We start from the raw sequence: 49,234 nt of genomic DNA, 5'->3' as shown, positions 1-49,234 counted from the left end.
ACAGGCCCGGGCTCGTGGAACCCCGCTCACCCGACGCGAGAGTCGGGCCGCCGGGCTGACCCGTAACTGAAAAGCATCAGTTGGTCGGCTCGCTACGCGACCCGACCAGACTCACGAAACATCGAGGCTAGAACCCGCCGCCGGGCACGACCCCATCATCCGGACCTTCGGCCGCTTCCCCCGGGTTTTCTCGGCGATCTATTCCGAGCAGGATCTAAGAGATTTCGTCAGTGAATGCAACCACCGGAGCTATTTCAATCTCCGCCTTGCCCACGCGCTCGAAGTACCGTACGTGCCGAGCGTCGCTCGTCTGCCGTTCCGGTCACGGCTTTACCAGAGCGCCGCTTTCGCCGGGCAGCGCCTGATGCTGCATGAGGAGGTCGACCGGCGTTTCTACCACCTGCCAGACCGTCTGGATCTACCGCTGCCGGCTCATCTCGTCATCGCGCTCAGGCGTGCTGCGGAACCAGCCGCGCTCCTAGGTGAGATTGCCGAACTGCGAGGGCGGGGAAGTGCGCTGCGGAGGAGGCGCACGGAATACGAGCGGGCACTGTTGACCGGGGATTCACCGGAGCTGATCGAACGGCTGCGCACGGCGGTCACGGCCGAGATGACGCGGTACAGCGTAGGATTCGGAGATCTAACGCCGGTTGCGCTCGGGGCCGCCGCCGCGCTGGCGGCGGCGACGTCCACCACCGCTGCCCTGATGATCAGCCTGATCGGCATCCTCCAAAGCATCGGATCAACGAATACCGAGCGTGCAGTCGCCCTGCGCAACCGCCTCCTTCGGCCGGTCGAGTGGTTCCTCAGCAGTACGACCAGCACGGCCAGCGCCATCACGACGACCAGTGCCGACATTCGGCGGCTGTGGGAACTCGGTGAGCAGGACACCGACTGGCTAGTTAAACGGCTCGCGGCCATGGGCACCCTCGGCCCGTCCTAACACGACTCACCTATACAGGTGACTCCGGCATGGACGCCCGCTCACGCGCTCCAGGAACGCTCTGCTCCCCGGCCGCCCGTCTCTCCTCGGGCTCGTTCTATCCGGGTGTCTTGCGCACGAGACCACAGGCCAGAACCGTGCTGAAAGATCAGTGGCCATCTCGACTCGTCCGCGGTAGGAGCCTGTCGAGGGCAGTCCGGTCGTCATCCGGATGATCGTTTGCGCTGGATGGGCGGCGGATGAGCGAACATGGAGCTAACACAGCAGGCAGATCGGCCCATAAACGCCACTAGCGCGTTCATGATCGGAATCATGAACGCGCTAGTAAACGGATGGTGCGCCGCCAGGGACTCGAACCCCGGACCCGCTGATTAAGAGTCAGCTGCTCTAACCAACTGAGCTAGCGGCGCTTGCGTGCGTAACGATAGCAGCCCTGGTGAGGGTACGCACATCGGAGCGACTCCGGGCGCGCGGCCGGTCAGTTGGGGTGGTGGTCAGTCGTTCCAGGCGCGGGCCGAGAAGGGGGCCGGGGCGCCCTTGCGGCCGGTGCCTTCGCCCCACTTGGTGATTTTGTAGCTGATGTTGATGTGGCCCTTGCCGCCGTTGTTCTTGACGGTCAGGGAGCCGTGGTCGAAGTCACCGTTGGTGAGTTCGGCGAAGGTCTTGGCGTCCAGGTCGAGCATGACGCCGCGCTCGGAGGGCTCTCCGGGGCCGCGGTCGCCGACGAAGAACTTCGCCTCCTTGCCGAGGTAGGTCACGTAGCCCTCGGTGCCGAGGGGCCAGCTGGGGCTGGCGGCCAGGCCCTTCTGCATGGGTTTGCCGATGGCCGGCATGCCGGTGTCCCCGGCGCGGCCGGAGCCGTCGTCCCAGAAGTAGGACGCGGTGGTGGTGCCGGTGAACAGGGCACCCTCGGGCACGGCGCCCTGGGGCGCGGGCAGGGCAGGGGGCTGTACGGCGGGGATGGAGCTCACGTCGGGGGTGGAGAGGGCGACCGTGGCGCTGGCGATGCCGGCTCCCAGGACGGCGGTGCCGGCCAGGGAGGCGACGACCAGCTTGGTGCGGTTGCGCAGGCCACTTATGGCGTTCATGAAGGATGTGCGATCTTTCGTGAGACGACAAGGGGACGGCCGCGTGCGTTGAAGGTTGGACCTGCGAGGTCAAAGGGGCAGGTCAGGGGGCACGGGCGTGCCTGCCGGGCGAGCCCCTGTTCGGGGCACGGCACCGGCTGGCGTCCGGATGCGGCCAAGTGGATGCCGCAGGATGGTCACCACTTGGTAACGAATAGGACTCTACCGGCTATGTCATGACAGAGCAAACGAAACCACCGTAAAACTCCCATAGCGGTCAATTTGGGTGGTGGTCGGCGTGGAGATCCGGGGTGGTTCGTCAGCCGAACGGCAAGAAGAGATCGTGACTCTCAGGGAGGGTGTTTGCCGTGGCATGACCGAACGGGTGGTGAACTGGGTCAGAGCATGATCGACCGGGAGCCGCCGATGGAAACCCTCCTGCAGAGTGCGACACGACTCTTCGCCGCGCTCGGATACGACGCGACGACCATGAGGCAGATCGCGGACGCCACCGGGATCGACCCGGTGAGGGCTGGTTTCACCGGCAACAAACGCGATCTCTATCTCGCGGTCATCGAGCGCGCCCACCAGATCGAGGTGGAGGCGATGGGCTCGGTCATCGAGAGCGCGGAACTCGCGGGGGAGGGCGAGGTCACTGCGGCGGTTCACCGCATTGTGGACACCTATCTCAACTTCTGTGTCGCCCATCCCGAGTTTCCCGCCCTGTGGATCCATCGCTGGCTCTACGACGCGGCCGATCTCATCGGTCTGGAGCGGGAGTTCTCGCAGCCGCTGATCACCACCACCACCCGGGTGCTGCGGCACGCGGTCGCCGACCAGAGCGTGGACATCGAGTACTGCGTCTGGACGCTCGTCTGGTGTGTGCACGGGTTCGTACAGGGGGGCGTGCTGGACGGTGAAGGGGAGCGGATCGGTGCCGAGTCCGGGGAGGAACTGGCCCGGTTTCGCCGGCATCTGCACATGCTGATCCACCGGGTGCTGGGATTGCCGGGAGATGTTCCGGACTAGCCGATTGACGGGGAGCGGCGACTAGGGTCATGATCGCAACCTCGTGATCGGAGGTCGGGTCATGTCCGTGGTCAAGGTCGCCGGGCGGTCGGACACCTGGGCCGCCACCACCCCCTCGTGCACGTATGTATTCGGGGTGGTACGCGCCGAAGAGGACGTCCGGATCGTCCAGTGGTACTGGGGGCCGCCGTTGCCGGAGGCCGCGCTTCCCGAGATCCCGCTCGCTGTGGCTCCCCGGCTGACGGCCAGCTTCCGGGATCCGTACGACATCGAGGAACTGTTCCCCGTGGACGGGGGGCGGCGGTGGGGCGTGCCGTCGTTGCGGGTGCGGTATCCGGGGGGTGTGCGGTCGGCCGAGCTGGCCTATGCCGGGGCGGAGGAGACGGCGGAGGGGATTGAGCTGGTCCTCCGGGATGACGCCTACGGGTTACGGGTCTCGTTGCACCTGACCTGTGCCGGGGATGTCATCGAGCGGTGGGTGAGCGTTTCCAACGACGGAGCGCAGGCCGTGCAGGTCGAGAGGCTGGACTCGGGGAGTTGGGTGATCCCTGAGCGGTACGGCTACCGCCACAGCACGGTGTCGGGGGCCTGGAGTGCGGAGAGTCGGCTCGGGCGGCGGGAGTTGCCGGTCGGGGAGACGACGTTCACCAGCCGGACAGGGGCCACGGGGCACCACGCCAATCCGTGGATCATGGTGGATGAGGGGGACGCCGGGGAGGAGTCCGGCGAGGTCTGGACGGTGGCGCTGGCCTGGAGCGGGTCGTGGCGGATGACGGCTCAGCGGCGTCCTGAAGGGGATGTGGCGGTCAGCGCGGGGTTCGGGCACGACGGGGTGGTCTGGCAGCTGGCGCCGGGGGAGAAGCTGATCACGCCGAAGACGCTGGGGTTGTACAGCGATGGTGGGTTTGGTGCGGTGAGCCGGGTCTGGCATGAGTACGCGCGGCGGTTTGTTCTGGCTTTTCCGGATGAGGATCGGCCGGTGCTCTACAACTCCTGGGAGGCGACCGGGTTCGATGTCACCGAGTCGGGTCAGCTCGCTCTCGCCGAGAAGGCCGCCGGACTGGGGGTCGAGCTGTTCGTGGTGGACGACGGCTGGTTCGGGGCGCGGGTGGACGATACGCGCGGGCTTGGGGACTGGTGGCCTAACAGGGAGCGCTTTCCGGATGGTCTGGCGGGGCTTTTCGACGGGGTGCGGGCGCTTGGCATGCGGGCCGGGCTCTGGGTGGAGCCGGAGATGGTCAATCCGGATAGTGATCTCTATCGGGCCCACCCTGACTGGGTTCTGCATCTGCCGGGGCGTCGGCGTGACACCATGCGGAACCAGTTAGTGCTCAACTTCGCTCGCGACGAGGTGCGGGGCTGGGCGTTCGGGTGGCTGGACGGGCTGGTTCGGGAGTACGGCCTGGACTATCTCAAATGGGATATGAACCGTAGTTTCAGCCAGGTTGGATGGCCGGGGGCGGGGGAGCGGGCCGATCGGGTCTGGATCGAGCATGTCGAGGGCGTCTACCAGATCATGGACGAACTGCGGCGGCGTAATCCTGGGCTGCGGATCGAGTCCTGTTCCGGTGGGGGTGGGCGGGTGGATCTGGGGATCCTGCGGCGTACCGACCAGGTCTGGACCTCTGACAACACCGATGCTCGGGATCGGCAGGTTATCCAGCATGGGTTCACGCAGTTCTACCCGCCGGGGGTGATGTCGGCCTGGGTGACCGACAGTCCCAATCCGCTGACGCGGCGGGAGGTGCCGTTGCGGTATCGGTTCCATGTGGCTATGGCGGGGGTGCTGGGGATCGGTGGGGATCTGACCCGGTGGGGGGAGGGGGAGCTCGCTGAGGCGCGGGGGCTGGTGGCCAAGTACAAGGAGATCCGTCCGATCGTGCAACGCGGGCGGTTGTACCGCTTGGCGGGGGATCCCGGGGTGACCGCCTCGGCGGTGCAGTACAACCTCGACGACCAGGTGGTCGTGATCGCCTACAACCCGTTCGCCCTCACCGACCAGCCTCCTCGGCGGGTACGCCTTGCGGGGCTCGACCCCGAGGCCGTGTACGAGGTGACCGGTTGCGATGACCTCGCGACCTTCACAGTGCCGGTGGGATCCCGCTGGCACGGCCGCACACTGATGTCCCACGGCGTCGTTCTACCGACCTGGTTCCACCTGGGCGCCGACTACCGCAGCGAGATCCTCACGCTACGCCGGCTGGATCGCCTTCTCGATGAGACTGACTGAAAACCCTTGGCAGTCCCCGTGGCCCAAGCTGCACACTGACGCGGTGCCAAAGCAAGTGACCGCCGTGATCACCGCAAACGACGAAGTACTCGGAGAAGTCGGCCCCTTCACCACGGACAGCCCCTGGTGGGCAGACGTGGAAGACATAGCCACCCACCTCTCCCAACTCCTCAAAACCGACGTAATCATCCTCCGCCTGCTCACCGTCGAAGACGGCGCTTTCAGCCGAGGCGGCCACGCGACCTACCATGCCGAGATCCTCAAACCCACGCCCAACTGGCTGATCCCACCCACCCACCCTCGAGATGGCAACCGGGAGGCTGATGCCGAGCGGGTTGGAGGGGGCAATGCGGCTGCCAATGGTGCCGCTGAGGGCGGTCACGAGGTTCAGTGCGGGGAGATCCTCGAGGGCACGCCCGACCGGCTGATCCCACCCACCCGCCCGGGTAATGGGGACCGAGATCCTGCTGTCGAGGGGGCTGGGCGGTCTGGCGCGGTGGGCGAGGGTTGCAGTCATGGCGGCCACGAGGTCCCCCACGCGAAATTCTTCGAAGCCGAGACGGCTGGGCGGTCTGGCGCGGTGGGCGAGGGTTGCAGTCATGGCGGCCACGAGGTCCCCCACGCGAAATTCTTCGAAGCCGAGACGGCTGGGCGGTCTGGCGCGGTGGGCGAGGGTTCCAGCCATGGCGGTCACAAGTTCCCCCACGCGAAATTCTTCGAAGACGTTCCCCGGTTGCGCCCGCTCACCAACCCCTTCGACCGGGAACCGCACCCCAAGCGCTCAAGCTGGGCCACCGCGACCGGTGTAAGGGCGGCGCTCTCCTGGGCAGAGGAGGTGCTCGGGGAGTCGATTGCCAAGGTTGAGCAGGTGAAGACCTGGAACTTGTCCGGACTTTTCAGGGTCTGGGTGGGTTCAGGGGTTGAGCCGGTGTGGTTGAAGGCGACCCCTGGGTTTGCCGCCTGTGAGTCGACGGCCATTGAGGTGTTCGGGTCGGTGGACTCCAGCCTTGTGCCCGAGGTGGTCGGTGCCGACCGGGGCAACCGGCGGATTCTGATGCGTCACATCCCCGGCGAGGACTGCTGGCAGGCTCCGGAGGAAGTGATCGAGAAAACGCTCCCTCGCATGGTTCGGGCCCAGGCCGTTCTGGCGGGCCGTGGCCGGATGGGGGCCCTCGATCGCACTGATTTGAGCCAGAGCGTGCGCACCTTGCTGGCCGGGGAGGTCGCCATGGAGCTCACCGAGGAGGAACTCCGCGAGGCGAAGGTTCTCGCCGAGCGGGTGCCCGCGATGACGGCCGAGCTGGTGGCGTGCGGCGTCCCGTACACGATGGTGCACGGGGACTTCCACCCCGGCAACTGGCGGTGGGACGGGACGAAGGCGGTGCTCGTGGACTTCGCCGACTGGCATTACGGGCATCCGGCGATGGATGTCCTGCGGTTGCGGGAGTTCCTGCCGGAGCGGAGAGACCACATCACGGACATCTGGGTACACGCCTGGCGGGTGGCGGTCCCGAGTTCGGATCCGGCGAAGGCGGTCGCGTTGGCGGAACCACTGTCGCGTCTCTACTACGCCGTCCGCTATCAGGAATTCCTCGACGGCATCGAGCCGAGCGAGCGCCGTTACCACGCCGGAGATCCGGCCGCAGAGATCAGGGCGGCACTGGGGAGATGAACGGGTGAGCGTGGCCGCCGCGCTGCCGGTGAGATAAGGGCGGTGCTGGGGGATGCGCGGGTGAGTGTGGGAAGTGGCCCCCACGGCGCGGCGGGATCTTGCTGTGCGTTGAGTTCGTGGGTGGCGTTGGGAATGGACCGGGGGCCCGCGCCGGACAGGGCCCCCGGTCCGGTCTGTCAGAAGCGGTAGGGGTTGGTGCCGAGGGCGGCCATCAGGTACCAGCTGGTGGCTCCGACGTGCTGGTTCTGGAAGTAGCCGAAGCCGAAGCCGGTGTCGAAGGCGCTGGAGGCGGCCACCACGCCGGAGCGGGCCGGGAGGGTGGGGCCGGTCCAGGTGCCGCCTTCGCCGGGGTTGGAGAGGCGGCCGCCGTTGGGGTCGGTGGTGAGGCCGACGGTCTGGCCGGCGCCGAGGCGGTCCTGGGCGGAGGCGATCTCGTTGAGGTGGCGCCGGGCCTTGGACCGGTCACCCCGGGCCACCAGCGCGGCGGCCAGGTGCGCGGTGCCCTCGAACCAGACCGCGTCCCGGTTGTTGTCGCCTGTCCCGTTCGGCACCGGCCCGGTGAGGGTCTTGGAGACGTCGCTGAAGGTCACGCCGGAGACCTGGTACCCCGCCGGGAGCTGGGAGTTCGCCGAGACCCCGCCCCGGTCCACGACGGCCAGGGCGGACGCCGTCCAGTCGACCGCCCGCCCCCGGTCCCCACGGGCGAGGTAGGCCCAGGTCTGCACGTCCTCCGGAATCGGACTGGGATTGATCTCGTTCGGGTCGTCCGCCGGGTTCGCGCCCTTCGTGCCGGTCCAGTAGAAGTTGCCGCGCGGGTTCCACATCGCGTCGAGGAAGTCCTCCGCCACCCGGGCCCTGGTCTTCCACACGCGGTTCCCGGTGAACTTGGCCAGCCCCTGGAAGAGCGCGTAGACGTCGATGTTGTGCTCGCTGGAGCACCAGCGCTGCCGCGTGGTCCCGTCGCCCTGCACGCCGCCCAGGTAGCCCCCGTACCGGTACGGCGACACGGCGTTGGCCACGATCCATTCGCCCAAGGTGACCGCGCCGTCCAGATACTTGCGCTCGCGCGTGCGGTCGTACAGGTGGGTCAGGGCCAGCGCGGTCCAGGCCACGTCACCGACGGCGGAGCCGCCGAACCCGAACGGCCAGAGGAAGGCCGCCTTGCCGTCCGCGCGGCGGATGCCGGGGAACTCGGGGCCGCCGCCGTAGAAGAGCATCGGCCCGGCCGCGTACGCCTGCCGTACCCGGCCGTCGGTGAAGGTCTCGTCGTTGGCCTGGATCCACAGGAAGGTGTCTCCGATGACCTTGGCCCGGCGGACGTTCTCCCGGGTCGGGCGGGACAGGTACGCGATGACGGCCAGGGCGTTGTCGTACACGAAGGCCGTGGTCATCAGCCCGGACTCGTTGTTGTAGCTCTGCGCCAGGCGGAGTTCGCCGCCCTGGCGGTAGGCGTCCAGCACGGTGTCGAGGTACCGGAAGGCGCGGTCTGCCGAACCGGCCAGGCGGTGGTCGACCAGGCCGCCGGTGGCGTGCGCCGTACCGGAGAGCAGGAAGGGGGCGGCCGCGACGGCGGTGGCGGTGGCGGCGGCGGCGGTGAACTGGCGGCGGGACAGGGCGGGGGACACGGGCGGCTCCACGAGAAGACTCATGAGAGAGCGCTCTCTCAGAGTGGCCATTGAACCGCTCGCGGGCGATCACCGCAAGACCCGCCGCACCGCCGCCGGCCCCGGCTGTGCGCTCCCGATGCCCTCCTTCGTACGCTCCGAGGGTCTGAACTTTTCATCGGATAAATCGGACACTTGACCAGTTTTAGCAGGGCAGGGCCAGGTGGGAGGTTTGGCCTGATGCGCCCTTCAGGAAACATGCTGTACATCCAGACGAAACGATCGGATGTTGGGAGCGCTCCCAAGGTTCGAGCAACAGTTTCGTCAAGGAGAAACAGTCATGGGACCCCACACGAGTGCCTGGCGAAAAGGCCTCACGGCGGTAGCGGCGACGCTACTCGCCGCGATCGGCCTCGCCGTCAGTCCGACGGCCGCGAACGCCGCGGTCGCCTGCCAGGTGACCTACACCAGGACCTGGGAAGGCGGCAACGGCTTCGGCGTACAGGTACGCCTGCAGAACCTCGGTGACCCGGTCAACAACTGGCGGATCACCTACTCCTACTCCGGCAGCCAGACGTTGCAGAACGGCTGGGAGGGCAACTGGAGCCAGTCCGGGCAGAACATCACGATCGCCGCGCCGGACTACGCCCCGAACCTGGCCGCCAACGGGGTCGTGCAGCCGGGCGCCAACTTCACCTTCACCGGGACCAACACCAACCCGACCGCGTTCTCGCTGAACGGCACCCCGTGCACCGGCCAGCCGCAGACGCAGTCCCTGGTCGTCACACCGACCAGCGTGTCGGTGGCCTCCGGCAGCACCGCCACCTACTCGGTCCGCCTGTCCTCCGCCCCCACCAGCAACGTGACGGTGACCAGCACCGCCGCGTCCGGTGGTGACACCGGCATCACGGTGACCGGTGGCGCCTCGCTGACCTTCACCAGCGCCAACTGGCAGACCCCGCAGAACGTGACCGTCACCGGCGCGACCGGCGGGACTGCCGGCACCCGGACGATCAACGTCGCCTCCTCTGGCCTGACCACGGTTCCGGTCACGGTGACCCGGACCGCCGTCGCCACCCAGTCGCTGGTCGTCTCGCCGACCAGTGTGTCGGTGGCCTCGGGCAGCACCGCCACCTACTCGGTCCGCCTGGCCACCGCGCCGAGCGGCAACGTGACGGTGACCAGCACCGCCGCGTCCACCGGCGACACCGGCATCACGGTGACCGGCGGCGCTTCGCTGACCTTCACCACCAGCAACTGGCAGACCGCGCAGAACGTGACCGTCACCGGCGCCACCGGGGGCACCCCCGGCACCCGGACGATCAACGTCGCGTCCTCCGGCCTGACCACGGTTCCGGTCACCGTGACCCGGACCGCCGTCGCCACCCAGTCGCTGGTCGTCTCGCCGACCAGTGTGTCGGTGACCTCGGGCAGCACCGCCACCTACTCGGTCCGCCTGGCGATCGCGCCGAGCGGCAACGTGACGGTGACCAGCACCGCCGCGTCCAGTGGTGACACCGGCATCACGGTGACCGGCGGCGCTTCGCTGACCTTCACCACCAGCAACTGGCAGACCGCGCAGAACGTGACCGTCACCGGCGCCAGCGGCGGGACTCCCGGCACCCGGACGATCAACGTCGCGTCCTCCGGCCTGACCACGGTTCCGGTCACCGTGACCCGGACCACCGGCGGCACCTACGAGCCGCACCAGGACAACCCGTACGTGGGTGCCGAAGGCTACGTGAACCCGGACTGGCGCGCGTCGGCCAACGCCGAGCCCGGCGGCTCCCGGATCGCCAACACCGCCACCGGCGTCTGGCTGGACCGGATCGCGGCCATCACCTCCGGCTCGGCCGGCAACAACAGCAAGGGCCTGCGTGACCACCTCGACCTGGCTCTCCAGCAGGACGCGGCCAACGGCTCCACCAAGACGGTCTTCCAGGTCGTCATCTACAACCTGCCCAACCGCGACTGTTCGGCGCTGGCCTCCAACGGCGAGCTGAAGATCTCGGAGAACGGTCTCAACCGCTACAAGACCGAGTACATCGACGTCATCGCCGGCATCCTGGCGGACCCGAAGTACGCCCCGCTCCGCATCGTGGCGATCATCGAGATCGACTCGCTGCCCAACCTGGTCACCAACCTCAACCTGGCCGCATGCCAGGAGGCCAAGAACACCGGCGCCTACGAGCAGGGTGTGGCCTACGCGCTGGGCAAGCTGCACGCGATCCCGAACGTCTACAACTACGTGGACGCCGGTCACCACGGCTGGCTGGGCTGGGACACCAACTTCGGCCCGTCCTCGCAGCTGTTCGCCTCCACGGCGGCCAGCGCCACCGGCGGCCGGGCCACCGTTGACGGCTTCATCACCAACACCGCCAACTACTCCGCGCTCGTCGAGCCGTACTTCACCATCAACTCGACGGTGAACGGCCAGACCGTGCGGCAGTCCCGCTGGGTCGACTGGAACTTCTACGTGGACGAGCTCAGCTACGCCCAGGCGTTCCGGAACCGGCTGATCCAGGACGGCTTCTCCTCCAACATCGGCATGCTGATCGACACCTCGCGCAACGGCTGGGGCGGCCCGAACCGGCCCACCGGCCCGAGCACCTCGACCGACCTGAACACCTTCGTCAACCAGTCCAAGATCGACCGGCGCATCCACGCCGGCAACTGGTGCAACCAGAGCGGCGCGGGTCTCGGCGAGCGGCCGAGGACGGCGCCCGCCGCGGGCATCGACGCCTACGTCTGGATCAAGCCGCCGGGCGAGTCGGACGGTTCCAGCTCGGCCATCCCGAACGACGAGGGCAAGGGCTTCGACCGGATGTGTGACCCGACCTACGGCGGTAACGACCGTAACGGCAACAACGCCACCGGCGCTCTGGCCAACGCCCCGATCTCCGGTCACTGGTTCTCGGCGCAGTTCCGCGAGCTGATGGCGAACGCGTACCCGCCCCTGTAAGGACGCGGTAGCCGTAGCCGATTGATCGTCGTGGTCCTGCCGCGGTTGGGGGTCCTCCTCGGCAGGACCACGACTTACCACTGAGAAACCGAGAAACCCGTCCCATCGACAGCCGCAGGGCTGGCCATGGGGCGGGTTTCTCGCTTAGAACACCGGAGGACGGCCGTCGTCTGGGGATGTTCAGAGCGCCTGGGGAGAGGAACTGTCCGTCGGGGGCTCAGGATCGCGGCAGCGGAGCAGCAGCATCGCGGCGTCGTCCTTGGGCGGGCCGTCGATGTGCAGGATCAGGTCCCGGCGCAGCGCCTCCAGCGCCGCCTCCGGATCATCGTCCTTGAGCAGCGAGACCCGGTCGGCCAGCGGGTAGAAGGCGCCACCGTGGTCCCGCGCCTCCACCACGCCGTCGGTGTAGAGCAGGATCTGGTCGCCGGGCTGGAAGGTCACCCCGTACGGCGAGGGGCCCTCGGGCCCGAGCGCGGCCAGGCCGAGCGGGGGCACGTGGTCCTCCGGCTCGGCGAACTCGATCTCCCCATTGGCCCGGATGACTAACGGCGCCGGGTGGCCGTAGTTGAGCAGGGTCACCGTCGGCTCGTCGGGGTTGGCCTCGGCCAGCACGGCGGTCACGAACTCCTCGCCGGACAGGCGCCGGTTGAGCGCCTTCTCCAGCCGGGCGCTGACCCCCTGCAGATCCTTCTCGTCGTGCGCGGCCTCCCGGAACGCGCCGAGCACCAGCGCCGCCGTCTCGACCGCCTCCAGGCCCTTGCCCTGCACGTCGCCGATGATCACCCGGACGCCGGTGGGGGCGTTGACCACCTCGTACAGGTCGCCGCCGATGTGCGCGGCGGCCATCGCGGAGGTGTAGGAGACCGCCATGCGCATGTGCGCGGCCCGGCGCGGCACCGGCCGCAGCAGCACCCGCTGCGCCACCTCGGCCACCGAGCGCATGCTGGCCAGCTCCTTCTCCCTGCGCCGCCGCCCCACCGAGGCGAGCGCGCTGGCCGCGGTCACCCCGGCGATGGAGCCGCAGGTGACGTAGGCGCGGGTGAGCTCCAGGTCGTTGTACACCGCGAGCGCGATGGCCAGCACCAGCGCGGTCAGCCCGACGATCAGCGTGCGGCGCACCCCGCCGGTGAGGCTGGCGAAGGCCGGGCCGACGGCCATCAGGGGCAGGAAGCCCTGCTCCGGGCCGGTGACCGCGTCCACGACCGTGACGATGAACATCACAAGGAAGGGCAGCACCGCGAGAGCCGTCGCCGTGCGTGCTCCCGCCGCCCGACGCCGGCCCCTGCGCGGGCTGAACAGCCCGCTGAGGCGATTCGGCACAGGCATCCGGAGAATCCCCTTCAAGCGCAAGTCATCTGCGTCTGTGACCATACTTCACGATCCAGCCTGAGATGCGAAGTCCTGAACAACGCACGACGCCCGTGCGCCCGCTGTGACAACGGGAACACGGGCGCCGGAGTACGGGCCCCCGGTGTTTAGACGATCGAGCCCGACCAAACGTTGGCAGCTGATTTGTAGACCCCGTAGGTCTCGCCGTCGAAGTAGGGCGAGAGCGAGGTGTCGATGCGCCGGTTGCCGTCCCGGTCGGCCACCGCGATGGTGACGCCGTTCAGGTAGCCGAGCCGCCTGGTGTTCTTGTACCCGGCCAGCCAGGCCGAGCCGAGCGAGCCCTCCCCGGTGAAGGAGGACTTGATGCCGACCAGCTCCTCCGCCTTGATCGACGGGGCGGTGGCGGCGAAGGTCGTGCCGTACGACCACTTGAGGGTCTTGCCGGTGAAGGCGTGGTTGCCGTCCGGGTGGGAACCGCTCGGGTAGCCGAAGACGAAGTGCGCCTTGCCGATCTTCTGGTTGTACGCCAGGCCCTGCCCGCCGACCTGGTCGCCCAGCCGCCCGACGTCGGTGAGGCCGCGGATGATGTAGTGGTCCTTGTAGTAGACCTCCGGGGTGGAGGTCTTCACCCACTTCTTGATGAACCACTCGCGCTTGAAGTACTGGCCGGGGTCGACCTTCTTCAGCTCGCCCTTGAAGGAATCGTCGGCCTTGAGCGCGTTGTAGGCGGCCTCGTCGATCGGGTACCAGACCCCGCTGTCCGGGCCGCACCAGCTCGGGCACTTCTCGCCGTTCTTGAGGGCGAAGGTCCCGTTGGGGGCGGCGTTGTAGACGGCCTGGGCCACCGACTCGGTGGTCAGCTTGACCCCGTCCACGCCCTCGGTGAAGTACTTCTCCGCCTCGGCCTGGGTGAAGTTGGCCTTGGGCGGGTCCACCGGGGTGGTCACCGGGTCGGCGGTCTTCTTCCAGTACGGCCCGCCCTCGGTGAACTTCTCCTCGAACTCGGCCTTGGTGACCTCCTCGGAGAGGATCTTCTTGGCGCCCTTCCAGGCGTCGTACGCCTTCTTGTCGGTCTCCTTGTCACCGGTGAGCTGCACGCCGTTGTAGACGGTGACGAAGGCGTAGTTCCGGTCGCCGTCCTCGTACACGTCGAAGTCGTAGTGCGTGTAGGCGGTCTTGCCGACGTAGATGCCCCAGGGCGTCTTGCCCTGGTAGTAGCCGGGCACGAAGACCCAGTGGTCGAGCGTGGGCTTGTTGCTGACCGTGTCGTAGACGCAGTGGCCCGCGGTGGCGACCAGGTTCCGGTACTTCGACTGCACCGAGGTGCCCGAGCACCAGTGCGGCTTGCCGTCGGCGCCCATGAAGAACACCTTGCCGGTGGTCCGCGGCAGGTTGACGTTCTTGGTCTTGCCGGCCGTCTTCTTCTCGTCCCCGATGGCCGGCACCGTGCCGGGTTTGCTGGAAGCCGCCGGGCCGCCGGTGGACACGTGCTTGGCCGAGACCGTGGTCTCCACGTTGTACGGCGTGGCATCCGACAGCTGAGCCTTGTCCCAGAAGTAGGCGATGGCCTGCGCCTCGCTGGAACCCGCCAGCACTTCCTTCTCGATGTACGGCGCCGCCTGCGCGGGAAGGGCCACCAGGGCCGCGGCCAGCAGGCCGGTGGCGGCTGTGGCGCCGCCGAGAGTGAGGGTTCGGTTCACTGCTGGAGATCTCCCTTGCTCTGGCGTGGGACGTCACTTGCGTCCCATCCGTCAGTAAATGGATTGGCAAGGACCCTAGCGCGGGTGTTTCCGCAGGCAGGGAAGATCTCGGTCTAATGTGATGCAGATCACACTTTTTGCATGGAACCGGGAGTCTCTAGATCACGTCTAATCTGCCCTGATTGCGGAGAGCAGTGTTTCAGCTACTTTCATGTGTTCGCGGCACATCTCGCGGCTGTGGAAATTTCCGGATTTGTTGGGTTCTCAGACCATCTATTGGGGTGTTGACCTGGGGTGATGGTGGGGAGAGAGGGGGATTTCGTGTGCCTTGACGGGTGCGATGACCGTTGTGGCGGCAATTGACCGGAAACAATCTTGTAGCTATTGATTCACATAGGTCATGTGATTGCCGTACCTTGGATATGGGAGCGCTCCCATCACAAGGAGGCGACGTGACTCTCCCCTTCGCCACAGTGGCGCTGGACCCGGGCCCGACGCGGACGGCCGAGTGCCTGCTGCCCGCCGTCGGTTCGAGCGTGCGGGGTGCCCGCGCGCTGGTCCACCGCGAGCTGGCGCGCTGGGGGGCTGATGCACTGGTCGACGACTGCGCGGTCATCGTCAGCGAACTGGTCACCAACGTCGTCCGGCACGCCGGAACCGCCTTCGCGCTCCGCCTGTGCAGCAACGGCCGCTGGGTGTACGGCGAGATCTTCGACACCGGGGACGGCGTGCCCCGGCAGCGCGACCCGGGGCCGGACGCCACCGACGGCCGGGGGCTCATGATCGTCAGTACGCTCTCCGACGACTGGGGTGTCGCCTCCTCGCTCCGCGGCAAGATCGTCTGGTTCATCCTGGGCACCGGCTTCGACAGCCGCCCCCAGGTGGCAGCCGTCTAACCGGCCGCCCCGAACGCCGCGAGCACCTCGGCCGCGATCTCCTCCGGCGGCCGGGTCGCGTCCACGGTCAGATCCGCCACCGCCTGGAACCCCGGCAACCGCCGCGCCCGCTGCTCGGTCAGCATCTTCGCCAGGTCGGGCTGGAAGTGCGGCCGGTGCGCGCTGGACAGCATGCGCCTGGCCAGCAGCTCGGGCGGGCCGTCCAGGAAGACCACGAACGCCGCCGCCAGCGCCGCCAGCGCGGCGGGGTCCTCCGCGATCGAGGCGGCCGCGCCGATCACCTGGGGTGGCCGGCGCGTCAGCGCCTCCCGGAGCACCAGGGACTCCCGCTCGTGCAGCACCTCCGGGCCCACGGTGGCGGCCAGCTCGGCGGCCGTGTGGCCGTACCGGGCGGCGAGGTCGTCGTCGCTGTCCCGGATCTCGCGCCCGAGCGCCGCCGCCACCAGCCGGCCGACCGTGCTCTTCCCCGCCCCCATCAGCCCTACGAAGACGATCGGAATCTCCCTCATGAGGGGCAATTCTGCCCACACGTTTGAGATTCGTGGTGGGGATAGAGCGTACGGGCGAAGGAGGGATATGCCATGACCATCGCCGGAAGCATCATCCTCATCATGCTGGGAGCCATCCTGACCTGGGCGGTCGAGTTCGCCATCGCCGGGATCGACATCCAGGTCATCGGGGTCATCCTCATGGTGGGCGGGCTGGCGGGGTTGCTCTTCGGCCTGTACCGGCTGAGCGCCGTACGCCGCACCGTGACTCCGGTGGCACCCGTCGACGAGACGGCCACCCGCCGCCACGTCTACGAGGAGCGCCGCTACAACGACCCGATCTGACAGGCTGCGAGGCCGTCGACCCTGGAGCGCTCTCCCAAGCAGGCGCACGAGACGTGAGCGACGCGAAAACGGCCGGGGAGACGAGCTCCTCGGCCGTTCGTCATGGGGCGGCCCCCGGTTGCTAGCCCTCCGACCTGGTGCCCCGGCCCAGCGAGTCCTGCCGGCGGTAGGCGAGGACAATGTCGGTCACCACGAACACGAAGCCGATGACGGACAGCCCGGTCAGCCACCACAGCCGCGTGAACACCGACAGCACGCCCAGCGCGAAGCAGAACACCAGCGCGTACGACCCCAGCCTGAAGTGGATGACGTCCATCGGCGTGGCGGGCGTCATCGGCTTGCCGGTCGGCGATCGTTGTTCCTCAGTCATATTCGGCCCCTACCCGAGGATTTAGGTGACTATCGCCTAGATCGGGCGGTAAGCCACGTTTTACCCTTATCGCCGCACCGGCCCGATCGTGGCGGCGCTGAGCGCCCGTTCGGCCGCCGCCAGCACCTCGGGCACGCTCACCTCCGCCGGGTCGGTCCCCCGGTGCAGGACCTGGTGCCGGGCGAGATCCTCGGGCGGCCCCCAGCGGGCGGGCGGCTCCGGCCCGAACACGATCACCGACGGGGTGCCGTACGCGGTGGCCAGGTGGGCCACGCCGGTGTCGGCGCTGATCACCAGCCGGGCGCCGGAGACCAGCGCGCACAGCTCGCGCAGCGAGGTACGCCCGGCCAGCACCATCTGGGGCGGCAGCAGCGCGCGGGTGCCGACCAGCAGCGCCAGCGGGCGCTCGTGGCGGGAGCCGGTGATCACGACGGGCAGGTCCAGGGCGGCCATCGCGCGGGCCACCTCGGCGAACCGCTCCGGCGGCCAGCGGCGGGCGGGATCCTTGGTGCCGGGGTGCACGATCACCACACCCGGCGCCTTCGAGGGGGCCGCGGGGGAGGGCAGCCCCAGGTCGCGCGGGTCGCAGCGCAGGCCGTACCAGCCGAGCAGGCGGCACCAGCGCCGCACCTCGTGCTCGGCCGGATCCCAGGCCGGGCCTCGGGTGAACCCGGCCGTCGCGTACGCCCAGAGGCGGCGCGGGCGCAGGTCGAGCAGGCGGCGGTGGCTCTGCGGTCCCGACCCGTGCAGGTTGACCGCGAGATCCGGATAGAACGGCAGATCCGACCGGCGGTCCGCCATCCCCGGCCAGACCACCGGATCCCGATCGTAGGTGGGGATCAGCCGGTCCACCGCGCCGGTCAGCACCGCCGCCTCGCTCAGCTCCGGGGGGCAGGCCAGCGCCACCCGGAAGCCGCCCCGGCGTAACGCCCGCAGGGCGGGGACGGCCGTGAGCAGGTCGCCCAGCCCCAGCGCGCGCAACACCAGCGCGGTCGTCATCAGGACATCACCCCTATTTCGGACTGTTCCGGGCTCCCAGCGGGACCATCCGCCACGCGCCCCCGGGCGTCAATGCCCGTGGCGGTGACGACCGCGTCCAGGACCACGAACGAGGTGGCCCCTATCCGAGGAGGTAGGGGCCAAACATTGGTTTCGCCCCCGCTGAGGTGGGCACCGGTGAGCAGCATGAACGCATCAGACGCGCCGCACTATGTGGCAGCGCGCGTCCAGCGGGCGATCGCGGAGGACGCGCGCACGAACGAACTTGGCATCAAGGTGGATGTCCGCGGCAACCAGATCTTCCTCCAGGGGCAGGTCTTCGAGGAGGAGCAGCGGGCGCACCTGACCGAGGTGGCGACCGAGGCTGCCCCCGGCCTGACCGTGCACAACGAGGTGACCTGCGTGCAGGTCGGCGAGCCGGGTGAGGAGGAACTGCTGTGACCATCCGCGTCGCGGCCGTCGCCGACATCCATCTCAGCGAGGCGAGCCGGGGAACCTACCGCAAACGGCTGGACGGCATCGAGCACCGCGCGGACGTGCTGCTGGTCGGGGGAGACCTCACCCGGCACGGCACGGTCGCCGAGGCCCAGGTGGTCGCCGACGAGTTCCGCGACCTGCCCATCCCCGCGGTCTTCGTGCTGGGCAACCACGACTATCACTCCAACGCCGAGGAGGAGATGGCCGAGCTGCTCCGCGCGGCCGGGCTGATCGTGCTGGACGACTCGGCGGCGGCGGTGCTGGACGGCAGGCTGGGCATCGCCGGGGGCAAGGGCTTCGGCGGCGGGTTCGCCGGCAAGTGCGCCAGCGAGTTCGGCGAGCCGGAGACCAAGGCGTTCGTCCGGCACACCCGGGAGATCGCCGACCGGTGGCGGGTGGCGTTGAAGGGCCTGGAGACCGAACACCGGGTGGTGCTCAGCCACTACGCGCCCATCAAAGAAACCTTGGAGGGAGAACCGCCGGAAATTTACCCGTTTCTCGGGAGTTATCTGCTGGCGGAGGCGGCCGACGCCGAGGGTGCGGACCTGATCATCCACGGGCACGCGCACCGGGGGACCGAGAAGGGCGTCACCCCCGGGGGCATCCGGGTGCGGAACGTGGCACTGCCGGTGCTCGGCCGGGCGTACGCGATCTACTCCCTGGCCGAGGCCGGCTGGTGAGCCGGGTGGTCCAACGGGCCGAGGCGTTCCTCGGCCCGTTGGCTGACGTTTGCCCGCCCCCGGCGCTAGACATTGAAGATGCTGATGCCACCCGGTCCGACGAGGAAGCCGAGGACGATCAGGACGATCCCCCAGAGGATGTCCCGGCGGGCCAGGATGACGTAGATCCCGGCGATTACCAGTACAACGGCGATAAGCCAAAGCAGAGTAGCCATGGCCCCCCACTGCCCGAGCGAAAGGGTCATTAACGCCATGAGATAGGGGCAGGGGTCTCATATGACAACATTCGGCTACTTTCTCTCCAGCGAGGAGCACCCGCCCAAAGAACTGGTCCGGCAGGCCAAACTCGCCGAACAGGCCGGGTTCGAGGCGCTCTGGATCTCCGACCACTACCATCCCTGGCTGGACGTCCAGGGCCAGAGCTCGTTCGTCTGGGCGGTCATCGGCGCGCTCTCCGAAGCCGTCACGCTGCCCGTCACCACCGCCGTGACCTGCCCGCTGGTCCGGATGCACCCGGCCATCGTGGCGCAGGCCGCCGCCACCGCCCAGCTGCTGCTGGACGGCCGCTTCCGGCTCGGCGTCGGTACGGGCGAAGCCCTCAACGAGCACATCCTCGGCGCACCCTGGCCCCCGGCGGCGGACCGGCGGCGCATGCTGGAGGAGGCGGTCGAGCTCATGCGCGACCTGTGGTCAGGCAAGCTGGTCACCCACCACGGCGAGTTCTACGACGTGGAGACCGCCCGGATCTACAGCCTCCCGGACGAACCGCCGCCCGTGTACGTCTCCGGGTTCGGCCCCAAGTCCGTGCAGCTGGCCGGGCGCATCGGCGACGGCTACGTGTCCGCCATGCCCGACGCCGACCTGGTGGACGCCTTCCGCAAGTCGGGCGGCGCGGGCAAACCGGCCGCCGCAGGGCTCAAGGTCTGCTGGGGCACCGACGAGAGCGAGGCCCGGGCCACCGCGCACCGGCTCTGGCCGACCGAGGGCATCCCCGGGGAGGCCGCCCAGCTCCTGCCGCTGCCCCGGCAGTTCGAGCAGCTGTCCACCCTGGTCACCCCGGAATCGCTCCAACTGCCCTGCGGACCCGACCCCGAGGTGCACCTCGCCGCCGTGCGGGCGTACGTGGACGCGGGATACGACGAGGTCTACATCTCGCAGATCGGGCCGGAGCAGGAGGGGTTCTTCGAGTTCTACTCCTCGGTCGTGCTGCCCCGGTTGCGGTAGCGCGTGTACAGCGGCTGGAGGAACCAGAGCCAGGCGCTCAGCACCGCGATCCCGCCGGCCAGGAACGCGGCCGGCCGGCCGCCGAGGAACACCAGCACGGCCAGGCCGGCCGAGCAGGTCATCGAGATCGCGATCGTGATGCCACCGAGCAGGGCCAGGGTGTTGGCCCGGTGCAACATGATCTCCTTCAGCCCCGACCGGAACAGGACGCGCTGCTGGGTGGCGGGGGCGATCAGGCAGATGGAGGCGGTGGCCGCCGTCACCAGGGCCACGTAGAACAGCCACCTGCCGGTTTCGTCCACTTTCCCGAAGCCGTTGGAGAAGGGCAGCGTCAGCAGGAAGGCGAACAGCACCTGCACGCCGGTGGCGGCCACCCGCAGCCCCTGCAACAGCTCACCGAGCTCCCGGTCCACCCGCTCCTTGGGATTCTCGTCGGGGTTGCGTAACAGGACGCGCGGTTCGTCGGCCATGGCAGCGGCTTCTACCCCTGATTGTTTGATCCGAACGTGATGGGGCAATCGGTGCAGGTGGGCAGTCACACGCATGAAGTCACCGACACCATCCTGGGCACGCTGAAGCGCGCCGGCTCCGGCCTCAAGGAGGCGGGCGTGCGCTTCGCCCTGGCCGGCGGTTGCGGCGGGTACGCCAGGGGCGCCGCCCCCTCCCTCCACGACGTCGATTTCGCACTGGTCGCCGAGGACGTCCCACTCGCCCTGAAGACCCTGGAAGGGCTGGGGTTCCGTACCGAAAGGCCGCCTGAGGACTGGCTGGTCAAGGCGTACGATCCGGATGGCGTGCTGGTGGATCTGATCTTCTCGCTGGGCGACCATCCGGTGACCGATGCCATGATCGCCCGTGCCGACCCGGTGAGCGTGGCGGCGCTCAGCCTGCCCGTGCTGGAGGCCACCGATCTGGTGATCTCGTGGCTGCTGCCACTGTCGGAGCACACCTGCGACTACAGCGGGCTGCTGCCCACCGTGCGGGCGATGCGGGAGCAGGTGGACTGGAACAAGGTGGCCGCGGTCCTGGCGTTCTCGCCCTACGCGTCCACCTTCCTGGTGCTGCTGGAGCGGCTGCACGTGATCGAGCGGCCGGTGCCCACCCCCGGCGTGGTCTGGCCCTGAACACCATGAGAAGGGCCGCGCCCGGCGGGCGCGGCCCTTCAACTAGGGGATTGATCGGGGTTTCCCCGTTACGCCATCCCGTAGGGGAAGCGTCCGTAGTAGTCCCCGAGGCGGTCCCGGTAGGCCGTTTCCTTGAACGCCGATTCGTCGAACTCAGGAGCGTTCTTGATCTCCTGCTTGGTGCGGGTCACGAAGACCTTCCGCTCCTGCGGATCGATCTGGGTGACCACAGCCGCCGGCAGCATGACCTTCTTACCGAAGATCCACGGGCCGGTGTCGACGATGAGGTAGCTCTGGCCGACCTCCTGGGTTGCCTCGTCCACGGAACCGATCTTGCCGTCCGCGGCCTCGACGTCGTACCCGATGACGTCGAGGGTCTGTCCGGTGCCGTACACGTCGGAACGGTACGACCACAGATCCGGTGTCATGGTTTCTCTCTCCCTTCGTCACCGGGCCAACTACCCGGGGCGCGGGAGCGAAACATGGATCACCGCAAACCGGCGAAAAGGTCATCCTCATGGTCGGGTGCGGACACCTTCGACCACTGCCGGGAGAACGCCTCGCCGGAGAACATCCGCCGCTGCAGTTCCTCGGGCAGGCTCAGCATGAACGCGCTGTCGCCCTGGCTGGCGTGCGCGGCCATCGCCTTGATCTTCCGTTCCGCGTACGCGGAGAGGTCCAGCACGGCGGTGATCAGCTCGTCGGGGGTGGAGAAGTCGGCCGGGTCGCCCCAGTCCTCCATCTCCACGCCTGACTCGGCCATGAAGGTCATCATGTCCTGCATCCAGCTGAGCGGCGTGGCCATGTAGTAGAGCTTGTCCGGGATGCCGGTCAGCTCGGCCGCCGCCACCGCGACCCGGTGGGCCTGGATGTGGTCCGGGTGGCCGTAGCCGCCCCGCTCGTCGTAGGTCACCAGGACCTGCGGCCGGTAGCGCCGGATCAGCTCGGCCAGCCTGGCCGCGGCGACCTCGACCGGCACGTTGGCGAACGCATCGTCGTGGCCGTTGCCCGCCCAGCCCTCCATGCCGGAGTCGCGGTAGCCCAGCAGTTCCACCTCGGCGAGGCCCAGGTGGGCCGCCGACTCGCGCAGCTCGCCCAGCCGCACGCGGGCCACGGCGTCGTCGTCGTGCCCCTCCTCGCCCGGTTTCACCCCGCCGGGGCCATCCCCCTGCTCCCCGTTGGTACAGGTGACCAGCACGGTCCGGATGCCCTCGTCGGCGTACCGCGCCAGCATGCCGCCGGTGCCCATCACCTCGTCGTCCGGATGGGCATGAACGGCCATCACCGTGAGCTCGCGTTCCATCGCCTCTCCCCATGAGTTCCTGACTGCCGGTGCGAACCTCCGAGGGTCGCGGCCGATTCCCCACCTTGCCAGACGGCACCGACACAATCCCGTGCCCGACGGCTCACCGGGGCTGACCTGTGACTGTGCGTTGCGGGAGCTTGCAAGACTCGATATGCGCTACGCAAGAAGCTAAGAGATGCTTGCAGTTGGCTAGCAATCCAACGAAACTACCGTGCAGAAGCTTTGTGGAACGGGGCACAGGGGTTCTAACGTCACGGCATCCTCAACGGCGTCCGGGGGCGAGCGCCGGTGGGGTTTCACCCCCCAAGAGAAACGAGCATTCGATGTCACGGAGCCTCACAGGAGCGGTCGCGAGGCGCTCACCCCGGCGGGCCGCGGCGGCGGTCGCGGCGGTGGCCCTGGCCACGACCGGAATCAGCGGGACGCTCGGCGGCGCCGCGCAGGCCCAGGCGGCAGGGCCCGTGGTCACCCGGGCCGCCCTCAACCCGGCGCTGGTCGCGGGCCGCGGCGCCAACGTCGCCTTCGCCGAGCAGGAGGCCGAGAACGCCGTCCACACCGGCACGGTCATCGGCCCGGACCGGAGCGCGTACACGCTGCCCGCCGAGGCGAGCGGCCGGAAGGCGGTCAAGCTGACGGCCGGGCAGTACGTGGAGTTCACGCTGCCGAGCGCGGCCAACACGATCACCGTGCGCTACAGCATCCCGGACGCGCCGAACGGCGGCGGCATCACCGCCCCCCTCAACGTCACGGTGAACGGCGGCAACAAGAAGGTCATGACGCTGACCTCGGAGTACTCCTGGCTCTACAACCAGTACCCGTTCACCAACGACCCCAACGCCGACCTGCTCCACCCCGACTGGTGGATCACCGAGTGCTCCTGCGTGCCGGCCGCCACCAGCCCGACCCCCACGATCACCAAGCCGTTCCGGCCCGGCCACTTCTACGACGAGCAGCGGCTCCTGCTCGGTAGGACGTACAAGGCGGGGGACAAGATCCGGCTCACCGCGCCCGCCGGGAGCAACGCCGCCTGGACCGTGATCGACCTGCTCGACACCGAGTTGGTCGGCGCGCCGCACGTCCGGCTGCTGGCCGCCAACGTGCTGCTGTTCGGGGCCGACCCGACCGGCCGCCGCGACTCAGCCGACGCCATCGACAAGGCGATCGCGTTCGCCAAGAAGAACCGCCTCAAGGTGTACATCCCGCCAGGCGTGTACCAGGTCAACCGGCACATCATCGTGGACAACGTGACCATTGAGGGCGCCGGCAACTGGTACACGATCATCAAGGGCAAGGAGGTCCCGCTCAATCCGCCCGCCCCCGACGGCTCCGTGCACACCGGCGTCGGCTTCTACGGCAAGGAGGCCAAGGACGGCGGCAGCCGCAACGTGCACCTGTCCGGTTTCGCCATCGAGGGCGACGTGCGCGAGCGCATCGACACCGACCAGGTGAACGGCGTCGGCGGCGCGATGAGCGACTCCACCATCGACGGCCTCTACATCCACCACACCAAGGTGGGCCTCTGGTTCGACGGCCCGATGAGCAACGTCAAGGTCACCAACAACATCGTCGTGGACCAGATCGCCGACGCACTCAACTTCCACATCGGCGTCACGGGCTCGCTGGTCGCCAACAACTTCGTGCGGAACACCGGTGACGACGGCCTGGCCATGTGGTCGGAGCAGACCGCCAACGCGGGCAACACCTTCGACCGCAACACGGTGCAGACGCCGGTGCTGGCCAACGGCATCGCCATCTACGGCGGCAAGAACAACACCGTCTCCAACAACCTGATCGCCGACCCGATCCGCGAGGGCAGCGCCATCCAGGTCGGCTCCCGGTTCGGCGCCGAGCCGTTCACCGAGAAGATGTGGATCACCAACAACACCACGGTCCGGGCCGGCACGTACGAGCTGAACTGGAACATCGGCCTGGGCGCGATCTGGTTCTACGCGCTGGAGAAGGACATCAACGCCGACATCCAGGTGGTCGGCAACCACTTCCTGGACAACACCTACAACGCGATCATGCTGGTCAGCGAGTGGGGGGTGAAGGACCTCTACTCGATCACCAACGTGCACTTCAAGGACATCCGGGTGGACGGCACCGGCACCTCGGTGGTCAGCGCTCGGGTGAAGGGCAACGCCACCTTCGAGAACGTGGACGCCCGCAACGTCGGCGCCGTCGGCGTCAACAACTGCGGCTCCTTCAACTTCCCGCCCACCGGCTCGGAGTTCTCCCTGACCGACCTGGGCGGCAACGACGGCGGCGGCACCACCGGCCCCTGGCTGGCCCCGTGGATGCTCCCCAACACCATCACCTGCGACGACCGGCCGCCGGTCGTCGTTCCCCCGGCGCCGTCCCCGTGGTGACCCGCCGGTGAACTGAGATGACCAGGCCGCCCGGACTTTCCCGGGCGGCCTTTCAGTTCTGTACGACGGCGGTCCATAAACACCGACAATCACCGACGCTAATCGCCCATATCTCTGCTGACGAACAGGCAGTAGCGTCAAGGTAGCGTTATGCAGTAATTCAAATAAATGTAGCGATTTGTTATTTCCCCGTGATCTTGAGTCGGCAGGATCGGCGACTCCGGTCAAATCCGACCAAACAGCATCAATCAAAGGGGTACGGGGTGAAGCGGTTCATTGCTGGCCTTGTGGTGTGTGCTGCCGTACTGGTGGCTCCCGCCGCTCCCGCGTCGGCGGCAGTCGACCCGGGCAAGGCGCTGAAGGCGCGATTCGTGGCAGGTACGGGGGTGAAGGTGTCCACCACCCTCAAGACCACCCTGCTGGGCGAGCCGTGGGTCACGGCACGCGAGGTCGGAACGGTGGCGTTCGCCCGTAACGGGGTCGTCGCCTCCGACTTCAAGGACAAGATGCAGTTCGGGCCCATCATCAACCAGCTGCCCGAGGAGTCCGCGGAACAGCTGAAGGCGTTACAGGGCTCCGGCCGGATCATCACCATCGGCAAGCTCACCTACCTGTCGGGTGCCCGGTACGCGGAACTGCTCCCGGAAGGCAAGGAGTGGATCCGCCTGAACTCGGGGGCCGCCGGTGCCGGCAGGCAGCTGATCAGCTCATTCGAGCCGCGTACGCTGACCGCGCTGGTCAAGAGCGCGAGCTCGGTCCGCGGCGGCGTGGTGCGCGGCTCGGTGTCGAGCACCGCCCTGGCGAAGATCTCGCCGTCCTTCAAGGGGCTGTTCGGCGCGGGGAAGGGCCCGGACGGTAAGGCGTTCAAGGTCGCCTACACCCTGTGGCTGGACAACCGCGGCCTGGTCAAGCGCATCACCAGCACGGTGACCTGGAAGATCGGGGCGAGCGCGCTCGTCATGTCCTCCGACAGCAGGCTCAGCGGCTGGGGCGGCAAGGTGAAGATCACCGCCCCGCCGTCGAAGCTGGTGGTCGACGCCAAGGACCTGGACGGCGAGGTTCCGGACGCCGGCCCGGTTCCGATTCCGCTGTAGCGGACCCGCGGGCAGGGACTTGTGACAGGTCCCTGCCCGCAGGCGTCGGCTACCGGCCCTGGAGGGCCTTCACGTTGTCGCCGAAGGTCCAGTTGCGGGAGCCGTCCCAGTTGATGGACCAGGTCATCAGGCCCTTCAGCTGGCCGCCGAAGGCGTTCCAGCTCTGCGAGACCAGGGACGGCGTCATGTAGCCGCCGCCCGCGCCCGACTGGGCGGGCAGGCCGGGCACCTGCTTGTCGTACGGCACCCGGATGGTGGTGCCCTGGATGACCAGGCCGTTGTTGAGGCAGGTGGTCTGGGCGGTGAAGCCCTGGACGGTGCCGGCCGAGTAGGAGTCACCCGAGCAGCCGTACATGCTGCCGTTGTAGTACTGCATGTTCAGCCACCAGAGGCGGCCGTTGTCGGCGTACTTCTTGATGATCGGCAGGTAGGCGCCCCAGATGGAGCCGTAGACGACGCTGCCGCCGGTCACGTACGCGGTCTCGGGGGCCATGGTGAGGCCGAAGTTGGACGGCATCTGGGCGAGCACGCCGTCGATGATGCGGATCAGGTTGGCCTGCGAGGCGGAGAGCTGGTTGATGTTGCCGCTCCCCGTCAGGCCGGTCTCGATGTCGATGTCGATGCCGTCGAAGTTGTACCGCTTGAGGATCGGCACGATGGTGGCGACGAACCGGTCGGCCACGGTCGCGGAGCTGAGGTCGATGCCGGCGGTGGCGCCGCCGATGGACAGCAGAATGGTGGCTCCCGCCGCCTTGGCCTGGCACATCTCGGCCGGAGTGGCGACCTTCACGGTGGCGTCCATGCCGTCCTCCCAGAGCGCCGTGCCGTCGGAGCGGATGACCGGGAACGCGGCGTTGATCACGTTGTAGCCGTGCGACTTGATGCGCGCGTCAGTGATCGGGATCCAGCCGAGCGGCGGGTGTACGCCGTTGGACGCGCCGTCCCAGTTCTCCCAGTAGCCCACGAGGACCTTGCCGGTCGGCCGCGACTTGACCGCGCAGGTGGTGCCCGTCGGGCTGGGGGAAGGGGAGGGGCTCGGCGACGGCGACGCCGAAGGCGAAGGAGACGGCGAGCGGCTGGGTGACGGAGACGGCGAAGGCGACGGCGAGGGGGACGCCGTGCCGCCCGGCCCGTCGAAGTTGACGTCGTCGGCGTAGTAGGTGCCCTGGCCGTACCAGCCGTGCAGGTAGACCACCGCGCTGGTCTGGCTGGACCCCGTGGTGAAGCTGAGCGTCAGCTGCTGGTACGCCGCAGCCGACGTCCAGGTGGACGGCCCGCCGTCCACCCCCAGGTAGACGTAGTTGCCCCGGACCCAGGCCGACACCGTGTACGCGGTGCTCGGCCGCACACTCACGGTCTGGCTGCACTTGGCGTTATCGGACGCGCTCGCCGCACCGGCCAGCGCCCGCGTCCCCGTACGCACCGGGGTCGTCACCACCGACCCCAGCCCACCGGTACAGGTCCACGGCGACAGGGACCCGCTCTCGAAACCAGGATTGACCAGCAAGTTGGCCGCATACGCCGAGGTCTGGGGGATCAGGAAGGCCACACACGCCAGAAGCAAGGCGGCGGCCACCGTCAACGATCGGGGGGTTCGCGTCATGGGGAAGCCCTTCTGCCGCCCGGAGGTCACCGGGCATCGACATAGCGATGAGGTTGCGGGCCACGGTGACTAAGGCTCGCGAGCAACAGTGCTCCCGATTATCGGCCAAGATCATGGTTAATGTCCATAACGAATGACCTGGACCCCCACACCGTGGGGTTCGCGGTCAGACAACGAACCTCATCGCCGTCCGGGGGAACTCACAGTGAGCAGGAGCGGAGCCGTGGTCCGGAGGATTCGCCGGTGGACGGGTTTCACCGCGGCGGCGGGCTTCCTGGCGTGTGCCCCCGTCATCCTGCTCGCCGGGCCGGACGCGAGCAGGTGGGTCGTGCCCGCGATCACCGTTTCCATCGTGCTGACCCTGGCCGGTATTCCCCTCATCCTTCTTGAGGCCTATCTGAACCGCCGCGCGAAGCGCGACTCAGCCGACGGAAAATAGGCTCTTTGCGATGAGCGGCAATCGCGGTAACTCCCAGATCGGCCCGCCGTCTCTGGTGAGAACCCAACCTTGAATTCTTGGCGAGTTTCTATGGAACCCCGCTCGGGAATCGTCTGATCCATGGCCTCGACGGGGCTCTGGTGGATCGCGGGGGGATCATGACCCATCTCATCGTGTGCTGCGATGGTACCTGGAACACTCCGGAGATCGAGTCGGTCACCAATGTTTGCCGGCTCTACAACGCCCTCACCGAGACGGGCATGGACGGCGACCGCCAATTGGCTTACTACCAACCCGGCGTAGGCAGTCTGCGCTACAGGTTGCTGGGCGGAGCCGTCGGGCTCGGCCTGTCCGGCAATGTGATGGACGCCTACCTCTGGCTGACCACACGATACGTCCCGGGGGATCGCATCTCCCTCTTCGGATTCAGCCGCGGCGCCTACACGGCCCGAAGCCTCGCCGGGATGATCTCGGCATGCGGACTGATCGACACCACCAAGGTGGACGAGGCAGAACTCTGGCCTCATATCAAAGATCTGTACAACCGCGGTTACCGGCAAAAGAAGCGCGACCCCCAGGGCCGGGAATGGCGGCAGGGGCTCACCTTCCGCTGGGATCCGGACGATTACCACCAGATCCCAATACATTTCATCGGGGTGTGGGACACCGTCGGCGCGCTCGGTATTCCGGCCTACATGGGCTGGCTCAGCCTGCTTGACCCGTTGCACAGGCACGACTTTCACGACATGCGGCTCAACCCGTATATCAAGCACGGTCGTCACGCCGTGGCCATGGACGAGCGCCGCAGTCCCTATACGCCCGCGCTGTGGTCGGAGCCGTACGGGGCCGAACAGGTCGTCAAACAGGTGTGGTTCCCCGGTAGCCACATGGACGTCGGTGGCGGTCATCTTCAGCGGGGACTGAGCGACTGCGCACTGCGGTGGATGATCGACGAAGCGCGCGAGGCGGTCGGTATCGGTTTCTACAAGACGACCGTGGAAGACCAGATCAATCCCAATCCGCTCGACGTTCTGCACGACGACGACCATGGCGTGGTCGGCGTGCTCGAGCCCTTGGTCGACCCGGAACTGGACCCAGTGCTGGAGATCTTCCTGCAGCCGCGGCCGCGTGCTGTGCCCAAAATCGACCCGGACGCAACGATCCCTCAGATTCACCAGTCGGTGTACGACCGGTATCAGAATCCCCCTATCACGAGCGGTCCCTACCGGCCTACCCAGGTGCTTGCTCCCGGACAGAGCAGGACAGTCGAGGTGTTCGCCCATGAGCCGTGGAATGAGACAGGGCTCTACCTCGAAGCCGGGGACTATCAATTCACGGCTGAGGGCCAGTGGTTCGACGCTGACATCGTGTCCGGTCCGGCCGGTACGACAGGCCTGCGCCGCTTCAATCCCCTGGTCGAGAGGCTCCGACTCGTGGGCACGCTGCTGGGTCAGGGCGAGCGGCTGTTCCGGCTGGTGACGGGGAACAAGATGGCGGACTTCATCGGCACGCGCCGGGAGGAGGACATGCCGTGGATGTCGCTCGTCGGCGTCGTGGCCAACGATGCGATATCGATCGAAGGTGAGTACAAGGCCCACGAGCGCATCGCCTTCGGCGCCGGCACACGCTGCCGGGTGACCAGGAGCGGGTATCTGTACGCCTTCGCCAACGACGCCTGGGGTTTCTATGGAAACAACCGAGGCAGCGTGCACCTCACCGTGACCAGAATGCCCGTCGAGGAGCAGCCGACCGCCCGTACCAGGCGAGAACGTAACCAACAGCAAGTGGAGCCCGCCGGTAACGAGAAGGGCGTAGGCCAAGCTACGCGGCGCGGCGCCGCACCTTCTGGAAGTCGCCGGGCGGCGTTGGCCGATGCGGGCCGAGGACGTCGTGCCGGAAAGCACGCGTGACGTCCCGTCGAAGGCGCCTCAGGTTCAGGCCTGCCAGCCGAGGAAGGCTTCGCCCGCCGACATCGCCCCGAACCACAGGGCGATCGAGACGACCGGCACGGCCAGGCCCCAGGCCGAGCGTTCCCGTACGGCCCAGAGGGCGACGGTGAGGAGGGCGGCCCAGATGACGAGGAGGACGACGATGGCCCAGGCGGGGGCCATCAGGCCGCTGGCGCTGTAGAACGGGAGAGTGCAGAGGTGGGCGATCAGGCCGACCCAGCTGGCGATGCGGGCGGTGGTCGCGGAGAGTGTGGGCATCGTGTCACCTCTTCTCGGTTGATCGGTGCCCAGAGCTGATACGTCGGAAATGATCCCGCCAGAGGGGGCGGTGGCGCAACGCGGCGCCGCGGGATCGGGCGGTTGACATTCGCTTTCACGGACCCTCTCGTGCTGGGCACCACGGGCGGCACCTACTACGTCACCGAGCGGGCATCGGTGAACATCGCGGACCTGGACGCCTCGCTGCCGATGGTGGTGAACGCGTTCCTCGCGGATTGAGCACCGTGGGAAAACGGGTGCGCGTGATTAAATCATGCGCACCCGTTCTGGCGCTGTCAGCGACATTTACAGAACCTGTCAATAATTCCGTTTATACTCGGCGATTACCTGGGGAAAAGTCGTACGGACAAGAGGGCGTGAAAAGTGAATCCTCTCGACACTCCTGTCACACGAATGGTGCTTCAGTACGAGGGTTCCGCGGTGCGGCTGCTTCAGGCGCTGGCCACCGAACCCCTGCGCCCCCGGACCGTCGAGGAGGGCCGCCAGTCGGCCGCCGTGCTCATTCCACGGGAGGTACGCGAACGGCTCGGCATCGGCGAGTCCGACCTGCTCGCCGCGAAGCAGTCCCGGCTGGAGCGGGCGAACGGCTCGGCCGCCGTGGTGGTCGCCGCCGTGGAGTTGTGCGCCGAGCCGCTCGGCCACCGCCGCCAGGAGCAGCACGAGGTGCTCAGGGTGGGCACCCGCCGCTGGTACTGGGGCGAACCCGGCGGTGTGCACCGGGTCTCGCACTGGCGCGAGATCCTCACCACGGTGGGCGGCGTGCCCGCGCGTTACACGCGGGAGATCTTCCACCCGGACGTGGTCCCGGTCACCCGGACCTCCGCCGAGTACCCGGCCGTGCGCCGCCGCCTCACCGTCACCCCCCGGGCCTCCCGGGCCGAGGAACCCGCGGTGTGAGGTTGGCCCCGGTCGCGGGGTCGAAGACCTGGACGGCGTCCGGGTTGAACCAGAGGGTGGCGGGCTCGCCCGCCCGGAGGCCTGACCTGGATCCGAGCCGGGCCACCACCTGGGGCGGGCCGTCGCGCTCGAAGGACAGTCCTGCGGCGAAGGTGAAGTAGGCCAGTTGCTCGGCGCCGGTGGACTCCAGCAGATCGACGGTCCCGGTGAAGGAGGCTCCGGCGGGCGTCTCCTGGAAGTCCTCCGGGCGGATGCCCGCCACCACCTGGTGGGGAAGGACCGCCCGGCGCAGGCGGGAGCCGTACGGGATGGTGCCCAGGACGGTGGCCAGGCCGTCGGAGGTGACCTCGGCGGGGAGGGTGTTCATCGGGGGCGAGCCGAGGAAGCCCGCCACGAACAGGTTGGCCGGGTGGTCGTAGAGCTCCTGCGGGGTGCCGACCTGCTGGACCAGGCCGGAGTCCATGATCACGATACGGTCGCCGAGGGTCATCGCCTCGGTCTGGTCGTGGGTGACGTAGACGGTGGTGGTGCCCAGGGTCTTCTGCAGCCGGGCGATCGCGGTGCGCATCTGCAGCCGGAGTTTGGCGTCCAGGTTGGAGAGCGGCTCGTCCATCAGGAACGCCTTGGGGTTGCGGACGATGGCCCGGCCCATGGCCACCCGCTGCCGCTGCCCGCCGGAGAGCGCGGCCGGCTTGCGGTCCAGATGCTCGGTGAGGTCGAGCAGTTCGGCGGTCCGGCGGACCTTGGCCGCCGCCTCGGTCTTCGGCATCCTGGCCAGTTTGAGGGGGAAGGCGATGTTCTCCCGTACGGTCATGTGGGGGTAGAGGGCGTAGGACTGGAAGACCATGGCGATGTCCCGGTCCCGGGGCGGCCGTTCGTTCATGCGCCGCCCGTCGATGCGCAGCTCTCCTTCGGAGATCCGCTCCAGCCCGGCGATCATGTTCAGCGTGGTGGACTTCCCGCACCCGGACGGCCCGACCAGGATGACGAACTCACGGTCGGCGATGGTCAGCGTGACGTCCCGCACCGCCGTGGTCCCGTCGGCGAAACGTTTGCTCACCCCGTCGAGCACGATCTCGCTCACCCTTTCACCGCCCCCGCGGTCAGCCCGGCCACGATGCGCCGCTGGAAGAGCAGCACGAAGATCACGATCGGCACCGTGATGACCACGGCCGCCGCCGCGATGGACCCGGTCGGGTCGGTGAACTGGGAGCTGCCGGTGAAGAAGGCGATGGTGGCGGGGGCGGTCCGGGTCGCCGCCGAGGAGGTGAGCGAGATGGCGAACAGGAAGTCGTTCCAGCAGAGGATGAAGGCCAGGATCGCGGTGGTGACCATGCCGGGCACGGCCAGCGGCACGACCACCCGCCAGAACGCCTGGAACGGGGTGGCCCCGTCCATCTGGGCGGCTCGCTCCAGCTCGCCGGGGATCTCCCGGAAGAACGCCGAGAGCGTGTAGATGGTGAGCGGCAGCGCGAAGGTGATGTACGGCAGGATCAGCCCCGGCCAGGTGTTGAAGAGCCCGAGCGAGCGTTCGATCTGGAACAGCGGGGTGACCAGCGAGATCTGCGGGAACATGGCGATCAGCAGGCAGAGCCCGATCAGCGCGCGTTTCCCGCGGAAGTCCAGCCGGGCGATGGCGTACGCGGCCATGGTGCCGAGGATCATCGCGATCAGGGTGGAGATCAGCCCGATGCCGATGGAGTTGAGCAGCCCCCGGGTGAAGTCCCCGCCCGCGAAGATGCCGGCGTAGTTGCTCAGCGTCCATTTGGTCGGCAGGAACGAGCTGTTGGCGATGGTGCCGGGGTCCTTGAAGGAGAGGGAGAGGATCCAGGCGACCGGGACCAGCGCGTACAGGACGACGAGCAGGTCGAGCAGGCCCCAGCGCAGTCTCATCGGGGGAGCACCCGGACGTAGAGCGCGGCCAGCAGCGCCACGCTGACCAGGATGAGCACCGACATGGTGGAGCCGATGCCCAGGTTCAGCCCGCCGATCAGGTTGTGGTAGGCGATGATCGAAACCGAGCTGGTGCGCTGGGCGCCACCGGTCAGCACGTAGATGTTGTCGAAGATCCGGAACGCGTCCAGGGTGCGGAAGAGCAGCGCGACCAGAATGGCCGGGCGCATCAGCGGCAGGGTGACCCGGGTGAACCGCTCCCACCGGGTGGCGCCGTCCACTGAGGCCGCCCTGAGCAGTTCCTCCGGCACCAGGGCCAGGCCGGTCAGCAGCAGCAACGCCATGAACGGCGTGGTCTTCCATACCTCGGCCAGGATGATGATCGCGATCGCGCCGGCCGGATCGGTGAGCGGCGCGGCGTGTCCGGTCAGCCAGCCGGTGCCGGGGGTGAAGGCGTACTTCCAGCCGTAGGCGGCGGCCACGGTGACGATCCCGTACGGGATGAGCACAAGAGTGCGGACCATCCCCCGCCCGGTCACCGTGCGGTACATGACCAGCGCGACGGCCATCCCGAGCACCAGCTCGATCGTCACGCTGACCACGGTGATCAGCAGGGTCACCGTGAACGCCGTCCACCAGTAGGGGCTGGACAGCACGGTCGCGTAGTTGGCCAGGCCGATCCACTCCTGGTCCTGGGGGAAGCGCAGGTCCGCGCGGCGCAGCGAGAGCAGCACCGAGTAGAGGATCGGCCAGCCGGTGACGGCCAGCATGACGACGGTCGCCGGGGCGCAGAGCCAGAGAGCCAGGCGGTTCACGGCAGCACGCCCCGGCTCCGCAGCGCGTCGCCGATCTGCCGCCGCAGCGTGGCCAGGGTCTTCGGCGGGTTGATGTCGGCCGGGGGTGACAACACCGCGCCCACCACCGTGGAGAGGTTCTGGTAGACGGGCGTCGCCGGGCGGGGCGCGGCCGTTTCCAGCGCGTCCAGGATGGCCTGCCGCATGGGGTAGACCTTGGCCATGCCGGGGGCGGAATAGACCGCTTGGAGCGTCGGGGGCAGCCCGTCCCGGGTGGCCGCGATCTTCTGGCTCTCCGGGTCGCGCAGGCAGAGCGCCGCCTCGTACGCCTCCCGGGGATGCTTCGAATACCGGCTTATCGCGAAATTGACGCCGCCGAGCGGGGAGCGGCCCGGCCCGGTGATCCCCGGATAGGGCGCCCACCGGAAATATGGCAACATTTCGGGCCGGTTGGCGGCCATGGAGGCGTACACGTACGGCCAGTTCACCTCGAACGCCGCCCGCCCTGCCTCGACGGCGAGCCGGGCGTCGTCCTCCCGGGTGTTGGGCAGCGCGGGATCGGCCGCCGGGGAGGTCGCGTACGCCCACATCACCTGGAGCGCCCGCAGCGCCGGCGGCCCGAGCGACAGGCCCCCGGCGGGGGTCAGGATCGCGCCCCCGGCCGAGGCCACCAGGCTGTTGAACCAGACCATCATCCCCTCGTACTGGGCGCCCGTCACCTCCCCGTACGCGGGTTTGCGCTCGGCCGCCAGCCGCCGCGCGGCGGACATCATCTGCTCCCAGGTGGCCGGGGGCGTCGCCAGCAGGTCGGACCGGTACCAGAGCAGCTGCACGTTGGTGGTGTACGGCGCCGCGTACAGCCGCCCCCGCCAGGTCGCGGTCTCCAGCGGCTTGACCAGGGTGCCCGCCCGCGCCCGGTCCGCGTCCGCCCCCGTCCACTCCCTGATCCACCCGGCTTCGGCCAGCTCGGCGGTCCAGGTGACGTCGAGCCCGAGCACGTCGAGCCCGGTGTCGGCCGCGGCCAGCCGCCGGACCAGCTGCTCGCGCTGGCCGTTGGCGTCCCGGGGCAGCAGGTTGACCACGATCCGATACCGGCCCCCTGCCCGCTTGGTGCATCGGTCGGCGATGTCCCGCAGGTGCTGCTGCGGCGCGTTGAACAGGTTGATCTCGAGCGTCCCGGGCGCCGGGGAGCCGCAGGCCGGAGCGACCATCAGCAGTCCGATGATTACGCTCTGTGACTTCATGTCCGGAAAGTACCCACCAAAGCCCGAAATGACCCACATTCACCGACAGTTTCAGTGATGTTGACAAATTTAGTTGTCGGTGCGAGGGTTGCCCTACCACGCAGTGACCAGGAGGCAGTGATGCGAAAGATCGTTTCTGGGTTCTTCATCTCGCTCGACGGCGTCGTGGAGTCCCCCGACAAGTGGCACTTCCCGTACTTCAACGACGAGATGGGCGCGGTCATCGGCAGCGGCATGGCGACCTCGGACGCCATGATGATGGGCCGCAACCTCTACGAGGAGTGGTCGCAGTACTGGCCGAACGCCACCGAGGACCAGGACTTCGCCGCCCACATCAACGGCATCGAGAAGTTCGTGGTGTCCACCACCCTGAAGTCGGCCGACTGGCAGAACACCACCCTGCTGGACGGCAGCGACCTCACCGCGCAGATCACCGAGATCAAGTCCCGCCCCGGCAAGAACATCTACGCCAACGGCAGCCCCACCCTGGTGCGCTCTCTGCTCGCGCTGGGCCTGGTGGATGAGCTCCAGCTGCTCATCCACCCGATCATCGTCGGCACCGGCGCCCGCCTCTACGACGGCCTGGCCGACATCCCGCTCAAACTGGAGTCCGCCGAGACCTTCAGCACCGGCGTGGTGTACGCGCGGTACGTGCCCGGGAAGTAACGCCTACCGGAAGGCCCGCAGCCGCAGGCTGTTGGCCACCACGAAGGCCGAGGACAGCGCCATGGCGGCCCCCGCGATCATGGGGTTGAGCAGCCCGAGGGCGGCCAGCGGCAGGGCGGCCACGTTGTAGGCGAAGGCCCAGAACAGGTTGCCCTTGATCACCCGCAGCGTGCGCCTGGCCAGCCGGATGGCGTCGGCGGCGGTGCGCAGATCACCCCGGACCAGGGTGAGGTCGGCGGCCTGGATGGCCGCGTCGGTGCCCGTGCCCATGGCCAGGCCCAGGTCGGCCTGGGCCAGCGCCGCCGCGTCGTTGACGCCGTCACCCACCATGGCCACGGTACGGCCCTCGGCCTGGAGCCGCTTGACCACGTCCACCTTGCCGGACGGCAGCACCCCGGCGATCACCTGGTCGGCGGAGATGCCCACCGCGGCGGCCACCGCGCGGGCGGCCGTCTCGTTGTCACCGGTGAGCAGGACCGGGGTCAGCCCCAGCGTGCGCAGGCGGCGCACGGCCTCGGGGGAGGTCGCCTTGACGGCGTCGGCCACCGTGATGATCCCGCGCGCCGCGCCGTCCCAGCCGACCACGACCGCCGTACGGCCGAGGGACTCGGCGTCGCGGAGCGCGGCGGCCAGCTCGGGCGGGAGCTCCCCGGCCACCAGCTCGGGACGCCCCACCAGGACGGTGCGGCCGTCCACGACTCCGCGTACGCCCTGGCCCTCGATACCGGCGAACTCGGTCACCGGCGGCGGGTCGCCGACCGCGATGGCGCGGGCGATCGGGTGCTCGGAGGCGTGCTCCACCGCGGCGGCCAGCCGGAGCACCTGGTCCCGGTCCTCGCCGGTCGCGGGGATCACATCGGCCAGGGTCATCCGGCCCTCGGTCACTGTGCCGGTCTTGTCCAGCACCACGGTGTCCACGGCCCGGGTGGACTCCAGCACCTCCGGGCCCTTGATCAGGATGCCCAGCTGGGCGCCCCGGCCGGTGCCGACCAGCAGCGCGGTGGGCGTGGCCAGGCCGAGCGCGCAGGGGCAGGCGATGATCAGCACCGCCACCGCGGCGGTGAACGCCGCCGCCGGGCCCGCGCCGCTGCCCAGCCAGTAGCCGAGCGTGCCCACCGCCAGCGCGATCACCACCGGCACGAACACACCGGAGATCCGGTCGGCCAGCCGCTGCACCCTGGCCTTGCCCGCCTGGGCCGCCGCCACCAGGGCGGCCATCTGGGCCAGCTGGGTGTCCGCGCCGACCCGGGTGGCCCGCACCACCAGCCGCCCGGAGGTGTTCACCGTGCCGCCGGTCACCTGGTCGCCGGGACCGACCTCCAGCGGCACTGGCTCCCCGGTGAGCAGGGAGACGTCCACCGCCGACATGCCCTCCTCGACCACGCCGTCCGTGGCGATCTTCTCGCCGGGGCGGACCACGAAGAGATCCCCGACGGCCAGCCGCTCGACCGGGACGCGCTGTTCCCTGCCGTCGGTCAGCACCGCGACGTCCTTGGCGCCCAGCTCCAGCAGCGCCCGCAGCGCCGACCCGGCCCGGCGTTTGGCCCTGGCCTCGAAGTAGCGCCCGGCCAGGATGAACGCGGTCACCCCCGCGGCGGCCTCCAGGTAGATGTTGCCGGAGCCGTCGGTGCGCTCGATGGTGAAGGTGAACGGGTGGGTCATGCCGGTCACGCCCGCCGTGCCGAAGAACAGCGCCCAGAGCGACCAGCCCAGCGCGGCCAGCGTGCCCAGCGAGATCAGCGTGTCCATGGTGGCCGCGCCGTGGCGCAGGTTGGTCCAGGCGGCGCGGTGGAACGGCGATCCGCCGTAGACCACGACGGGGGCGGCCAGGGTGAGCGAGAGCCACTGCCAGTTGGGGAACTGGAGGGCCGGGACCATCGCCATGGCGATCACCGGGACCGCCAGCGCCACGGAGATCAGCAGCCGGTCCCGCAGGTCGTCCCGCTCCTGGACGGGTTCCGCCGATTCGGCCGGCAGGGTCGCGCCGTACCCGGCCGTCGCCACCACCTCGACCAGCTGCTCCGGGGTGACGCCGTCGCGGTAGCTGACGCTGGCCTTCTCGGTGGCGTAGTTCACGGTGGCCGCGACGCCGTCCAGCTTGTTGAGCTTGCGTTCGATCCGGTTGGCGCAGGACGCGCAGGTCATCCCGGTGATGGACAGCTCGATCGTGTGCCGCCGGTCGATCACCGGCTCAGTGCGAGTGGCCATGGCCTGACTCCGTCGTCTCGTTGGCCCGTACGGTGAAGTCGGCCGTCCGTACGGTCCCGGCGTGCTTGAAGTCGAGGAAGAGGCGGTAGTCGCCCCGGCTGGGCACCTCCGTGTGGAAGGTGATCTCCGGCCCGGCCGCGGACGCCTCGGGATGCACGTGCAGGTACGCCAGATCCCCGCCGCGCAGCGCCACCAGGTGCCCGTACGCCCCCAGGTAGGGCTCCAGGTCGGTCACCGGTCTGCCGTCCTTGGCCACGCTCACGGTGAGCGAGCCCGCCGAACCCGGCACCAGGTCGCCGGTGAGGGAGACCGTGTAACCGTCCACGGTGGCGGTGCGGCTCGGCGTGGTGGTGAGGGTCGGCCGGTACTCGCCGGGCGCGAACAGGTCCACGCCCAGGGTCATGGCGGGACCGGAATCAGGGGCGAAGTCGGCGAACGCGCGGTAGGTCCCGGCCGCCGGAAGGTCCAGCGGGACCGACCACCTGCCGTCGCCGCCCAGCTCCGGATGCAGGTGCTGGAAGTGCCCGAGGTCCCGGGAGACCACGATGAAGTGCAGCTTCTTCTCGTGCTCCGTCCGGTATCCGGTGATCGGCCGCCCGTCAGGCCCGAGCACCGAGAACCGGAAGTCGGTCTTCTCGCCCGGGTCGAGGGTGGCGCTTTCCGGGACCAGCGAGATGCCCTGCTCGGCCACCTGCAATCCGCCGGGGGCCTTCGCCGGTGCGGCGGAATGAGCGCCCTCGCCGTGCCCGCCCGCCTCGTGCCCGCCCGCCTCGTGCCCGGCGGTCTTCGGGGGAGTGGTGTCCGGCGCGGCCAGGGCGCCCACCCAGAGCGCCCCGCCGAAGAGCACCGCCAGCCCGCCGCCGAACGCGCCCAGCTTCAGCCCGGACCTCACGGCGACACCACCGAGTACCCGGCCTCCTTGACGGCCGTCACCACCGAACCGGGGTCGGCCTCGCCGGTCACCGTGAGCAGTCCGGTGGTCAGCTCCACCTCGACGGCGGTCACGCCCGGCACCTCGCCGACCTCCTCGCGCACCGAGGAGACGCAGTGGCCGCAGGTCATGCCGGAAACGGTGAAGGTCTGAACAGTCATGGCAACATCCCTAGATCTCAGGAGCGGACAAGCCGCGCGATGGCCGCCGAGGCCTCTTTGACCTTGGCGTCGGCCTCCGGCCCGCCTTTGGCGGTCGCCTCGGCCACACAGTGGGCCAGGTGCTCGTCGAGCAGTGAGAGGGCGAAGGACTGCAGGGCCCGGTTGGCCGCGGAGACCTGGGTCAGGATGTCGATGCAGTACTCATCCGCCTCGACCATGCGCTGGAGCCCGCGGATCTGCCCCTCGATGCGGCGCAGCCGCTTGAGATGATCTTGTTTGTTGCCGGTGTATCCGTGCATGTCATCGCCTCCTCATCAAGGAACACCATACCCCCCCATGGTATTCCGTGGAGACGCGAGGAGGTCATCGGCGCTGGACGGGAACCCCCTGCGGCACGGTGACCGTGTACTTCGCGGTGCAGAGGCAGCGCACGTCCACCCGGAGCGTGCGCCCGGTCCAGGACTGGGTGATGTCAGGGGAAGGGCCCGACCAGGTCACCTCCCGCCGCACGGTCACCTGCCCGGCCGGTCCGGTGCCCAGTTCCACGGTCACCTCCCCGCTCGCCCGCACGATCAGGTCGGGCGCGGAGAAGAGGAAGACGTCGGTCACCGTCTCGGTCCGGGTGGTGCTGATCAGCGCGGTGTCCCCGGTGGCGTCGAACCGTCCGCCCCCGGAGACCTCAGTGGCCACCGCTATCGCCACCACGACCACCACGAGGGCGGTGAACACCAGGCCTATGATCCGGAACGCGCGCATCTCACACTTTCAGGAATTGGAGCACGGCCAGCACCCGCCGGTGGCCGGCGTCCGCGCCGGGCAGGTCCAGCTTGGCGAAGATGTTGTTGATGTGCTTGCCGACCGCGCTCTCCGACACGGTCAGCGCCTCGGCGATGGCGGTGTTGGACCGGCCCTCCGCGATCAGCGCCAGCACCTCCCGCTCCCGCCGGGTGAGCCGGTCCAGCGGGTCGCTGTGCCGGCGCAGTAGCAGCTGGGCCACCACCTCGGGGTCCAGCGCGGTGCCCCCGGCGGCCACCCGGCGCAGCGCGTCCAGGAACTCCGGCACGTCGGCCACCCGGTCCTTCAGCAGGTAGCCGATGCCGGAGGTGGCGGTGGAGAGCAGGCGGCTGGCGTACCGCTCCTCGACGTACTGGGACAGGACGAGGATGGCCAGGTTCGGGCGCTGGCTGCGGAGCACCAGGGCGGCCCGCAGGCCCTCGTCGGTGTGCGAGGGCGGCATGCGCACGTCGGTGACCACCAGGTCGGGCTCGTGCTCGTCCACCGCCCGGAGCAGTCCCTCGGCGTCGGCCACCGCGGCCACCACCTCGATGCCCGCCGACCGGAGCACCCAGACCAGCCCTTCCCTGAGCAGGACGGAGTCCTCGGCCAGCACTACCCGCATGGCAGCTCCACCCGGATCGTGGTCGGCCCGCCCGCCGGGCTGTCGATGCGCAGGTCGCCGTCGACCGAGCCGACCCGCTGGGCCAGCCCGCGCAGACCGCTGCCCTGGTCGGGGTCGGCGCCGCCCCTGCCGTCGTCGTGCACCACCAGGTGGAGCCGGTCGGCCGCCCGCCAGACGATCACCTGGGCGCTCGTCGCCGCCGCGTGCTTGGCGATGTTGGTCAGCGCCTCGGACACCACGAAGAAGGCCACGGCCTCGATAGTAGGGGTGGCCCGTTCCGTCACGTCCACCTGGAGCCGGACGGGGAGGGGCGCCCGGGCGGCGATGCCGGAGAGCGCGGCGTCCAGGCCCTGGTCGTTGAGGACCGCCGGGTGCAGGCCCTGCACCAGGTCGCGCAGCTCCTTGAGGGCCAGCTTGGCCTCCTCGTGCGCCTGCGTGATCAGCCGGGTGGCCGGTTCCGGCAGGTCGGTCAGCGTGGCCCTGGCCATGCCCAGGTTCATCGCCAGCCAGACCAGCCGCTGCTGGGTGCCGTCGTGCAGGTCCCGCTCGATGCGGCGGCGCTCGGCGTCGGCCGCGTCGATCACCTCGGCCCGGCTCTCCCGCAGCGTCTCCACCCGGGCCGCCAGCAGTTCCTTCTCGCTCGGCCCGAGCAGCACGGTCGCCGCGTACGTGTCCAGCGCGGTCACCCCCCTGGCCACCCAGGGGCCGGTGATCAGCAGCCCCATCGCGACCAGGGTGGCCAGGGTGCCCGGCCAGGTGGTGCCGTCCTCGATCCAGATCCGCACCGCCACCGCGAGGGCCACCAGCGCGCCCGACCAGGCCAGGACCACCAGCAGCGAGCCGACCCCGGCGATCAGCGGCGCCAGCAGGTGGTAGCCGAGCTGCCGCCAGGTGCTGGCCACCCGGGCCTCCTGGTAGAGCAGCTTGAGCGGGTTCCAGGTGCGCGCCATGCGCCGGGGGACCGGCGGGATGTCCTGGCCAAGGAAGGCCGCGAACCGGTTGCGCTGCACCCGGGTGAAGAGCGGCACGGACCAGAAGATCAGCGGCAGCGCCACCAGCGGCACCACCACGGTCCAGATCAGCACCACCGAGGCGGCGGCCAGGCCGGTGATCACGGCCGCCGCGGCGAGCGCGATCGGGAGGCCGGTCACCACGTGCGCGGTGCCCAGCCAGGCCGGGGCGGCCCAGTGGGCGCGGGCGCGGTCCCACGCGATGCCGGTTGAAATCGCCATGCCCTCCACCGTAGGGAACCTGGTCACCAGGCGAAATGATGGAGGTATCCCGTTACGTGGTGGTGCTGGCCCTACCCTGCCCGGGGAAGCGGGCCGCACCGCTATCATCGTGGCCTCGGAGATCGCCGACACCGGCGAGACACGGCAAGTCACCGGGAGAAACGCGTGGCGGCAGGGGATGGCGCGTCGGCGGACGCCGTGGGCAAACACTTCCGGGTGTCCTGCCAGGTCCATGGGACGGCCACGGTGATCGTGGTCGAGGGTGAGATCGACGCGCTGGCGACCCCGAAGTTCCGGGAACTGGTGACGGAGCGGCTGGACTCGCGGCTGGTGTTCGATCTGTCCCGGATGGAGTTCATCGACAGCTCCGGCCTGCAGGTGCTGCTGGACGCCAACCGCCGCGCCTCCGGCGGCGCCGCCTTCTGCGCTCCGGTGCCGCGGGTGCTCCGGCTGTTCGAGCTGCTCGGTATCACCGGCCGGATCCGCCTGTACGGCTCCGTCGCCGACGCCGTGCGCGAGGCCTGATCCGCACGCCTAGCTTCGACGACATGAAACGTTGAATCCCGATATTTCGGCAATGGGGATGGATTGCGGCTGACGCAATCTCGGCCTTGCCCGGCCGTCGCCGTCCTGCCGAGAATCCGAGAAGGACTTTCTCGCAAGGGGTCATAGGTCGTGAAATATCAGACGTTCCACCAGCCCGGACCGATCCCCCTTCAGCGGCCCGTCCGCAGCCGCCCAGAACCCGCCGTTCCCCGCCGCCCGGCCGAGCACCCGCCCGCCGTGACCGCCGTGTCTCCAGGTGAGTTCCGCCAGGCCATGGCCGCGCACGCGGCCGGGGTCGCGATCGTCACCGCCCGCCCGGGCGGCGTCCCCGTGGGCCTGACCGTCACCTCGTTCACCTCGGTCAGCCTGGCCCCGCCGCTGGTCTCCTTCTACGTGGACCACGCCTCCGCCACCTGGCCGGCACTCCGCGAGGCGGATTGTTTCGCGGTGAACATTCTCGCCGAAGACCAGCACGAATTAGCGGCGAATTTCGCCAGAAAAGGAATAGACCGCTTCGCGACCTGCCCGGGCTGGCGGGCCGGCGTCTCGGGGGTCCCGTTGCTGGACGGCTCGATCGCCCATCTCGTCTGCCGCCCGCACGCCGTCGCCGACATCGGGGATCACGTCCTGGCGGTCGGCCGGGTCGTCGCGACGGAACTGCCGGGTGGGCGGCCCCTGCTCTACCACCAGGCGACTTTCGGCTCCTTCGTCGCCGGTCAATGTGAATAGGCGCGGTTGAGCCGTACTCCGACGGGCGCTAACCTGATTGATTGCCACCCCATGGCATCGATCAAACAAATAGCCCGGACGGAGTATATCACGAAGGTGGATGAGCACCAAGATCTGGCGATCGAGCAGGAGCGTGTCTCGACGCTCTACCGCCGCCTCGACACCGTACGCGAGCGGACCGAACAGGCGCTGGCCGCCGAGTACGCGCGCGGCGAGCCGGGCGGTACCCGGCAGGCCCGGGTGGAGCGGGAGGCGGCGGCGGGTGAGCACGCCCGCCGGCTGGCCCAGCTGAACAGCGTCGAGCGCGGTCTCTGCTTCGGGCGCATCGACCTGGGCCGCATCGACGAGTCCGGCGAGGCCCTCTACATCGGCAGGATCGGCCTGCGCGACGACGACCACGAGACCGTGCTGGTGGACTGGCGGGCCCCGGCCGCCCGCCCGTTCTACGCCGCCACCCCGTCCGACCCGGCCGGCCTGGTCCGCCGCCGCCACCTGCTCACCAAGGGCCGGACCGTGGTGGGCCTGGACGACGAGGTCTTCGACCTGCACCGGATGAGCGACGGCGACCGCCGGACCCTGGTCGGCGAGGCCGCCCTGCTGGCCGCCCTGGAGAAGGAGCGCACCGGGCGGATGGGCGACGTGGTGGCCACCATCCAGACCGAGCAGGACCGGGTGATCCGCTCCGGCCTGCACGGCACGCTGGTGGTGCAGGGCGGCCCCGGCACCGGCAAGACGGTGGCCGCGCTGCACCGGGCCGCCTACCTGCTCTACACCTACCGGGAGACGCTGGAGCGCCGGGGCGTGCTGGTGGTCGGCCCGAACGCCACCTTCCTCCGCTACATCGAGCAGGTGCTGCCCTCGCTCGGCGAGACCGACGTGGTGCTGGCCAGCGTGGGCGAGCTCTTCCCCGGCGTGGTGGCCACGGCCACCGAGCCGCCCGAGGTGGCCGTGGTCAAGGGGGCCAGGCGGATGGCCGAGGTGATGGCCGCCGCGGTGGCCGACCGGCAGCGGGTGCCGTACGGGGATCTGCGGGTCGAGCTGGACGGGCTGACGCTGGTGGTGCCCAGGGAGGTCTGCCGGCAGGCCAAGGCCAGGGCCTCCGGGCGGCCGCACAACGTCGGGCGGAAGCTGTTCGTGCTGGACCTGCTGCGCGCCCTGGCCCGGTCCGAGGCCGAGCTGCTGGACCTGCCGCCGGAAGCCGACGATCTGGAGTATTCGCGCAAGGTGCTCTGGCAGCAGGAAGCGGTCCGGGCCGCGCTGGACGCCCTGTGGCCGGCCCTCACCCCGTACCGGCTGGTGGCCGAGCTGTTCGCCGACCCGGAGAGGATGGCGGCGGCCGGTCTCGGCGAGGACGAGCGGGAGGTGCTGCTCCGGCCGGTGGACGCGCCCTGGACGGTGGACGACGTGCCGCTGCTCGACGAGGCGGCCGAGCTGCTCGGCGAGGAGCCGGTGACCGCCGAGCAACGGGCCGCGGCGGCCAGGGCCTGGCAGGAGGAGGAGCTGTACGCGCGCGAGGTGCTCACCATCACCGGGCTCGGCGAGGAGGAGCTGGACGCCGCCACGCTGGCGACCTGGCACCAGGACCCTGGCGCCGAGCGCACCACCGCCGACCGTGCCGCCGCCGACCGCACGTGGGTCTACGGGCACGTCATCGTGGACGAGGCCCAGGAGCTGTCGGCGATGGCCTGGCGCATGGTGCTGCGCCGGGTGCCCACCCGCTCGATGACCGTGGTCGGCGACGTGGGCCAGACCGGCTCCCCGGCGGGCGCCCGCTCCTGGGAGGACATGCTGGGCGGGTTCGTGCGCTGGCGGGAGGAGCGCCTGACGGTCAACTACCGCACCCCCAAGGAGATCATGGACGCCGCCGCCCGCCTGGTCCCTGACCTGCCCGCCCCCGAGTCGGTACGGCAGGGCGAGCCCCCGCGTTCGATCGAGGTCACCCCCGCCACCCTCCAGGAGGTGCTGCACGCCCTGATCACGGCCGCCGAGGGCCGCACGGCCGTGATCACCGACGCGGAACGGTACGCCGAAACCGCCGCGCTGCTCCCCGAAGCGGTTACGCTCGATCCGCTGGACTCTCCGGTGGCGCTGCTCACCGTGACCGGGTCGAAGGGCCTGGAGTTCGACGAGGTGATCGTGGTCGCCCCGGAGGAGATGGCGAATCGCGATCTGTACGTCGCGATGACCAGGGCCACCCGGCGGCTGACGCTGCTCCACCAGGGGGAGCTGCCGGCGGTGCTGCGCGGGACTACTCGGGTCGCCCAATTAGGACTATCCTTGTAGGAAATATGGGGAGGCGATGATGCACCCAGTGGCGACGGCAGCCGGGGCGGCGCGGTGGATTCGGTCCGCCGCCGTGGATGGGGCGGAGGGTCGTCACTGGCGGGCCAACCCCGACCCGGACGGCCGCTCGGCCGCCGCCGGCCACTCCGCCTCGCTCTACGCCGGGGCGGCGGGCATCGTGCTCTTCTTCCTGGAACTGGCCGCCGCGACCGGCCGGGAGAGCTACCTCGAGGACGCCAGGCAGGGCGCCGACCACCTGGCCGCCACCTGGCGCGAACTGCGCGACCCCACCCTGCACCACGGGCTGGCCGGGGTCGCCTTCGCGCTGGCCGAGGTGGGCTGGGCCACCGGCGTGGAACGTTACGCGGACGCCGCCAGGGAGGTGGCCGACCACCTGGTGGCGAGCGTGCGCTCGCTGGACCGGGGCATCGGCTGGACCGGCGACCCGGCCCAGCGCGGGGACGGCGGCGTGATCCTCGGGCTGCTGCACGCGGCCGGCATGCTCGGCGTCGCCGCGTACGAGCGGGTGGCCGTGGAGGCGGGGGAGCGCATCGCCGAACTGGTCGTGCCCGGCCACCGGTTCGGCGCCGAGACGCCCGACCTGCCGGTGGACGCGGTCACTCCCGGCTTCCTATCGGGCACCTCGGGCACCGCCTTCCTGCTCGCCCGCCTGTACGGGGTGACCGGCGACGACCGTTTCCTGGCGGCGGCCAGGCGCGGGGCCGACTTCGTCCGGACCGTCAGCGCGGTCAGCGACAAGTGCGCCCTGGTGCCGCACCACGTGCCGCACGCCCGGGCCCTGCACTACCTCGGCCTCTGCTCCGGCTCCGCCGGGGTGGCCCGGATGTTCTACGAGCTCTACCGCGTCACCGGCGACCCCGGCGACCTGGACTGGGTGGAGCGCCTGGCCCGGGGCATCGTCAACAGCGGGATCCCGCATCGGCGTACCGAGGGGTACTGGGACGTGGCCTGCCAGTGCTGCGGCGCGGCGGGCCTGCTGGAGTTCTTCGTCGGCCTCTGGGCGGCCACCGGGGATCCCGCGCACCTGAAGGTGGCCGAGGAGGTGGCCGCCGACCTGATCGTCCGGGCCCGCCACGACGAGCGCGGCCACCGCTGGTACCAGGCCTACCGCCGGCTGCGCCCCGGCGAGATCACCGCCGACACCGGCTACCTGGTCGGCGCGGCCGGCATCGGCGCGGCCCTGCTCCACCTGGCCGCCGCCCGCGAGCCCACCACCTGCCGCCGCGTCATCCTGCTCCCGGACAACCCGTTCCCCGCCATCCCGGTCCCCGTGGAGCAGTGGCGCCAAGAAATATAAGCGACCGGTCGGTCTTTTTGTTTGCTACGCTTGGGCCGTGATCGACGGACGGCTGGCGCGGGGGGAGCGGACCCGGCAATCGGTGCTGGACAGCGCGGTGGCGGTGGCCTCGGTGGAGGGGTTCGCCGGGATGTCGCTGGCGAAGCTGGCGCAGGGGCTCGGGGTGAGCAAGTCCGGGCTTTTCACGCACTGGCCGGACAAGCAGGCGCTGCTGCTGGCGGTGGTGGAGCATGCGCGGGAGCAGTGGGTCGAGGAGATCGTGCGGCCCGCGCTGCGCGAACCGCGCGGGGTGCGGCGGTTGTGGGCGGCGCATGCGCTGCGGATCGACTTCTACGAGCGCCGGGTGCTGCCCGGCGGGTGCTTCTTCGCCGCCGTCGAGCCCGAGGTGGACGACCAGCCGGGGCCGGTGCGGGACGCCATCGCGGCGGCCAACCGGGACTGGGTCACCCTGCTGACCGCGCTCGCCGAGCAGGCCGTCGAGGCGGGGGAGTTTCCCGAGGGGACCGATCCCGACCAGATCGCCTTCGAGGTGCACGCCCTCGGGACAGCCGTGATCACCCACCGCCTGGCCCGCACCGACTCCTGCTTCCTTTTCTCACGCAGGGCCGTCCTGGACCGGCTGCGTGCCCTGGCCACCGACCCCAGCGTCCTCCCGGAGAACTCATGAGCACCGCGTTGACCCCCGGCCACATCGAGAACGTCCAGGTCCACTTCGACGACCTGGACGCCATGGGCGTTCTGCACAACGGGCGCTACGTGCTCCTGCTGGAACGCGCCCTGACCGCCTACTGGACCGAGCGCGGCTGGGCCTTCGACCCGGCCCAGCCGCACTTCGCCGACATCTTCTTCGTGGTACGCGAGTTCGCGATCACCTACCACCAGCCGGTCACCACGGTCGGCCAGGTGGGCGTGCACTTCTGGCTGGACCGCATCGGCACCAGCAGCCTCGTGTACGGCTTCCGCGTCCTGTCCGCCGACCGCTCGGTGGTGCACGCGGAAGGCCGGCGGGTCCAGGTCAAGATCGACCCGGGGACCCTCCGGCCGAGCCCCATCAGCGAGGCGGTGCGCAAGGACTGTCAGCTCCTGCTGTGACATTGGGCCCGCCTCCGGCGGCCCGGCCCGGCCGCGCCGGGCGTTGAGATTCACGTGGTGCGGTGCCCGGGAGGAGGGGCGTCCTCCCGCCTCCCGGGCGCCGGTCTGGGGGCGTACTCAGGTGGTGTACGCCTCGAACTCGGAGAGCTGCCCGGCCGGCCAGCCGGTGTTGCCGGTGAAGGTCAGCCGGAGGGAGTAGCAGTTCACCTGCGGGAAGGTGATGGTCACGGTGTTGCCGGTGGCGGGGTTGAAGACGCGGCCCGCCGCGCCGGAGACCGTGGTCTGGGCTCCGAACACGTCCCCGCAGGACACCGCGATGGTCTGGGTGCGGGTGGCCCAGGCCGCCGGGGGCGGCAGCTTGAGCACGACCCTGCTCACCGCGCGGCTCTGGCCGTAGTCCACCGTGAGCGTCTGCGGGAAGGCGTTGTTGGCGCTCTCCCAGTACGTGTTCACGTTGCCGTCGTTGCTGTTGGCGGCGACGTAGTTCTGGGTGAAGCTGCTCGCCGTCATCGGGCGGCCCAGGTTCAGGTTGCCCGCCGGGGGTGACGGTGACGGGGAGGGGCTGGGAGACGGGGACGGGGAAGCCGCCGTGCCGTAGACCTCGAGGGAGGAGAGCTGGGCGGCGGGCCAGCCCGTGTTGGCGGTCACGTTGATCCGGACGTACCGGACGTTGGCCGACGGGAAGGTGATGGTCACGGTGTTGCCCGTGGCCGGGTTGAAGACCTGGCCCGCGGAGGCGGACAGGGTGGAGAAGGTCTGGTTGTCGGTGGAGCCGAGGACCGAGAGGGTCTGGGTCCGGGTGTTCCAGGCGGTGGCCGGGGGCAGCTTCAGCACCACCTGCTGCACGTTGGCGTTTCCGCACAGGTCCACGGTGATGTTCTGCGGGAAGGCGTTGTTGGCGCTCTCCCAGTAGGTGTCGGCGTTGCCGTCCACCGCGTTGCCCGGGGTGAAGTTCTGGTTCTGGCTGCTCGCGGTGACGGACTTGCCGCGCGCCAGGTCACCGGTGCCCGGGTTGCACTGCGACGGGGACGGCGAGGGTGAGGGCGAGGGGGACGGCGAGTTCGGGGGCGGTGACTGGGTCGGGTTGCCGCCGTCCGGATAGATGTAGTTGGGGTTGGGCCAGGTGCCGGTGCAGGTGCTGTTGTTCGGGATGTTCCAGCCCGAGTTGCCGCCGAGGTCGACGGGGCTGAACCCGGTGCCCACACAGTTGTGGATCGGGGTGCCCGCGCCGATGTAGGAGGCGCGCACGTTCTGGAAGGTGGTCTGCGCCGAGGACTGGGCCTGCATCACGTACGTGCCGGTGCCGACGATGTTCACGTTCCGGAAGTTGACCGTGCTGGTGGAGCCCTCGATGAAGTGGATGGCCGCGTACGAGCTGTCCAGGATGTCGGTGTCGGTGACGTTGATGGTGGCGTTCACCGGCTCGTTCAGGCCGGAGAACCAGATCGCGCCGACTCCGAACCGCCAGTTGTAGTCGTTGTTCCCGGCCCGGATCAGGGTGTTGCGGGCCACCGTGTGGGTGCCCGCCACGGCGGTGCCCTGGCCGGAGTTGACCCCGGGGTAGCGGTTGGCGATGTGGATGCCGCCGCCGTTGGTGAGCGTGTCGGAGACCACGTTGTCGGTGATCTTTATGTCCCGGCCGCCGTACGAGACGATGTTGTTG

Annotated in this window: 48 protein-coding genes and 1 tRNA gene (1 of these 49 running past the window's edge); 23 read left to right on the top strand and 26 right to left on the bottom strand. The window is 69.3% G+C overall.

All coding sequences use genetic code 11. The annotated features are described in order from the left end of the window. Window positions 1-292: 292 nt before the first annotated feature. The gene (locus KIP79_RS24385) at window positions 293-943 is read left to right on the top strand and encodes a hypothetical protein (RefSeq protein ID WP_214107232.1); all 651 of its coding nucleotides are present in this window, start codon (window positions 293-295) and stop codon (window positions 941-943) included. 333 nt (window positions 944-1,276) lie between these two features. Here KIP79_RS24385 and KIP79_RS24380 read toward each other — a convergent pair. Further along, window positions 1,277-1,353, bottom strand: a tRNA-Lys gene (locus tag KIP79_RS24380). An 84-nt stretch (window positions 1,354-1,437) separates the two neighbouring features. Next, window positions 1,438-2,031, bottom strand: coding sequence for a hypothetical protein (locus KIP79_RS24375; protein ID WP_214107231.1), 594 nt, complete (start codon window positions 2,029-2,031; stop codon window positions 1,438-1,440). Window positions 2,032-2,436: 405 nt separating this feature from the next. On the opposite strand from KIP79_RS24375, the gene KIP79_RS24370 reads away from it, so the two are divergent. From KIP79_RS24370 to KIP79_RS48570, 3 genes are all read left to right on the top strand, one after another. Beyond that, window positions 2,437-3,039 (top strand): TetR/AcrR family transcriptional regulator, encoded by a 603-nt coding sequence (locus KIP79_RS24370; protein WP_250213740.1) that lies wholly within the window; start codon window positions 2,437-2,439, stop codon window positions 3,037-3,039. 61 nt (window positions 3,040-3,100) lie between these two features. Next, a complete protein-coding gene (locus tag KIP79_RS24365) occupies window positions 3,101-5,269 on the top strand; it encodes an alpha-galactosidase (protein ID WP_214107229.1) in 2,169 nt (722 codons plus the stop codon). Between the two features lie 55 nt (window positions 5,270-5,324). After that, window positions 5,325-6,941, top strand: a complete 1,617-nt coding sequence (locus KIP79_RS48570; RefSeq protein ID WP_214107228.1) for an aminoglycoside phosphotransferase family protein — start codon at window positions 5,325-5,327, stop codon at window positions 6,939-6,941. A 176-nt stretch (window positions 6,942-7,117) separates the two neighbouring features. On the opposite strand, the gene KIP79_RS24355 is transcribed toward KIP79_RS48570, so the two are convergent. Beyond that, entirely contained in the window at window positions 7,118-8,590 is a 1,473-nt protein-coding gene (locus KIP79_RS24355) for a hypothetical protein (RefSeq protein ID WP_214107227.1), read from the bottom strand. Between the two features lie 295 nt (window positions 8,591-8,885). On the opposite strand from KIP79_RS24355, the gene KIP79_RS49610 reads away from it, so the two are divergent. Next, a complete protein-coding gene (locus KIP79_RS49610) occupies window positions 8,886-11,507 on the top strand; it encodes a glycoside hydrolase family 6 protein (protein WP_214107226.1) in 2,622 nt (873 codons plus the stop codon). A gap of 180 nt (window positions 11,508-11,687) precedes the next feature. Here KIP79_RS49610 and KIP79_RS24345 read toward each other — a convergent pair whose 3' ends face one another. Further along, window positions 11,688-12,833, bottom strand: a complete 1,146-nt coding sequence (locus KIP79_RS24345) for a PP2C family protein-serine/threonine phosphatase (protein ID WP_214107225.1) — start codon at window positions 12,831-12,833, stop codon at window positions 11,688-11,690. Window positions 12,834-12,982: 149 nt separating this feature from the next. Next, window positions 12,983-14,536: a trypsin-like serine peptidase gene (locus tag KIP79_RS24340; protein WP_214107224.1), complete on the bottom strand. Its 1,554-nt coding sequence runs from the start codon at window positions 14,534-14,536 to the stop codon at window positions 12,983-12,985. A gap of 452 nt (window positions 14,537-14,988) precedes the next feature. Between KIP79_RS24340 and KIP79_RS24335 the strand changes: the two genes are divergently transcribed. Then, window positions 14,989-15,432, top strand: a complete 444-nt coding sequence (locus KIP79_RS24335; protein ID WP_214107223.1) for an ATP-binding protein — start codon at window positions 14,989-14,991, stop codon at window positions 15,430-15,432. Here the strand turns inward: KIP79_RS24335 and KIP79_RS24330 are convergent. Then, complete coding sequence (locus KIP79_RS24330) at window positions 15,429-15,941, bottom strand: shikimate kinase (RefSeq protein WP_214107222.1); 513 nt, start codon at window positions 15,939-15,941, stop codon at window positions 15,429-15,431. The genes KIP79_RS24335 and KIP79_RS24330 overlap by 4 nt on opposite strands. Before the next feature lie 72 nt (window positions 15,942-16,013). Here KIP79_RS24330 and KIP79_RS24325 point away from each other — a divergent pair, with 72 nt between their 5' ends. Continuing rightward, entirely contained in the window at window positions 16,014-16,265 is a 252-nt protein-coding gene (locus KIP79_RS24325; protein WP_214107221.1) for a DUF6458 family protein, read from the top strand. 121 nt (window positions 16,266-16,386) lie between these two features. On the opposite strand, the gene KIP79_RS24320 is transcribed toward KIP79_RS24325, so the two are convergent. Beyond that, a complete protein-coding gene (locus KIP79_RS24320; RefSeq protein WP_214107220.1) occupies window positions 16,387-16,635 on the bottom strand; it encodes a hypothetical protein in 249 nt (82 codons plus the stop codon). 66 nt (window positions 16,636-16,701) lie between these two features. After that, window positions 16,702-17,634 (bottom strand): glycosyltransferase family 9 protein, encoded by a 933-nt coding sequence (locus tag KIP79_RS24315; protein ID WP_250213738.1) that lies wholly within the window; start codon window positions 17,632-17,634, stop codon window positions 16,702-16,704. 186 nt (window positions 17,635-17,820) lie between these two features. Here KIP79_RS24315 and KIP79_RS24310 point away from each other — a divergent pair, with 186 nt between their 5' ends. Both KIP79_RS24310 and KIP79_RS24305 read left to right on the top strand, forming a co-directional pair. Further along, complete coding sequence (locus KIP79_RS24310) at window positions 17,821-18,075, top strand: BON domain-containing protein (protein ID WP_214107219.1); 255 nt, start codon at window positions 17,821-17,823, stop codon at window positions 18,073-18,075. Then, complete coding sequence (locus KIP79_RS24305; protein WP_214107218.1) at window positions 18,072-18,791, top strand: metallophosphoesterase family protein; 720 nt, start codon at window positions 18,072-18,074, stop codon at window positions 18,789-18,791. The genes KIP79_RS24310 and KIP79_RS24305 overlap by 4 nt, the downstream gene beginning before the upstream one ends. A 65-nt stretch (window positions 18,792-18,856) precedes the next feature. On the opposite strand, the gene KIP79_RS24300 is transcribed toward KIP79_RS24305, so the two are convergent. Beyond that, entirely contained in the window at window positions 18,857-19,006 is a 150-nt protein-coding gene (locus KIP79_RS24300; RefSeq protein ID WP_214107217.1) for a GPGG-motif small membrane protein, read from the bottom strand. Window positions 19,007-19,067: 61 nt separating this feature from the next. Between KIP79_RS24300 and KIP79_RS24295 the strand changes: the two genes are divergently transcribed. Beyond that, a complete protein-coding gene (locus tag KIP79_RS24295) occupies window positions 19,068-20,015 on the top strand; it encodes a TIGR03557 family F420-dependent LLM class oxidoreductase (protein WP_214107216.1) in 948 nt (315 codons plus the stop codon). On the opposite strand, the gene KIP79_RS24290 is transcribed toward KIP79_RS24295, so the two are convergent. Continuing rightward, entirely contained in the window at window positions 19,982-20,485 is a 504-nt protein-coding gene (locus tag KIP79_RS24290; protein ID WP_214107215.1) for a DUF6328 family protein, read from the bottom strand. The genes KIP79_RS24295 and KIP79_RS24290 overlap by 34 nt on opposite strands. Window positions 20,486-20,536: 51 nt before the next feature. Here KIP79_RS24290 and KIP79_RS24285 point away from each other — a divergent pair, with 51 nt between their 5' ends. Next, the gene (locus KIP79_RS24285) at window positions 20,537-21,139 is read left to right on the top strand and encodes a nucleotidyltransferase family protein (RefSeq protein ID WP_308169861.1); all 603 of its coding nucleotides are present in this window, start codon (window positions 20,537-20,539) and stop codon (window positions 21,137-21,139) included. A 68-nt stretch (window positions 21,140-21,207) separates the two neighbouring features. Here the strand turns inward: KIP79_RS24285 and KIP79_RS24280 are convergent, their stop codons facing one another. Both KIP79_RS24280 and KIP79_RS24275 read right to left on the bottom strand, forming a co-directional pair. Beyond that, on the bottom strand, window positions 21,208-21,567 hold the full coding sequence (locus tag KIP79_RS24280) for a PRC-barrel domain-containing protein (RefSeq protein WP_214107214.1): 360 nt from the start codon (window positions 21,565-21,567) through the stop codon (window positions 21,208-21,210). A 59-nt stretch (window positions 21,568-21,626) separates the two neighbouring features. After that, complete coding sequence (locus KIP79_RS24275) at window positions 21,627-22,442, bottom strand: PIG-L family deacetylase (protein ID WP_214107213.1); 816 nt, start codon at window positions 22,440-22,442, stop codon at window positions 21,627-21,629. Between the two features lie 326 nt (window positions 22,443-22,768). Here KIP79_RS24275 and KIP79_RS24270 point away from each other — a divergent pair, with 326 nt between their 5' ends. Both KIP79_RS24270 and KIP79_RS24265 read left to right on the top strand, forming a co-directional pair. Next, a complete protein-coding gene (locus KIP79_RS24270) occupies window positions 22,769-24,814 on the top strand; it encodes a glycosyl hydrolase family 28-related protein (protein ID WP_214107212.1) in 2,046 nt (681 codons plus the stop codon). Between the two features lie 263 nt (window positions 24,815-25,077). Then, complete coding sequence (locus KIP79_RS24265; RefSeq protein WP_214107211.1) at window positions 25,078-25,908, top strand: hypothetical protein; 831 nt, start codon at window positions 25,078-25,080, stop codon at window positions 25,906-25,908. Window positions 25,909-25,957: 49 nt separating this feature from the next. Here KIP79_RS24265 and KIP79_RS24260 read toward each other — a convergent pair whose 3' ends face one another. Beyond that, complete coding sequence (locus tag KIP79_RS24260; RefSeq protein WP_214107210.1) at window positions 25,958-27,511, bottom strand: glycosyl hydrolase family 18 protein; 1,554 nt, start codon at window positions 27,509-27,511, stop codon at window positions 25,958-25,960. A gap of 223 nt (window positions 27,512-27,734) precedes the next feature. Here KIP79_RS24260 and KIP79_RS24255 point away from each other — a divergent pair, with 223 nt between their 5' ends. Beyond that, a complete protein-coding gene (locus KIP79_RS24255; protein ID WP_214107209.1) occupies window positions 27,735-27,950 on the top strand; it encodes a hypothetical protein in 216 nt (71 codons plus the stop codon). Window positions 27,951-28,027: 77 nt separating this feature from the next. Then, window positions 28,028-29,860 (top strand): T6SS phospholipase effector Tle1-like catalytic domain-containing protein, encoded by a 1,833-nt coding sequence (locus KIP79_RS24250; protein WP_214107208.1) that lies wholly within the window; start codon window positions 28,028-28,030, stop codon window positions 29,858-29,860. 24 nt (window positions 29,861-29,884) lie between these two features. On the opposite strand, the gene KIP79_RS24245 is transcribed toward KIP79_RS24250, so the two are convergent. Further along, window positions 29,885-30,157 carry a hypothetical protein gene (locus KIP79_RS24245; RefSeq protein WP_214107207.1) on the bottom strand — a complete coding sequence of 91 codons (273 nt, stop codon included), beginning with the start codon at window positions 30,155-30,157 and terminating at the stop codon, window positions 29,885-29,887. 414 nt (window positions 30,158-30,571) lie between these two features. On the opposite strand from KIP79_RS24245, the gene KIP79_RS24240 reads away from it, so the two are divergent. After that, window positions 30,572-31,075: a hypothetical protein gene (locus KIP79_RS24240; protein ID WP_214107206.1), complete on the top strand. Its 504-nt coding sequence runs from the start codon at window positions 30,572-30,574 to the stop codon at window positions 31,073-31,075. Here KIP79_RS24240 and KIP79_RS24235 read toward each other — a convergent pair. Genes KIP79_RS24235 through KIP79_RS24220 form a run of 4 tightly spaced genes read right to left on the bottom strand, consistent with a single transcriptional unit; the run spans window position 31,035 to window position 35,006 of the window. Further along, complete coding sequence (locus tag KIP79_RS24235) at window positions 31,035-32,159, bottom strand: ABC transporter ATP-binding protein (protein ID WP_214107205.1); 1,125 nt, start codon at window positions 32,157-32,159, stop codon at window positions 31,035-31,037. The two genes, KIP79_RS24240 and KIP79_RS24235, sit on opposite strands and share 41 nt — an antisense overlap. Next, window positions 32,156-32,968, bottom strand: a complete 813-nt coding sequence (locus KIP79_RS24230; RefSeq protein WP_214107204.1) for a carbohydrate ABC transporter permease — start codon at window positions 32,966-32,968, stop codon at window positions 32,156-32,158. The genes KIP79_RS24235 and KIP79_RS24230 overlap by 4 nt, the downstream gene beginning before the upstream one ends. Further along, entirely contained in the window at window positions 32,965-33,783 is an 819-nt protein-coding gene (locus KIP79_RS24225) for a carbohydrate ABC transporter permease (RefSeq protein WP_308169860.1), read from the bottom strand. Before KIP79_RS24225 ends, KIP79_RS24230 begins: the two co-directional genes overlap by 4 nt. Then, entirely contained in the window at window positions 33,780-35,006 is a 1,227-nt protein-coding gene (locus KIP79_RS24220) for an ABC transporter substrate-binding protein (protein ID WP_214107203.1), read from the bottom strand. The genes KIP79_RS24225 and KIP79_RS24220 overlap by 4 nt, the downstream gene beginning before the upstream one ends. A gap of 120 nt (window positions 35,007-35,126) precedes the next feature. Between KIP79_RS24220 and KIP79_RS24215 the strand changes: the two genes are divergently transcribed. After that, window positions 35,127-35,672: a dihydrofolate reductase family protein gene (locus tag KIP79_RS24215; RefSeq protein WP_214107202.1), complete on the top strand. Its 546-nt coding sequence runs from the start codon at window positions 35,127-35,129 to the stop codon at window positions 35,670-35,672. A 3-nt stretch (window positions 35,673-35,675) separates the two neighbouring features. On the opposite strand, the gene KIP79_RS24210 is transcribed toward KIP79_RS24215, so the two are convergent. From KIP79_RS24210 to KIP79_RS24180, 7 genes are all read right to left on the bottom strand, one after another. After that, the gene (locus KIP79_RS24210) at window positions 35,676-37,880 is read right to left on the bottom strand and encodes a heavy metal translocating P-type ATPase (RefSeq protein WP_214107201.1); all 2,205 of its coding nucleotides are present in this window, start codon (window positions 37,878-37,880) and stop codon (window positions 35,676-35,678) included. Then, window positions 37,864-38,772: a DUF8832 domain-containing protein gene (locus KIP79_RS24205; protein WP_214107200.1), complete on the bottom strand. Its 909-nt coding sequence runs from the start codon at window positions 38,770-38,772 to the stop codon at window positions 37,864-37,866. Before KIP79_RS24205 ends, KIP79_RS24210 begins: the two co-directional genes overlap by 17 nt. Continuing rightward, entirely contained in the window at window positions 38,769-38,972 is a 204-nt protein-coding gene (locus tag KIP79_RS24200; RefSeq protein ID WP_214107199.1) for a heavy-metal-associated domain-containing protein, read from the bottom strand. Before KIP79_RS24200 ends, KIP79_RS24205 begins: the two co-directional genes overlap by 4 nt. Before the next feature lie 17 nt (window positions 38,973-38,989). Continuing rightward, window positions 38,990-39,271: a metal-sensitive transcriptional regulator gene (locus tag KIP79_RS24195; protein ID WP_214107198.1), complete on the bottom strand. Its 282-nt coding sequence runs from the start codon at window positions 39,269-39,271 to the stop codon at window positions 38,990-38,992. 64 nt (window positions 39,272-39,335) lie between these two features. After that, the gene (locus KIP79_RS24190) at window positions 39,336-39,701 is read right to left on the bottom strand and encodes a hypothetical protein (protein WP_214107197.1); all 366 of its coding nucleotides are present in this window, start codon (window positions 39,699-39,701) and stop codon (window positions 39,336-39,338) included. Between the two features lie 28 nt (window positions 39,702-39,729). Then, complete coding sequence (locus KIP79_RS24185; protein ID WP_214107196.1) at window positions 39,730-40,371, bottom strand: response regulator; 642 nt, start codon at window positions 40,369-40,371, stop codon at window positions 39,730-39,732. Then, on the bottom strand, window positions 40,362-41,603 hold the full coding sequence (locus tag KIP79_RS24180; RefSeq protein ID WP_214107195.1) for a sensor histidine kinase: 1,242 nt from the start codon (window positions 41,601-41,603) through the stop codon (window positions 40,362-40,364). Before KIP79_RS24180 ends, KIP79_RS24185 begins: the two co-directional genes overlap by 10 nt. A 165-nt stretch (window positions 41,604-41,768) precedes the next feature. Here KIP79_RS24180 and KIP79_RS24175 point away from each other — a divergent pair, with 165 nt between their 5' ends. The 6 genes from KIP79_RS24175 (at window position 41,769) to KIP79_RS24150 (ending at window position 47,571) form a co-directional block, all read left to right on the top strand. Further along, window positions 41,769-42,128, top strand: coding sequence for an STAS domain-containing protein (locus KIP79_RS24175; protein WP_214107194.1), 360 nt, complete (start codon window positions 41,769-41,771; stop codon window positions 42,126-42,128). Between the two features lie 150 nt (window positions 42,129-42,278). After that, window positions 42,279-42,878, top strand: coding sequence for a flavin reductase family protein (locus KIP79_RS24170; protein WP_308169859.1), 600 nt, complete (start codon window positions 42,279-42,281; stop codon window positions 42,876-42,878). 96 nt (window positions 42,879-42,974) lie between these two features. Then, entirely contained in the window at window positions 42,975-45,161 is a 2,187-nt protein-coding gene (locus KIP79_RS24165) for a HelD family protein (protein ID WP_372453658.1), read from the top strand. 16 nt (window positions 45,162-45,177) lie between these two features. Further along, window positions 45,178-46,479 (top strand): lanthionine synthetase LanC family protein, encoded by a 1,302-nt coding sequence (locus tag KIP79_RS24160; protein ID WP_214107192.1) that lies wholly within the window; start codon window positions 45,178-45,180, stop codon window positions 46,477-46,479. Window positions 46,480-46,516: 37 nt separating this feature from the next. Further along, entirely contained in the window at window positions 46,517-47,146 is a 630-nt protein-coding gene (locus KIP79_RS24155) for a TetR/AcrR family transcriptional regulator (protein ID WP_214107191.1), read from the top strand. Then, complete coding sequence (locus KIP79_RS24150; protein ID WP_214107190.1) at window positions 47,143-47,571, top strand: acyl-CoA thioesterase; 429 nt, start codon at window positions 47,143-47,145, stop codon at window positions 47,569-47,571. The genes KIP79_RS24155 and KIP79_RS24150 overlap by 4 nt, the downstream gene beginning before the upstream one ends. A 117-nt stretch (window positions 47,572-47,688) precedes the next feature. Here the strand turns inward: KIP79_RS24150 and KIP79_RS24145 are convergent, their stop codons facing one another. Beyond that, on the bottom strand, window positions 47,689-49,234 hold the 3' portion of the coding sequence (locus tag KIP79_RS24145) for a discoidin domain-containing protein (protein ID WP_214107189.1). It continues 1,334 nt past the right edge of the window; only the last 1,546 of its 2,880 coding nucleotides appear in the window; its start codon lies off the right edge, out of view; the stop codon is at window positions 47,689-47,691.

The sequence above is a fragment of the Acrocarpospora catenulata genome, assembly GCF_018476525.1.
Taxonomy (GTDB): Bacteria; Actinomycetota; Actinomycetes; order Streptosporangiales; family Streptosporangiaceae; genus Acrocarpospora; species Acrocarpospora catenulata.
This window is presented reverse-complemented; position numbering and strand designations above follow the sequence as displayed.

Excerpts from the sequence above, each read along its gene's own strand:
- KIP79_RS24230 (WP_214107204.1), bottom strand. The coding sequence starts at position 32,968 with ATGAGACTGCGCTGGGGCCTGCTCGACCTGCTCGTCGTCCTGTACGCG.
- KIP79_RS24260 (WP_214107210.1), bottom strand. The coding sequence starts at position 27,511 with ATGACGCGAACCCCCCGATCGTTGACGGTGGCCGCCGCCTTGCTTCTG.
- KIP79_RS24150 (WP_214107190.1), top strand. The coding sequence starts at position 47,143 with ATGAGCACCGCGTTGACCCCCGGCCACATCGAGAACGTCCAGGTCCAC.
- KIP79_RS24160 (WP_214107192.1), top strand. The coding sequence starts at position 45,178 with ATGATGCACCCAGTGGCGACGGCAGCCGGGGCGGCGCGGTGGATTCGG.
- KIP79_RS24325 (WP_214107221.1), top strand. The coding sequence starts at position 16,014 with ATGACCATCGCCGGAAGCATCATCCTCATCATGCTGGGAGCCATCCTG.
- KIP79_RS24375 (WP_214107231.1), bottom strand. The coding sequence starts at position 2,031 with ATGAACGCCATAAGTGGCCTGCGCAACCGCACCAAGCTGGTCGTCGCC.
- KIP79_RS24210 (WP_214107201.1), bottom strand. The coding sequence starts at position 37,880 with ATGGCCACTCGCACTGAGCCGGTGATCGACCGGCGGCACACGATCGAG.
- KIP79_RS24370 (WP_250213740.1), top strand. The coding sequence starts at position 2,437 with ATGGAAACCCTCCTGCAGAGTGCGACACGACTCTTCGCCGCGCTCGGA.
- KIP79_RS24180 (WP_214107195.1), bottom strand. The coding sequence starts at position 41,603 with ATGGCGATTTCAACCGGCATCGCGTGGGACCGCGCCCGCGCCCACTGG.
- KIP79_RS24300 (WP_214107217.1), bottom strand. The coding sequence starts at position 19,006 with ATGGCTACTCTGCTTTGGCTTATCGCCGTTGTACTGGTAATCGCCGGG.
- KIP79_RS24270 (WP_214107212.1), top strand. The coding sequence starts at position 22,769 with ATGTCACGGAGCCTCACAGGAGCGGTCGCGAGGCGCTCACCCCGGCGG.
- KIP79_RS24365 (WP_214107229.1), top strand. The coding sequence starts at position 3,101 with ATGTCCGTGGTCAAGGTCGCCGGGCGGTCGGACACCTGGGCCGCCACC.
- KIP79_RS24185 (WP_214107196.1), bottom strand. The coding sequence starts at position 40,371 with ATGCGGGTAGTGCTGGCCGAGGACTCCGTCCTGCTCAGGGAAGGGCTG.
- KIP79_RS24290 (WP_214107215.1), bottom strand. The coding sequence starts at position 20,485 with ATGGCCGACGAACCGCGCGTCCTGTTACGCAACCCCGACGAGAATCCC.
- KIP79_RS24275 (WP_214107213.1), bottom strand. The coding sequence starts at position 22,442 with ATGGAACGCGAGCTCACGGTGATGGCCGTTCATGCCCATCCGGACGAC.
- KIP79_RS24195 (WP_214107198.1), bottom strand. The coding sequence starts at position 39,271 with ATGCACGGATACACCGGCAACAAACAAGATCATCTCAAGCGGCTGCGC.
- KIP79_RS24345 (WP_214107225.1), bottom strand. The coding sequence starts at position 12,833 with ATGCCTGTGCCGAATCGCCTCAGCGGGCTGTTCAGCCCGCGCAGGGGC.
- KIP79_RS24320 (WP_214107220.1), bottom strand. The coding sequence starts at position 16,635 with ATGACTGAGGAACAACGATCGCCGACCGGCAAGCCGATGACGCCCGCC.
- KIP79_RS24355 (WP_214107227.1), bottom strand. The coding sequence starts at position 8,590 with ATGAGTCTTCTCGTGGAGCCGCCCGTGTCCCCCGCCCTGTCCCGCCGC.
- KIP79_RS24245 (WP_214107207.1), bottom strand. The coding sequence starts at position 30,157 with ATGCCCACACTCTCCGCGACCACCGCCCGCATCGCCAGCTGGGTCGGC.
- KIP79_RS24310 (WP_214107219.1), top strand. The coding sequence starts at position 17,821 with ATGAACGCATCAGACGCGCCGCACTATGTGGCAGCGCGCGTCCAGCGG.
- KIP79_RS49610 (WP_214107226.1), top strand. The coding sequence starts at position 8,886 with ATGGGACCCCACACGAGTGCCTGGCGAAAAGGCCTCACGGCGGTAGCG.
- KIP79_RS24215 (WP_214107202.1), top strand. The coding sequence starts at position 35,127 with ATGCGAAAGATCGTTTCTGGGTTCTTCATCTCGCTCGACGGCGTCGTG.
- KIP79_RS24315 (WP_250213738.1), bottom strand. The coding sequence starts at position 17,634 with ATGACGACCGCGCTGGTGTTGCGCGCGCTGGGGCTGGGCGACCTGCTC.
- KIP79_RS24280 (WP_214107214.1), bottom strand. The coding sequence starts at position 21,567 with ATGACACCGGATCTGTGGTCGTACCGTTCCGACGTGTACGGCACCGGA.
- KIP79_RS24295 (WP_214107216.1), top strand. The coding sequence starts at position 19,068 with ATGACAACATTCGGCTACTTTCTCTCCAGCGAGGAGCACCCGCCCAAA.
- KIP79_RS24220 (WP_214107203.1), bottom strand. The coding sequence starts at position 35,006 with ATGAAGTCACAGAGCGTAATCATCGGACTGCTGATGGTCGCTCCGGCC.
- KIP79_RS24240 (WP_214107206.1), top strand. The coding sequence starts at position 30,572 with ATGGTGCTTCAGTACGAGGGTTCCGCGGTGCGGCTGCTTCAGGCGCTG.
- KIP79_RS24200 (WP_214107199.1), bottom strand. The coding sequence starts at position 38,972 with ATGACTGTTCAGACCTTCACCGTTTCCGGCATGACCTGCGGCCACTGC.
- KIP79_RS24330 (WP_214107222.1), bottom strand. The coding sequence starts at position 15,941 with ATGAGGGAGATTCCGATCGTCTTCGTAGGGCTGATGGGGGCGGGGAAG.